This window comes from Clostridium pabulibutyricum (assembly GCF_058242705.1).
This window is the reverse complement of record NZ_JBZAYZ010000007.1, coordinates 57,672-115,342: the sequence shown is the minus strand read 5'-3', so window position 1 is coordinate 115,342 and position 57,671 is coordinate 57,672. Positions and strand designations below refer to the sequence as shown.

The following is a 57,671-nucleotide window of genomic DNA, read 5'->3' as shown; positions in this document are numbered from 1 at the left end:
TTCGTCTTCGACTTTAGATACTCTATAAAGCCGGGCATTGTACCAACAAAATCAAGTGCAACATGCTTCCTATGCTTTTCTTCTTTAGGACCTTCCATGTACTGTTTAAATTCATTAAGGCTTACAATAAACTCTTTGTATAACGCCTTTTCCATTCCAAGTGCTTTATCAAATTTTCTCTTGTATTCATTTATCAGGCACTCTAAATATCCATTCATTTAATTTTCCTCCTCTCTATTTCCTTGCTTATCGCATCAAACCTACTTTTAACCTTGTCTCCCTTTTTAAGTTCAACCCCAAGTGCAACTCTTACCATAGTTAATGCAAATGGTGCTGCTTCTTTCAGCCCGACTTTAAATTTCTTGCTGTTTATGGATTCTCTATACCATGGGTTCACTATATTGCTGCCTCCTCTCTTATCCTTACGCCATTCTTTATAGCCATTTCTTTTACTATGCTTATATAGATTTCCTTGAGTCTTGGCTCATTTTCCAAAACATCTAAAATATTTAATTTTTCTGCTCTGCTTGGAGCCATACCGTTTGTTATAGCTCTCTTTTTAAGATTAAGTACCAATACATTTGGTCTGCATTTCCCTCTAACTTTTAGAGCCTCATATACCTGATCCTTTGGAGTTTTGTAATCTCCAAGTTCTCTGCCTATGGCATTTAAAATCCTGTTACATTCTCTGCGCCATGCTGCTTGCGGATTTAAAGTAATTACATTCCTTATGTCTTGGACTTCCTCCTTAACCTCGCTGGTCTGTTTCCTGGCTTCTTCAATTTGCAGACGCATGTCCTTCATTTCCTGAAGTGACTGGATAAGAACATCTTCTATACATGTTGGCTTCTGTATTCGAGCTTCCATATCATGAAACCTGTCTATATATGTTGCTGTAAATAAGACTCCTTTCTCTCCAGTAAGTTTATGAGCTATCATTTCACAACCTTTTTTAGTTACCTTATAACAATTTCTTTCTTTTCCTTGTAAATCTGTATATGTGTTATCAATGAAGAAATCAGCCAATCCAAAATTGGATTTACCTAAAATTTCAATATAACCTTTTATATCTCTTAATAAATGTGAATGATCTTTGCCTACCATTTTTGCCACTTCTCTACTGTCTATAGTTAATGATTTATTCTGAAATTGTATTAAATTACTCATTTTTCACCCCTCCTCTTTCAATAAAGTTAGCTAACAATAATATTTTTCATTGAAATATTTAATTGGAACTCTACCTGCAATAGTTATATATCCTTTTTCTTTAAGTTCCTTATTCAATTGTTGTATAATTCTATAGGCCATTGATTCAGATACATCTAAAATGTTTTTAATATCATCTACTCTGTAACACCCATGTTCTGCAACCATCCATCTCACTTCCTTTTTTACTTTGAAAATTTAAAAGTCATAATTGCTTCAAATACAGCATCAAGTTTTTTACAAATCTTTTTAAAATCACAGGTTTCATCATCACTCACTTTTCCATCAGAGCCAATTCTAATAAGTAAATCTTCAGAGTCAATAAAGTCCTTAATTTCTGTGTGTATTTTCAAAATTGCAGTTGGTAATTCTGTAATTTCTATATTAGGTAAATACTTTTGGCCAACCTCTGCACTTGTCTTTAGATGTTGATATGCAAGATATTGTGTGTTATAAATCTCTATCATCTTGATAACCACATGATCTGGTGGAACTCTTCTATCTCCCTCATAAGCTCTTAAACTATCAACAGATATGTCCATAAGTTCAGATGCCTTTTCCTGTGTTAATCCTGCACTCTCACGCGCTATTTGGTAGATATTTCTGTACTCCTTGTCCATTCATTTCACTTCCTTTGGCTAGTAAAATTATTTTATGGGATCACACAACCTCCTTTGTTTCCTCTGGCTCGATTAAATCACTTGTAGATACTTCTAATGCTTTTGCTATCTTTTTAACTGTATCTACGGTTGGATTAGTTACTTTATTATTTACAATGTCATAAAGCTGTCCATTAGAAACTTTGCTTTTTTTCATAACTTGATATATTGACATATTTTTGTTTTCTGCTATTTTCCTGATACTATCACCTATTGTCATGATTTCACTTCCTTTTTATATATCGATATTTCGAATTTATTTCCGTGATTTAATAGTATCGTAATATCGGAATATTTTCAAATCATATACTACGTTAAAAATAATTATATTTTTAAAATAGATTAAAATAACTCACAATATCATTATTTTTCTCGCAATATATTGACTTTACGATATATTGATATTATTATATAGATATAACGAGATACTGGAAGGATGTATTCATATGTTTTATAGAGATAAGATAATTAAATTATTAGAAGAAAAAGGCTGGAGCAAATATAAATTAGCTAAAGAAGCCAGTATACCTCAATCCAGCTTACATGATATATTAAGTGGTAAAATTAAAAATCCAACAGTTGATAGAGTAAAAGCTATAGCCGATGCATTAGAAATAACAGTTGATGAACTTCTTGACGAAAATGAAGATAAAAATAAAGAAGATTTTAAACCAACTCTCTCTGTAAAAGAACAGGAAAAGTTAGATAAACAGGCCGAGGAATTAGTTAATGAATTAACTCTATCTTTATCCCAAAACAAAGATCACTTAAGTGACAGGGATTATGAGGTATTGCGTGCAAGTATGAAAGGTGCATTACAGGCAATGACCTTAAGGAATAAAGAAAAATACACGCCTAAAAAATACAGAAATAAGAAATAGGAGGATGTTATTTTTGTATATCGAGAATTACGTTAGAAAAACTATAAATGGTTTAATTGAAAAATATGGGACAAGTAATATGATTGATATAGTTCATAGCAATAAGAATTTATGTATATATTTTTGTAGCCTTACGGAAGATTTAAATGGTTGCTATAAATATTTTTCTCCTAAAAGGCAGATTGTTGTTATAAATGAAGATTTGTCTGAGCATGGTAAGCAGTGCGCATTGTTCCATGAATATGGGCATTGCGTATTAGAGCATAAAGGTAAGACATTTTCTAATTCGATTTCAGCTGCATATACAAAAGAGGAATATGAGGCTGACATGGTTTCAGCCTATATGTTTTTAGTCCATAATCATATAGATAACGAACGAATTAATGAAATAGTTCTTCCTGATAGAGTAATGAGCTTAATATATAAATTTTTGAAATAAAAGACAATATTATGAATGATATAAGAATAAAAAAGTATAAATGATAAATTTATCTTAAGAAGAATCAATTTGGAGTTAAACTCCTATATATTTTTAATTTATAAAGAACTGGTGTTCTGATTGGAGGAATTAAAGTGACAAATCATCATATAAATACTCCGCGATTAAAAGATCTACAGTATGAAAAATATGCAGGAATAATAAAAATCATAAATGCTTTTAATTCAGGTATTAACACTATATATGATTTATCAAAATACTTACATGTATCAGAAACATTTCTGAAAAAAGCAATTAATTACTACAAGATTAAATATGGTTTATATTATGAGATAGATACTTATTACATATGTTTTTACCCTACTCTATCAATTATTTCAAAGTATAGACTAAATTAATTATAAATAAGTACTTTAGATGCTATATATTTTTTAATTTTATAGCGAACATAAGTTTGATAAAAGGAGTTGAATTTTAATGCCTATTTATAAAGATGAAAAAAGAGGCACCTATTACTGTTCATTTTACTATAAGGATTGGACTGGTGCTAGGAAAAGAAAAAAGAAAGAGGGCTTCAAAAAGCAAGGTGAAGCAAAAGAATTTGAGAGAAATTTTTTATCTAAATATCAGAACAATTGCAATATGAGCTTTAAAACTTTAACTGATCTATACATGGAAGATGCATCTAGTAGAGTAAGAGCTACTACATTGGCTAATAAAAAGAATTTAATAAACTTAAAAATAAGACCTTATTTTGATAAATTAAATGTAAGTGACATTACTCCTAACCATATAAGGAAATGGCAAAATAAACTTATAAATAAGGGATATTCTGCAACATATTTAAAGACAATTAACAATCAAATAAGTGCTATATTTAATTTTGCTATCAAATATTATAATCTAAGCAGCAGTCCTGCTCTAAAAGCTGGATCTATGGGTAAGAAAAACGCTGACAGTATGAAATTTTGGACAGTAAAGGAATTTAAAAAGTTCATTAAGTACAATAATAAACCTATATCCGTATTGGCTTTTAAGACGCTATTCTGGACAGGTATGAGAAGTGGAGAGCTATTGGCCCTTACATGGAAAGATATTGATTTATACAGTAAAATAATAAGCATAAACAAAACTTACGCAAGACTTGGAGGTAAGGATATTATAAATGACCCCAAAACGCCTAAGAGTAAAAGGAAAATTCCTATATCAGATTCTCTTTGTAATGATATAGGAGATTATAAAAATAAATTATATGATTTTAATAGCAGTGATAGAGTTTTTCACTTTACAAAATTTTTTCTTGAAAATGAAATGATTAGAATATGTAAAAAAAGTGGAGTAAAGAGAATTCGAGTACATGATTTAAGACACTCTCATGCATCTTTGCTTATCGAACTCGGCTTTACTCCCTTAGCGATTGCCGAAAGGCTTGGTCATGAGAAGGTACAAACAACTCTTGATACCTATTCACACCTTTATCCTAACAAAGGCAATCTAATAGCAAATAAACTTGATGATTTATATTAGTACGTTTTTAGTACGATTTTTAATTTTTCAATTCTTAAATCATTTGATATCAATGTTTTCAGAGATTTTTACTTTTATTCCCACTCAATAGTAGCAGGTGGTTTTGAAGTTACATCGTAAACTACCCTGTTTACTCCCTTAACTTCATTTACTATCCTGCGGCTGACCTTGTCTAATACATCATAAGGTATTCTCGCCCAATCGGAAGTCATTGCATCGGAAGATGTTACTGCTCTTAAAGCAACAGTATAACAATATGTTCTCTCATCTCCCATAACACCTACAGAACGTATATTGGGAAGACATGCAAAATACTGCCATATTTTCTCGTCAAGTCCCGCAATAGCTATTTCCTCCCTGAATATAGCATCTGCTTCCCTTGTTATTTCGAGCTTTTCCTCTGTAATTGCACCAAGTACCCTTATTGCAAGTCCCGGCCCTGGAAAAGGCTGTCTCCATACAAGTTTATGAGGTATTCCAAGTTCTTCTCCCACTGCTCTTACCTCATCTTTAAAAAGCTCCCTTAATGGCTCTATAAGTTTGAAATCCATATTCTCAGGAAGTCCGCCTACATTGTGATGACTCTTTATAGTTGCAGAAGTTCCAAGTCCACTTTCAACTACATCTGGATATATTGTCCCTTGAACCAAGAATCCTATATCTCCAAGCTTCTTTGCCTCTTCCTCAAATACTCTTATGAATTCTTCACCTATAATTTTTCTTTTCTTTTCCGGATCATCCACATTTTCAAGTTTTCCAAGGAACCTGTCTTTTGCATTCACCCTTATGAGATTCATGTCAAATTGTTTTTTAAATACGGCTTCAACCTGGTCTCCTTCATCTTTTCTAAGAAGTCCATGATCTACAAATATACATGTAAGCTGTTTTCCAACTGCCTTGTGAACAAGTACTGCCGCTACCGAAGAATCAACTCCGCCTGACATTGCACATATTACCTTCTTGTCCCCTACAATTTCCTTTATATGTTTAATCTTCTCTTCTGCAAAAGAAGACATTGACCAGTCTCCATGCACTTTACATATTCTGAAAAGAAAATTATGGATCATTTTTCTCCCAAAAGGAGTATGCTCAACCTCAGGATGAAACTGAACTCCATATATTTTTTTAGCCTTGTTTTCAACTGCTGCAACCGGAACCTGTTTTGTTTTCCCTGTTATTTCAAATCCATCTGGAGCATGGGAAACAAAGTCTGTATGGCTCATCCAACAACTTTGTACCTCATCCAGATCATAAAACAGGTCATTGTCAATTTTGAGATTTACCTCTGTTTTACCGTATTCTCTTACATCCGCACTCTGAACCTTACCTCCAAGTGTATTGCATATAAACTGATGTCCATAACATATCCCAAGTATAGGAACTCCGAGGTTAAATATTTCTTCACTCACCTTTGGGGCATTTTCCGCATACACACTTTTAGGTCCACCGGTAAATATTATACCTTTTGGATTTTTCTCTTTTATTTTATCCACCGAACAGGTATATGGAAGTATTTCACAATAGACGTTGTTTTCTCTTACTCTTCTAGCTATAAGCTGATTGTACTGTCCGCCAAAATCAACTACAATAATAAGTTCTCTTGCCATAAGTCTCCTCCTTATATAACAAATTGCAATATTTACTGCCTTACACTATAGTTTGGAGCTTCTTTCGTCATGGATATATCATGAGGATGACTTTCTCTAAGACCTGCAGATGATTGAACTACAAAAGTCGATTTTTCATACAAATCCTTCAAAGTAGGAGCACCAAGATATCCCATCCCGGAACGTATTCCTCCCATCAGCTGGAATATAGTATCTGCAACATATCCTTTGTATGGAACTCTTCCTTCAACTCCTTCTGGGACAAGCTTCTTGTTTCCTTCCTGGAAGTACCTGTCCTTGCTTCCGTTTGCCATGGCTGAAAGTGATCCCATCCCTCTATAAACCTTGTAAGTTCTGCCTTTATATATTTCAGTTTCTCCAGGTGCTTCTTCACATCCGGCAAACATTGATCCCATCATTGTAACTTTTGCTCCTGCAGCAAGTGCTTTTACAATATCTCCAGAATATTTTATTCCACCATCAGCTATAACTGGAACTCCATATTTGTTGGCTTCCTCCACACAATCCATTACTGCTGTAAGCTGTGGTACACCAACTCCGGCAACTACTCTCGTAGTACATATTGAACCAGGCCCAATTCCAACTTTCACTGCATCTGCCCCTGACAGAATTAAATCTCTAGTTGCTTCAGCTGTTGCAATATTTCCTGCAACTATCTGCAGTTCAGGATATTTTTCTTTTATAGCTTTTACAGCATCAAGAACCCCTTTTGAATGTCCATGTGCCGTATCCACTGTAATTACGTCAACTCCAGCATGAACAAGTTGGGATACTCTTTCCATCATGTCTTGAGTTACTCCAACTGCTGCTCCGCAGAGAAGTCTTCCCTTTTCGTCTTTTGCACTATTAGGGAATTTTTTTACTTTTTCTATGTCTTTCAAAGTTATAAGTCCACATAAATTATTATCTGAATCAACAAGCGGAAGTTTTTCTATCTTATATTTTTTAAGTATTTCCTTAGCCTGTTCAATTGTTGTATCTTCTGGAGCAGTTATAAGTTTCTCCTTTGTCATTACTTCAGAAACTTTTTTTGTATAATCATCTTCAAATACAGTATCTCTGTTTGTTATTATGCCTATAAGCTTTCTATCTGTAGTAATAGGTACACCGGATATTCTATATTTGCTCATTAAAGAAAGTGCTTCTTCTATGGTACTTTCAGGAGAAAGATAGAAGGGATTTGTTATTACTCCGTTTTCCTGTCTCTTTACCTTGTCTACTTCACTTGCCTGCTGTTCTATAGTCATGTTCTTATGTATTATCCCTATACCGCCTTCTCTTGCCATAGCTATTGCCATTTTAGAATCAGTAACAGTATCCATGCTCGCACTCATGATAGGGATGTTGAGTTTTATCTTTTTTGTAAGATTTGTTTTTAATGAAACTTCTCTCGGTAAAATTTCTGATTTATTAGGTACTAAGAGAACATCATCAAAAGTATAAGCTTGTTTTGAAATTTTTGCCAATTAAAATCACTCCTATAACTTGAATTTTTATCTTCTATCTAGCTTTTGACTGCATAAGTATTTTTATCAAAAAAATCATATTAATCCACTATAGAGTGAAATTAATATGATTGTATCATAACAACTTACTCATAGTCGGAAATTCATGGTTTCCGGTAGATACTTCCTGCCACATCCAGGGGATATACGAGCTGAATAAAAGATTATATTTAATTTTTTATAAAATTTGATATTTTTCTATCTGTCCTACTTACTATTTACACTATTTTATTCAATTATAGCATCTTTGTCAATGCAATATTTACAAACATCCAAATAAAAATATAAAATAAAACTGCTGTAAAATTTAATTTTACAGCAGTTTATATAAAACCCTACAAATTCTGTTAAATTTTATATTAGTACATTCCGCCCATTCCTGGTGCTCCAGGTGCTGCTGGTGCTGCTGGTGGATTTTTTTCTGGAAGATCTGCAACTGCAGCTTCTGTAGTCAAGAAAGTAGATGCTACTGATGCTGCATTCTGGAGAGCTGATCTTGTAACCTTTGTTGGATCTACAATTCCGTGCTCTACCATGTTTACATACTGATTTCTCAAAGCATCAAAACCTACCCCAGCTTCGCTCTTTCTAACTTTTTCTATAATTACCGAGCCTTCAAGTCCTGCATTTGCAGCTATCTGTCTTATTGGCTCTTCAAGTGATTTTCTTATTATATCAATACCAACTTTGATATCAGGTACATCTGAACTTAATTCTTCAATCTTTGGAATTACATTCAAATAAGCTGTTCCGCCACCTGGTACAAGTCCTTCTTCAACAGCTGCTTTTGTAGCTGCAAGAGCATCTTCTATTCTCATTTTTCTTTCTTTTAATTCTGTTTCAGTTGCTGCTCCAACTTTTATTACAGCTACTCCTCCTGCAAGCTTTGCAACCCTTTCCTGCAATTTTTCCTTATCAAAGTCGGATGTAGTTTCTTCCAACTGTTTTCTGATCTGATTTACTCTGTCGGAGATATCAGATTTCTGACCTTTTCCATTTACAATTGTAGTATTTTCTTTGGATATTTTAACACTTTCAGCTTTTCCAAGATCTTCTAATGAAACTTCTTTTATATCTCTTCCAAGTTCTTCAGATATTACTTTTCCACCTGTAAGAATTGCTATATCCTGAAGCATTTCTTTTCTTCTGTCTCCAAATCCAGGTGCTTTTACTGCGACGCATGTAAATGTTCCTCTCAATTTATTCACAACCAATGTTGCAAGAGCTTCGCCTTCAACATCCTCACTTATTATGAGAAGTTTCTTCCCCTGTTTTACTATCTGTTCAAGAAGTGGAAGTATTTCCTGTATGTTTGCTATCTTCTTGTCAGTTATAAGTATATATGGATCGTCAAGTACTGCTTCCATTTTATCTGAATCAGTCACCATATATGGGCTTAAATATCCTCTGTCAAACTGCATGCCTTCAACGACATCAAGTTCAGTACCCATTGATTTTGACTCTTCTACAGTTATGACTCCTTCATTTCCTACTTTTTCCATAGCGTCTGCTATTAATTTTCCTATTTCCTCATCAGAAGCAGATATGGATGCAATTCTTGCTATATCTTCCTTTCCACTTACCTCCTTGGAAATTTTCTTTATTTCTTCAACAGCCTTGTCTACAGCCTTCTTTATACCTTGTCTTAAAAGCATAGGGTTTGCTCCAGCTGTAACGTTCTTTAAACCTTCTCTTATTATTGCCTGAGCAAGTAATGTAGCTGTTGTAGTTCCGTCCCCTGCTACATCATTTGTCTTTGTAGAAACTTCCTTTACAAGCTGTGCTCCCATATTTTCATATGGATCCTCAAGCTCAATTTCCTTTGCTATAGTAACACCATCATTTGTTATAAGCGGTGAACCAAATTTTTTATCAAGTACCACATTTCTTCCCTTTGGTCCCAGTGTAACCTTTACTGTATTAGCCAGCTTGTTTACGCCTTCCTGCATAGCTCTTCTGGCTTCTTCACTAAATAAAATGCTCTTTGCCATAAAAAAAACCTCCTCACAACTTTTAAGTTATATAAATTATCTGATATTATTTTTCAATTACAGCTAAAATGTCATCCTGTCTCAGTATTGTATACTCTTGTCCGTCAAGTTTAACTTCATTTCCACCATATTTTGAGAAAAGAACTCTCTCTCCTACTTTAACTTCCATTTTAACTTCTTTTCCATCTACGATTCCACCTGTTCCAACTGCAACTATTTCAGCTTCCTGTGGTTTCTCCTTAGCAGTTCCTGGCAGAACTATTCCACTTTTTGTTGTTTCTTCTGCCTCTATTTTTTTTATAACGACTCTGTCTCCAAGTGGTCTAATTTTCATCAAAACCCCTCCTTAAAAATATTTTTAATTTATTTAAAATAATCTTTTAGCTTTTCTTGTTAGCACTCATTAATCTTGAGTGCTAATACAATTATTATAATAATAAATACTGTTTATATTTTCAAATTCTAATTTGAAACTTATACACTATTTATAGAGCAAATTGTTAAATATACTCTCATTAAATAAATATTTCTCTTAATTTCTATAAATTACACCGTATTAGTAAAATACTCAAAAACTCAAGATGATTTATTACGTATAATTCTGGATATTATATCATCACTTTTTATTACCCCAATTATAAATATGGACGTCATTATCACAGATATCAATATCAAGATGCCCTTATTTCCAGAATATACCTTTGAACCAAAATACGATGAAATCAATATGCCGGGAAGCCTCCCAAGCGTTGAATAAAATATAAAATTCTGCAGTTTTATTTTTGATATTCCACACATATAGGCAAGTATATCCTTTGGTATTCCAGGTATAAGATACAATATAAACACAATCACGTTTATATTTTTTGACTTTAATACCTTATTGAAAAGCTTAAAATCCTTCTTTGCCGTCATATTATCCACAAAAGACCTGCCGCACGCTTTTGAAACCAAATATACAATTATACTTCCTATAGTTATTCCAACACATGAAAGAATAGTCCCCCAAAATACACCATATATATATCCACCTGCAATCTGCACCAGCTCACCAGGTATAAAGAATGCAATTACCTGTACAGTCTGAATGAGGAGAAATACAATAATACTATATTTCCCATAAGACATAATAAGCAATCTCAAACTCTGTGGATTTTTTAAAATATAACTGTATTTAAAATAATATTCATACGCCGATGCAATAAAAAATATCATAATAATAAACAATATTATGTAAGTCCTGTATCTTTTTAAACATTTTTTTAATTTCTCAAATCCTGTCTTTATACTCATTTTAAAACACCCGATACAAGTTACTGTTATACGCAATCATTTACTATATTATCCAATAAACATTTATTTATACTGTAGCAGCATACAAATAAAGACGGCTGAATCTATAAAAATAAATTCAACCGCCTTTACAATACAACAAACTATCTTTCCATATCAACACATTTGAATTTTTCAAGGTTGTCATTTGACAATATAGTCTTTTTGGAAGATTGTTTCTTAAACTTTGCAAGCTGTGGTCTTGCTTTCATAAGAGAAGCCATAGTTGCGGCTCCCCCAATACATCCTCCATCGCACATCATTCCTTCTATAAAGTTTCCCTGAACTCTTCCAAGCTTTGCACTAACCATTGTCTTTTTTATTTCATCCTTGCCACTAACCTTTATAGGCTTGAATTCAATATTTATATCTTTTTCCTTAATGTAATCCTGTATCGCATCTGCAACTCCTCCACCTTGTGCAAAACCTCTTCCAAAAGCAGAAGCATCTTCAACAGAGTCATCTTCGCATTCTCCTGGATCTACAGAAAATGCACCAAAAATTCCTGCTATCTCCTCGAAGGTAAGTACATAATCCACATCACCCTTTATAGATTCCCTGTTTACTTCAACCTTTTTTGCAGTACAAGGTCCTATAAAAACAACTACTGCGTTTTCATTGTATTTTTTTATAAGTCTTGCCGTAGCTATCATAGGTGAAACCGTAGTTGACATTTTATCAACCAAAGCTGGAAATTGAACTTCTATATAATTCATGAATCCAGAACAGCATGAATTTGTCATGAACTTGTCCCCGTTATTAATTCTTTCAACAAACTCCTTGCTCTCACTTACTGTTACTGCATCCGCACCGCATGCTGCCTCAACCATGTCCTTAAATCCAACCTTTTTCAGTGCAGCCTTAACCTGTCCAACAGAAACTTTAGGACCAAACTGTCCTGTAATTGACGGTGCAACCACTGCATATACTTCCTTGCCTGCTGTAAGTTCTCTTGTAACATCTGCAATATAACTCAATTCCGATATGGCGCCAAATGGACATGCTGCCATACACGCACCACAGCTTATACACTTTGACTTCTCTATTTTCGCTTTTCTATCATGCTGATTTATTTCAAGTGCACCAGTTGGGCATGACCTTTTACATGGACGCATAACTTCGGCGATAGCATTGTATGGACATGCTTTTTTACACATTCCACATTCTCTGCACAAATCCTGATTTATATAGGATCTTCCATTAACTCTGGTAATAGCCTTTGCAGGACACACCTCCATACATTTATGCTGAATACATCCTCTACAAGCTTCAGTAACATTGTATCTATCTATAGGACATTGATCACAAGCCGAAGACAATACAAACATTACATGTGACTTGTCATCAATCCTTTTTAAATCCTCTATCGTATTGTCAGTTGGCAAAAATCCCGCCGAAAGAACAGCTCTTTCATAAACAACTGCACGCTCCTTATATACGCAGCATCTATATTCAGATTTGTCTCCTTTTATTATTTTATATGGGATTTTCTCAAGTTCCCCCTTTGTTAATTTATTATCTTTCGTAAGCTCAGCAACTTGCTCAAGAACCAAATATTTTAGTTTTTTTAGTGGGGTTTCAAAGGTTATCAATTTAATATCTCCCTCCTGTTATATAGATATAAATTTTTTTACAAACCAAAAATCACCAAATACAGTCATATTTCATTTATACCTTTACAAATTTTATTATAACAGATTATTATAGATAATGTAACAGTTTTAGAAACATTACGATAATTTTTTAACATGGTTAGACCTCGTACCAATGCTATTTTAGGTATTTCTATAATTAAAAATACCCCCACTTATAAAAAACTGTATTATAAAAAATGGAGGCTGTTCTAATAAAAATCCATATGTTTTTTTACATTGCTAAAATGACTGGATCTTATTTTCTATCTTGAACAACAAGAGCTCATACTTTCTTATTTCCCTTTCGTCTAGCTTTATTTCCTTCTTTATTCTTTGACATTCTTCAAACAATCTTGAACTCTCAGATTGAAATTCTTTTTTTAAATCGTAATTGTCTTCATAAATTTTATACTTGGTTTTATTTATTTGAAATGAATTTTCCATATGCCGTTTTTTTGTCTTTAACTTGTCTATCTTGTTTCTTATCTGCTTGCACCATGCATCAAGTATTTGAACTTCATTCATATATTATTTCACCTCAACCACCAATATAATTGTTATTATATTATATGATTTGGAATGAAATATTTTACAAAATTTAGGCTTGTCTATCATTTTTGGCAAATGTTTTATAGTATTTATTCAAAAATATATCAAGTTTCTGGCTAACATAGATTACTTCAGGATCAATCAAGTCACTTTTATCTTTAGTCAATCTGTCCAAATCACTTCTAAGCTTTTGTATCTCAGACAAAATTATCTTTACATCCGACATATTCTTCACCTTTCCCATAAAAATAAAATGTACACTAAATTAATATCATATTACTGGTAAGTCCATATTATACACTAAATTCTATTTAATTTCTACATATTTGTTCAAATCAAAAACCCCGGGTTTCCGGGGTATACTCATATATTTTATTACACATTCCTCGTAACTTTCAAGTAGCAATTTCATAGACATTCAATATTGAATAATCTAGCTTTGCCATCTAAACTTCTATATTGTTTTCTCTTGCATAATAGAACAAATATTGCTGTGCAAATCCCGAAAATTGACCAAACTTGTTTATCCCAAAATCCCTTATCTTTTTTAAAGATACATCAGGTGCAAGGTAAAAATGTGACATTGCTCTTTTAACCCATACGTCTACAGGAAATGCCGAATATTTCTGCATTGAAAACAACATTATGCAGTCAGCTACTTTAGGACCTATTCCCATAAATTTTTGAAGTTCCCTGTGACATTTGTCATCCTCCTGAGATTTAATCCACTCTATATCAAATTTTTCGTCATATTTTTCTTTTCCTTTAATACCGCTCCTGTATATCTTTTCGACTGTATCCTTTATGTATTTATTTCTAAACCCGGTACCACATTCCTTCAGTTCATCCATTTCTGCATCCTTCAATTCATCTATAGTCGGGAAGGCATAATACACTTCTCCATTGTATTCTATCTTTTTTCCCCACCTTGAACTTATGTTTTTTATGGCACGTTTTATCATAGGTATTCTATTGTTTGCAGATATTATAAAAGATATTATTAATTCAAAGGGATCTTGTTTTAAAAGTCTTATTCCACAGCCGAACTCTATTGATTTTTTTAATATTTCATCTTTTTTAAGTATTTCTTTTACTTCTCCATAATCCCTGTAAAAATCAAAATATTCCGCCCAAATATTTTTAAAGTCTTCCTCGTCTGTATTATATATAATTACATCGTTACCCTTTTTCTCCACTTCAATTACCTTTCCGAAGGCAACTCCTATGTAATTTCCATTACTTTGCTTTTCCCACCTGAAACACTGTCCGCAATCAAATATATGTGTAAGTTCAAAATTTTTAACGTCCTTTATCAACACGGCATTTTTTAAATTTTCTACATAACTGAAATCCATATTTCATCTCTCCTATTCTCTATATATTATACCCAATAATAAAAGTTGTGCACAATGTGCACAACTTTTGTTGGAATTTATTTTGACTGCAGATATTCGTCTATGGACTTTGCAGCTTTCTTTCCCGCACCCATGGCCAGTATAACGGTGGCTGCTCCAGTTACAGCATCTCCACCTGCATATATAGCTTCTCTCGAAGTCTTTCCAGTCTCTTCTTCTGCAACTATACATCTTCTCTTGTTTACATCCAATCCTTTTGTAGTAGAAGATATAAGCGGATTAGGAGACGTACCAAGTGCCATTATTACAGTATCTGTATCAATATCAAATTCCGATCCCTTTATTTCAACCGGTCTTCTTCTTCCAGATGCATCAGGTTCACCAAGTTCCATTCTTATGCACTTTATCGACTTTACCCATCCTTTGTCATCACCAATTATCGAAACTGGATTTGTCAGGAGTTCAAACTTGATTCCCTCCTGCTGTGCATGATGTACTTCTTCTGCTCTTGCAGGTATCTCCTCTGCAGATCGTCTGTACACAACATGTACTTCAGCTCCAAGTCTAAGCGCTGTTCTTGCGGCATCCATTGCAACATTTCCTCCACCTACAACAACAACTTTCTCGCCAACCTTTATAGGGGTATCATAATCAGATTTAAAAGCCTTCATGAGATTGCTTCTTGTCAAAAATTCATTTGCCGAGAACACACCATTAAGGTTTTCACCAGGTATTCCCATAAATCTTGGAAGCCCTGCTCCAGAGCCTATAAATACAGCATCAAAGCCCTCTTCATTCAAAAGCTGATCTATAGTTATAGTTCTCCCTACAATTACATCCGTATCTATCTCAACACCAAGTTTTCTTACATTTTCAACTTCATGTTCAACTACAGTGTCTTTAGGAAGTCTAAACTCTGGAATTCCATATACAAGAACTCCACCTGCCTTGTGTAATGCTTCAAAAATCGTAACCTTATAACCAAGCTTTGCAAGATCACCTGCACATGTAAGTCCCGAAGGTCCACTTCCTATTACAGCAACCTTTTTACCATTTTCAGGTTTTCTTTCTGAAAGATCAACATTGTTCTTTCTAGACCAGTCTGCAACAAATCTCTCAAGTTTTCCAATTGCAATAGGCTCTCCTTTTATTCCAAGAACACACTTTCCTTCACACTGGCTCTCCTGAGGACACACTCTTCCACAGACTGCAGGAAGTGCACTTGATTCTGCTATTATCTTTGCTGCCTGTTCGAAATTTTTATTTTTAACCTGCTCGATGAACTTAGGTATACTTATTGAAACCGGACATTTTCCAACACACATAGGCTTTTTGCAGTTGAGACACCTTGATGCTTCAATTACTGCTTCTTCCTCTGTGTATCCAAGGCATACTTCTTCAAAATTAGTAGCCCTTACCTTTGGATCCTGTTCTCTTATAGGCGTCCTTTTCATTCTATCTACAGCCATTACTTGTCACCTCCGCACTGGCAGCCTTTTCTATGAAATGTATCTCCCTCTTCTGCCTTTAAAATCTTTCTTCCTTCTTCAGTTTTGTACATTGTCTGTCTTCTCATTGCCTCGTCAAAGTTTACAAGGTGTCCGTCAAACTCCGGTCCGTCAACACAGGCAAATCTGACTTCTCCACCTACTGTAACCCTGCAGGCACCACACATTCCTGTTCCATCAACCATTATAGGATTTAAACTTACTATTGTTTTTATGTCATATTTCTTTGTGAGTTGCGACATAAACTTCATCATGATCATAGGTCCTATAACAACTGCATGATTGTATTCCTTATGTTCTTTCTCGATAAGCTCCTTGAGTTTATCAGTAACAAATCCTTTATATCCATAACTTCCATCATCAGTAGCTATATACAAGTTACCTGCAACGGATTTTAATTCATCTTCAAACAACAAATAGTCCTTGGACTTACATCCTACAATAACATCCGCCTTTATTCCATGCTTACTTAGCCATTTAACCTGCGGATAAACAGGTGCCGTTCCAACACCACCTGCTACAAATATAATATTTTTCTTCTCAAGTTCTTCCTGATTCTCCTGTGTCAAGTCTGATGGCTGACCAAGCGGTCCGACAAAATCATTAAAGTATTGTCCTACTTCATATTTTGCCATTTCTTTCGTTGATTCTCCAAGCGTCTGAAAAACTATCTTTACTGTTCCCTTATTTTCATCATAATCACAAATAGTGAGAGGTATTCTCTCTCCTTTTTCATCCATTATGACTATGACAAATTGTCCTGGGAGACAGGATTTAGCTACTCTAGGTGCTTCTATATCCATAGAGAATATATTAGGCGCAAGAGATTTTTTGTCTACAATTTTGTACATTATATTCACCCCATTTGTAAAACTTGTAAAAACCTATAGAGCCTACATTGATTTCAACATAAGCTTTTATAATTATATCACATTGACTCCTTAAATGCACTTTACTAAAAATCTTAATAACAAAAAAGAAAATGCCAAAACACGAGGTTTCAACATTCTCTTTATAATTATACTTTCAACTATTTTGTATAATCAAAAAATCCTTTTTTGCTCTTTCTTCCAAGCCATCCTGCTCTTACATATTTTCTAAGAAGCGAGTGAGCCCTGTACTTTGAATCTCCTGTTTCATTATATAATACATCCATTATAGCAAGACATACATCAAGACCTATAAGATCTCCAAGAGCCAAAGGTCCCATTGGATGATTTGCTCCAAGTTTCATCGCCTTGTCTATATCCTCTGCGGAAGCTATACCCTCTGCATATATTCCTACTGCTTCGTTTATCATTGGTATAAGTATTCTGTTTACAACAAATCCAGGAGCTTCTGCTACTTCAACAGGATCTTTTCCTATTGAAACTGACAATTCCTTTACTGCTTCAAAAGTTTCCTGTGAAGTAGCCATACCTCTTATTACCTCAACAAGCTTCATTACAGGTGCCGGATTGAAAAAATGCATTCCTATAACCTTGTCCGGTCTATTTGTAGCAGCTGCTATTTCTGTTATTGAAAGTGAAGAAGTATTTGATGCAAGTATTGTTTCTGGCTTGCATATTTTATCCAAGTCTCCAAATATCTGTTTTTTGATGTTCATGTTCTCAACTGCTGCTTCAACTACCAAATCGCAATCAGCTGCCTTTTCAAGGTCAACTGTTCCACTTATTCTGGAAGTTATAGCATCAGCATCAGCCTGTGACATCTTTCCTTTTGCAACTCTTTTGTCAAGGCCCTTTTTTATTCCTGAAATTCCTCTTTCAACAAATTCATCTTTTATATCTCTTATTACTACTTCACAACCTTTTGCTGCAAAAGCCTGAGCTATTCCAGATCCCATTGTGCCTGCTCCAAGAACGCATACTTTTTTCATGTGTATTTCCTCCCTTAATTAATTGTATTTATTTAAAAATTAAATCTATATATAGAATATAATTCTTCTAATTAATTCAAGGCTTTAATCTGTTCTACAAGTTCAGGAACAACTTTAGTGTAATCTCCAACAATAGCAAGATCTGCCACTTTCATTATTGCTGCATCTTCGTCTTTGTTTATAGCAAGTATATATCCACTATCCTGCATACCTGCAAGATGCTGCAGCGCTCCAGATATTCCACACGCTATGTAAAGTGTTGGTCTTACTGTTTTTCCTGTCTGTCCAACCTGATATGCCTTGTCTATCCATCCATTATCGACTGCTGCACGTGAGCCTCCAAGGCTTCCTTCAAGCAAATCAGCCAACTCTTTAAGAACTTTAAATCCTTCTTTGCTTCCAAGACCTCTTCCACCAGAGACAATTACCTTTGCTTCTCCAATGTCAACTGCATCTTTGGCAAGCTTAACTACATCCTGTACCTGTACCTTAATGTCTTCTTTACTTATATCTGCTTTTATTTTTTCTACAGTTCCAGCTTTAACTGAACCTTTTTCTATTTTCTCAAACACGCCCGGTCTTACTGTAGACATCTGAGGTCTGTGATCACCACATACTATAGTTGCCATAAGATTTCCACCAAAAGCCGGTCTTGTCATCATCAAATTATTAGTATCTTTGTCTATATCAAGTCCCGTACAATCAGCTGTAAGTCCTGTAATAAGCCTTGCAGCCAATCTTGGGCCCAAATCTCTTCCTATAAAAGTCGCACCTATAAGTACAACTTCTGGTTTTCTATCATTTACAAGGTCTGCAATTACCTTTGTATATCCATCAGTAGTGTAATGCTTCAAGAGAGGACTATCGGCATATAATACTTTGTCTGCTCCATATTCCGTAAGCTCTTTTGCAATACCATCTATATCGCTCCCAAGAAGTACTGCAGTAAGTTCTACATTCAACTTGTCTGCAAGTTCCCTTCCTTTTCCAAGCAATTCAAGAGCTACCTTTTGAAGCTCTCCATCTCTCTGTTCAGCAAATACCCATACGCCTTTGTAATCTGCTATATTCATCATAAATCCCTCCTAAATTAAATAACATGCTTTTCTTTTAATTTTGAAATTGCATATGATACTGCTTCTTTAACTGGTTTATTAACAACTTCGCCAGCTCCTCTTGCTTCTTTCGTAGCTGATCTTTTTACTTTTGTTGGAGAGCCCTTAAGTCCAAGTCTCTTCTTATCAACTTCAAGATCATCAGCACTCCATATTTTTACTTCCTTGTCGAACATTTTAAATATGTTTTCCATATGCATATATCTTGGATTATTTAATTCTTTTATAGCAGTCAACAATACCGGCGTATTGACCTTTACTGTTTCATATCCATCTTCCCAAGCTTTCTTTACAATCAATGAATCTCCATCAATGTCGACTTTTTCTACATAAGTTATCTGCGGTATTCCCAAAAATTCTGCTATTTCAGGTCCAACCTGAGCAGTATCTCCGTCTATAGCCTGTCTTCCTGCAAAAATTACATCATAATCAAGCTTCTTAAGTGCTCCTGAAAGTGCATATGCAGTAGCGCAAGTATCTGCACCGGCAAATGCTCTATCGGATATTAATATTGCTTCATCAGCTCCCATGGCAAGTGCTTCCCTGAGTGCATTTTCTGCCTGTGGAGGTCCCATACTTATTATAGTAACCTTTCCTCCAACCTTTTCCTTCATGGCAATTGATTCCTCAACAGCATTTTTGTCATCTGGATTTATTATTGATGGAACACCTTCTCTTATAAGTGTACCTGTTTTTGGATCTATTTTAACTTCATTTGTATCTGGTACCTGCTTTAAACAAACAACAATATTCATTATGCGCCCCTCCTACCTAAATAGACTTCCGGAAATAACAATTTTTTGTACTTCTGAAGTTCCTTCATATATTTCAGTTATTTTAGCATCTCTCATCATTCTTTCTACAGGATAATCCTTTGTATATCCATATCCTCCAAAAAGTTGTACAACTTTTGTTGTAGTTTCCATAGCAACATTTGCAGCCATAAGCTTTGCTCTTGCTGCATCTACAGTATAAGGTACATGTGCATCCTTGTTTAAAGCAGCCTTATATACTAGATATTTTGCTGCCTGTATCTTTGTATCAAGATCTGCAACAGTCCATGCAAGTCCCTGGAATCTGTTAAGTGATCTTCCAAACTGTTTTCTCTCTTTCATATATTCAATGGCTTCACCAAGTGCACCTTCTGCTATTCCAAGTGCCTGAGCTGCGATTCCAATTCTTCCTCCATCAAGAGTTTTCATTGCTATTCCAAAGCCCTTTCCTTCTCTGCCGACAAGGTTTTCTTTTGGAACAATACAATCTTCAAATATAAGTTCAGTAGTTGATGAAGCTCTTATACCCATTTTATTCTCAAGTTTTCCAATTGAAAATCCAGGCATTCCCTTTTCAAGTATGAATGCGGATATTCCATGATTTCCTTTGCTTCTGTCAGTCATTGCAAATACTACAAATACATCTGCAACTCCACCATTTGTTATAAATATTTTCTGCCCATTAAGTACATAATGATCTCCCTCAAGGACAGCCAAACTCTGTTGTCCTGACGCATCAGTACCTGCATTAGGTTCAGTAAGTCCAAATGCACCTATTTTTTCACCTTTTGCTAGTGGAACCAAATATTTTTGTTTTTGATCTTCATTACCGAATTGTTCAAGAAGTGATGCGCAAAGAGATGTATGTGCCGACAAAATAACGCCTGTTGTACCACAAGCTTTTGAAAGCTCTTCTACTGCTATTATGTAGGAAAGAGTATCTCCACCTGCTCCACCATATTTTTTTGGAAAAGGTATTCCCATCATACCGTATTTAGCCATTTTGTCTACTGTTTCTCTTGGGAATCTTTCTGTTTCATCTATTTCGGAAGCTAAAGGCTTAACTTCATTTTCCGTAAATTCCCTCACCATTTGCTTTACAAATTCTTGTTCCCTGGTTAGTGTAAAATCCATATATTTTTACCTCCTCTAATAATTACCTAGCGAATCTAATAATTACCTAGCGAATCTATTTATTCATGAATGTCTTATCTCTTTTTTCCAAGAAAGCACCCATTCCCTCTTTTTGATCCTCTGTAGCAAAACATTCTCCAAATACTTCTGATTCATATGAAGTACCTGTAACTATATCAGTTTGTATTCCCTTGTTTATAGCTGCCTTACACAATTTAACAGCTATTGGTGCATTTGCAACTATCTGATTTGCAAGTGATTTTACTTCATCTAAAAGAGCATCTGGTTCTACTACTTTGTTTACAAGACCAATTCTAAAAGCTTCATCTGCTTTTATCATCTTTGCAGTATATATCAGCTCTTTAGCCACTCCTGTTCCTACCAGTCTAGGAAGTCTCTGAGTTCCTCCAAAACCGGGCGTAATTCCAAGTCCAGATTCTGGTTGTCCAAATTTAGCCTTTGAAGAAGCTATTCTTATATCACATGCTAAAGATAGCTCACAACCTCCTCCTAATGCAAATCCATTTACAGCTGCAATAACAGGTTTCTCAAGATTCTCCAACTTTTTAAATACGTTGTTTCCCAAAATTCCAAACTTTCTTCCTGCAGCAGCATTCAAATCTTTCATTTCTGATATGTCTGCTCCTGCGACAAAAGATTTTCCAGCACCTGTAATTATCAATGCAAGTATCTCGTCATCAGCAGCTACCTGATCGACAACACAATCGATTTCAGTTAGCGTTTCCGAGTTAAGCGCATTTAATGCTTTAGGTCTGTTAATGGTAAGCGTTGCTATCTTTTCTTCTTTCTCAAAAATAACATTCTTAAAATCCATACCGAATCCTCCCAACAACCTTTATTCTTATAATACTTTTTAACAAATCATTGTTAATAATATCACAAGTTTAGTTATAATAATAGTTGAAGCACAAGCTTCAACTATTATTATATACTCTGAATTTCTATATTTCAATAATAATCATAAAAAAATATTTATTTATACATTTTTATTGAAATATATTAAAAATTTACCTATTCAATCTCATTTAAAAGACACGTGAGTGTAAGCAAACTATCACTTAAATGAACATTTTCAACCTTTACATCATCAGGAACCACAAGATCAACAGGAGCGAAATTCCATATTCCTTTAACTCCATTCTTAACCAGGACATCACATACTTTTTGGGCATTATTACTTGGAACGCATATTATTCCTATATCTATGACATTTTCTTTAATATAATCATAAAGATAATCAATATCTTTTATTTCAATATCCCTTATTTTAATACCTACAAGCTTAGGGTTTATATCAAAAATAACTTGAAGCTTAAAGCCAAGTTTCTCAAATCTAGTATAATTTGCTAAAGCTTGACCTATATTTCCAGCACCAATTATTGCCGTATTATAAATTTTGCTGAGCCCCAGTATGTTCATTATTTCATTATATAGCTCACTCACATTGTATCCATATCCCTGCTGGCCGAAATCTCCAAAACAATTAAGATCCTGCCTTATTTGTGATGCTGTAAATCCTATAGTTTCGCTTAACTCTTTAGAAGATATTCTATCAACATCATTTCTTACAAGATATCCCAAGTATCTATGATATTTGGGAAGTCTCTTTATAACTGCCATTGATATGTTTTTTTTCTTGTCCATAACTGCACCTCTTATTTGTTTTAATTTACTATTTGTTATTTACTATTTATAATATGTTTTAATTTCATAAATCCCAAATTGCATCATTTTACTATACTTTCCTATTTAATAGTATTATTTATGTCTATAAGATGTCAATAGTCTAATCTCTTTATTTATTGATTTTGCAGTACTAATAATGTATGCAACACATCAAAATTATATAATTATTTTAAAAAGCACTACAAAATTTTATATATAAATAGTAAAATATATACGTTAAGGATGGTGTCTTACTATGATAATTTTAAGCTGTAAAAATATTCATAAGAGCTACGGCGAAGATGTTATATTAAATAATGTTACCTTTAACATAAATGAAGGTGACAAAGTAGGATTAATAGGGCCAAACGGCGCCGGCAAATCTACTTTGTTCAAAATACTAACAGGTGAATTGGAACAAGATGGCGGTGATCTGTATATAGACAAAGCAAAGACCACAGGATATCTAGCACAGCATCTGTCCTTGAAATCATCAAACACAATTTATGATGAAATGCTTGTTGTATTTAAAGATATTATAGATATAGAGAACAAACTTTCCAAGCTGGAAAACTTGATGAATCAACCCTATGATAAAAACAACGAATCTTACCAAAATAAACTGATAAATGATTATGCAACTTATTCCGAACTATATGTAAACAGAGGTGGTTATACATATAAAGCCGAAATAAGCAGGGTACTCAAGGGACTCGGGTTCTTTGAAATTGACTTTGACAAGGAAATAAATCTTCTGAGCGGCGGTCAGAAGACAAGAGTTGCACTTTGCAAACTTCTTCTTATAAAACCAAATATATTACTTCTTGATGAACCAACAAACCACCTTGATCTGGATGCAATAGAATGGCTTGAAGAATACCTAAAAAGCTACAAGGGAACAGTAATTTTAATATCCCATGACAGATACTTCCTGGATTCTGTAACTTTCCAAACTATGGAATTAATAAATGGTCATATGAATTTTTATAACGGAAACTACTCAAAGTTTATAGAATTGAGTCAAAAAAATTATGAAACTCAGCTCAAAGCTTACAACATACAACAAGCTGAAATAAAACGACAGGAAGCCGTAATTGAAAAATACAGGTCTTTTAATCGGGAAAAAAGTATAAAAGCTGCAGAAAGTCGTCAAAAAAGGTTGGATAAAATTGAAAGACTGGATGCCCCAGATAAAGCACCTAAATTGAGAAATGTCAATTTTACTGCACAGATAAAAAGCGGAAACGATGTTCTTCATATAGAAAATCTTGGAAAAAGCTTTGATGACATCAAATTATTTTCAAATGTAAATTTTGATATAAAAAAAGGTGAAAGAACTGCCGTACTTGGTGAAAATGGCAGAGGAAAAACTACAATTTTCAGAATTATAATGAACGAAATAGATAAATATGATGGAATTTGTTCCATTGGTAAAAATGTATTTATAGGATATTATGATCAGGAACAATCAAACTTGAACATGGATAAAACCGTCATAGATGAAGTCTGGGATACATTTCCCAAACTTACAACGACAGAAGTAAGAAATGCACTGGCTGCCTTTTTATTTACCGGAGATGATGTTTTTAGAAAAATTTCCTCTCTCAGCGGTGGAGAGAGATGCCGAATCAATTTGCTGAAACTTATGTTGTCCAAATCCAACTTTCTACTTCTTGATGAACCTACGAATCATCTTGACATAATGTCCAGGGAAGCTCTTGAAAAGGCTCTTTTGAATTATGATGGAACAGTACTTTTGATATCCCATGACAGATATTTTTTGAACAAGGTAGCCAGCAAAATATACGAGCTGAAGGAAAATGGTGTAGCGGAATATATCGGAAACTACAATTATTATATTGAAAAGAAAAAAAATCCTCTTAGATTTGATTCTTTAATGGAGCAGAATAACTCTAAAACAAAAACCAAAACACAAATTGAAAATGAAAAAAAGAAAAAACGCCTTAAAAAAGCAGCCGAAAAAGAAGAAAAACTGAAGGTCAAAAATATAGAAGATAAAATATCCAATTTTGAAGAAGAAGTATCAAAACTTGAAAGGGAACTTTGCCTTGAACAAGTGTATTCCAATCCTGACAAGAGTGAAAAGATAAATAAAGAACTCCTAAGGATAAAGTCTGAAATTGAAAAATTATATGAAAAATGGGAATCCTGTATGTAGGATTCCTTTATTTTGAATTTCTGTACTTGTGTATCTTTTCGTCCATGGTAACACCCTTTGGTCTGTAATCGATCTTTACTACAGACTCCACTCTGCTTGCTCCATTTTGAACACATATATCCTGTGCATGAGATATTATTTTGAGCAATTCATCAAGTTCGCCTTCCATTGTGGTCTCCATGGCACCTACTTCATATTTGACACCGCATGAATCTATATATTCTATAACCTTGTCCACGACTCCATACAAATCCTTTTCTTCAACAATCGGTAAGATCTGCAAACTTACATTTATCTTTGACATAAAATTATCCTCTTTTCTAGATTTTAAGATATTTTTTTAACTTTTTCACATTATTTCTGCTTATAGGAATTTCGGAATTTTCATCATCATCCATAATCAATTTATAGGTACCATTAAACCATGAATACATTTCTTTTATGTTGTCCATATTCACAAGATAACTTCTATGGGTTCTAAAAAAACTGGTTTTTTCTTCTATCTGGTAAAGTGAATATCCTATAACATACACACCTCTTGAAGTTTTGACATAAGTTTTTTCATCCTTGGTAAAACAAAAATATATTTCTTTTATGTTAACAAGAAATATCTTTCCATTTTTCTCACAGGGCATCTTTTTAACTATCTTTTTTTCTTTATCTATTCTACTCATTATCTCTTCAATCATTTCAGGTACCCTTACATCTTCCATGGATTTCTGCCTCCATTTGTCAATAAGCCTGTTTACTGTTATATCTATCCTCTTTTCATCAAAAGGTTTAAGGACATAATCAAGTGCATATAATCTGAACGCTTCTACCGCATGTTCTTCATAGGCAGTTACAAATATTATATCAATCAAATTATCAAAATTCTTAATTTCCCTTGCCAGTTCCACCCCATTTTTAAGCGGCATATTTATATCTACAAATACAGCATTTGGTCTCCTGCTTCTCACATATCTAATTCCATCTTCACCATTTGATATGATATCATCCACTACTATCTCGTGATATTGAGATATTACATATTTCAGTTCCTGTGCCGCCGGCACTTCATCTTCAACAATAATACAGTGTAATTTATCATTCATTTAAAATACAGGCCTCCTTAACTGGTATAATAAAACTTATTTTTGTACCTTTATTCAGCGATGTCTTTATATTTATCTTACAGTCTTCGCCATACAGAAGTTTTAAACGGTCATTTACATTTTTGAGACCTATCCCATGAGAATTATCAATTATATCCTTGAGTTTTTGATAATTCATTCCAATTCCAGTATCTTTTATTGAAAACAGTATTCTATTTTTTTTATTATCATCCTCATAAACAGATGCCTTTAAAAAAACACTGCCCCCCTCAGCCTTTGGTTGTATTCCATGTTTTATTGCATTTTCAATCACCGGCTGTATTACAAATACAGGCACTTCAATATTCATAAGTGATTCCGGTATATCTATAACTAGTTTGAGCCGTTCTCCAAATCTTGCCTGTTCTATGGATAAATATGATTTAATAAATTCTATCTCATCCCTAAGCGGTAAAAAATTCTCCTGTTTTTTCAATGTCTGTCTGAAATAATTCGAAAGATCTACTATAAGTCCACGTGCTTTCAAGGGATCAGTCCTGCAAAGTGACGCTATGGTATTTAGCGCATTAAACAAAAAATGTGGTTCTATCTGTGCTCTCAGCGCTTTGAATTTTGCTACAGATGCCTCCTGGGCCATTTTATTAAGTTTGCAAAGTTCTATTTGATTGCATAATAGTCCATTGAGTTCCTCTGCAAACTGTTTGAAATATACATTAAGTCTCTTTTTTGATTTTACTCCAAGCCCAAGCATACCCTCAAAACCTGAATTGCTTATGATAAAAGGAGTTAATACAAAGAATATATTTCTATTTTTACAAGTCAGCTCAATTATTTTATACTTTGGATTTTTGTAATAATCCTCTATTTGTTTTTTTAAAACATTATTATCAAGCTTTATTCCCGAATAAGAAAGTATCTCTTTTTTATTTCCTATGAATACACCTTCTATATCAGACATCTCATATATTATTTTGGACACATTACGTGCAGTCTCAAGGCTTAATCCTCTTCTCATGTAACTAACCGTTTTCTGCGCTATACTCAAGGCTTTCTGTGCGTGAATTGCACTTATTTTATTATATGATTCTCTTGCATTTTTAATTATATTTACAAAGATGGCAGTTCCGGATGAATTTATAATTATCATTGGAAGCGCTATTGTATTCACGAGTCTTACAGCTACATAAAATGGTTTTGAAATAATAAGTATGATTGCCATTTGAAGCACTTCAGCTGCAATTGTACCTATAAAAATATGCTTTACATTAAATTCAATATCTTTCGACAATTTTCTTGTAAATGCTCCTATAAGTCCTTCACATATAGTAGCAACCGCACATGAAAGAGCAGTAAATCCTCCTAGAAAATACCTGTTTATGCCGCTTATCGCTCCAACTGCAGCACCAAGAAAAGGTCCTCCAATATATCCTGCAACAATGGCAGCTATAGGACGCGTATTTGCTATGGCATCATGCACTCCTATATAATACCCCGATTTCATTCCGACACTGCTGTTTATACTGTTAATGGCATAGGGTTCTACATTTACACCTGTATAATTTCCTACAATACCAAGTATTCCAAAGAATATTACAATGACAATTTTGTTTGAAGCCTTAGGGTTGTCTCCAAGCAGATCGCCAAATATGTGTGTCTGGCTATAGACATATGCTGCAAGAGCTATAAGTGACATGCTTTCCAGCAGCTGAACGTATATCAATATTAAACACCTCCCACCTTTTAAAATTCACATAAATCCACAATTTTATTTTTCACTAATTACTTACAGTTGTCAAGATGTAAATGTTTTTTATAAAAAGCTAGATTTGTTAATTACCCCCTTATTTTTACAGCTCAAAGTTTATTTTTATCACTTCATGGATTTTTCATTTCAATTTTCACTAAAAGTATTAAAATATATATGAAATCGATTTAATAAATTGTTTTCATATTTTTATTACTATTAAAGTTATTAGAAGGAGGTTTTCAAATGAACTCGTTGGTACTTGTAATAGTAGGTGCACTCGTATTAGTCTTAGGTTATAGGTTTTACGGATCTTTCATAGCAGCTAAAGTTCTTGTTCTTGACGAAACACGTGAAGTTCCGTCAAAGAAACTGGAAGATGGACATGATTATGTCCCAACCAACAAGTGGGTGCTGCTCGGTCATCACTTTGCTGCAATCGCAGGCGCAGGACCACTTATAGGTCCTGTACTTGCAGCACAATTCGGTTATCTTCCAGGAACTCTTTGGATATTAATTGGAGGTGTTCTTGGAGGTGGAGTACATGATATGGTTATTCTGTTTGCATCCGTAAGACAGGATGGTCAATCAATAGCTGAGATTGCAAGAAAAAATCTCGGAGAAAGAATGGGACTCATAACATCAGTTTCTGTAATATTCATACTTGTAATAACAATGGCAGGTCTCGGACTTCCAATTGTAAACTCTCTCTACAACAGTCCTTGGGGAACTTTTACGGTAGGTTTTACAATTCCAGTAGCTATTTTTATAGGAATATACCTTAAATTCATAAGGCCTGGAAAAATAGCAGAAGCTACTGTAATTGGAATGGCTCTTATACTCGTAGGCGTCATCGCAGGACCAGCTATACAGAATTCGGTTCTCGCACCATACCTTACTTTTAATTTAAAACAGATGTCATTAATTCTTGCAGTATATGGATTCTTTGCATCCGTTCTTCCTGTATGGCTTCTACTTCTTCCTAGAGACTATCTCAGCACATACATGAAACTCGGTGTAATAGGACTTCTTGTAATAGGCATAATATTTGTAAGGCCAACACTTCAAATGCCTGCACTTACAAGCTTTATAGGCGGTGGTGGACCTATTGTTCCAGGCAAAGTCATACCATTTGTATTTATAACAATCGCCTGTGGTGCACTTTCAGGATTTCATTCACTTATAAGTACAGGTACTACACCTAAACTTATATCGAATGAAAAGGACATACTTCCTATAGGTTATGGCTCAATGCTTATAGAATCTTTTATTGCACTTATGGCATTGATTGCAGCAACCTGTCTGCCAACAGCTGATTATTTTGCCATAAACTCGGCTCCAGCTGTATTTCAAAAACTTGGAATGATTCCAAAAGAACTCCCAATGCTTTCTCAAATGGTAGGAGAGCAACTGGCAGGAAGGCCAGGTGGCTCTGTATCTCTTGCAGTAGGAATGTCATATGTATTTTATAAAATCCCAGGAATGAAAGGCCTTATGTCATACTGGTATCATTTCTGCATAATGTTTGAAGCTCTTTTCATACTGACAACCATAGACTCAGGTACAAGAATAGGAAGATATTTATTCCAAGACCTTCTTGGAAAAGTATACAAGCCTTTCAAGAGAAAGGATTCCTGGTTTAACATTATATTCTTCAGTTTTGTGATGTCGTTTTCCTGGGGATATCTACTCTATACAGGAAATATATCAACGATTTGGCCTCTGTTCGGTGTCGCGAACCAGAGTCTGGCGGCCATAGCCTTTGCAATAGGTACTTCAGTGCTCATAAGGATGGGCAAGCAAAAATATATACCTCTTACAATAATTCCTATGGCATTTATCTCAATAATGACACTTATGGCATCAATCACGAATATATTCTCAAACTATATGCCAAACGGCAAAACCCTTCTTACAGTATTGTCATTCATACTGATAGTCATACTTGTAGTCATACTATATGAGAGTGTTGTACACTGGATCAAGGATTTGAAGTCTGGAGATTATGACAAAACAACACACCAAACAGTTTAATTAAAAATTAAATAATAAATAATAAAAGAGAGCGATCCATAACGGAGCACTCTCTTTTATTATTTAAAAAGATTTATAGTACTGTTGAATACGTCCTTATTATTTAAAATTTTCTGCTCATTTCCAAGCACACACAAGTAATTTTTTTGCATAGCCTTTGAAACAAGTTCTGAAAATTTTCTTATATCCTCAACTGTCGTACCAAGGATTTCTTCTCTTTCTTTTTGTATATCATCCAAGCTTATATTTCTCATGTAATTTTGAAATGCCCTCTGACCTTCGGCATATGGTGAAAGCGGATGATCTAAATCGGATATTGTTCCAATAATATACTTGTTCATCTGCCTGTCATCAGCTTTAAAATTAGTGAAAAACTCAGAAGCCTTATCATATATGTCTATTGTCTTGTCAAGATTAGGATCTCTATAGGAAGTAAAAAACATATCTCCATTCCTTGAAAACGTGGAAAAACATCCATATGCTCCGCCCTGTACTCTAACTTGATTCCATAGATAATCATAATTTGCTATTGACTTCAATACTTGAAGGCTACCCGTGTAATCATACCCAAGTTTTTCGAAATTATATGCCTTGGAAACATATTGAACTTTTCCAGATGTCATAAGCCCTTCATTCTTAGGTCCCATTTCAAACACATAATTATTATGTTTTATATCCTCATTATTTAAGTTTCTACATATTTTTAAAACATTACCTTTAAACGCATTATAATTTTCTTTCTGCGAGGTGATACCGACTTTTAAATTATTTATATTAAATACAAGTGAAGCAGTTTCTTTCAAGTTTTCACATATTTCTTCTTTTTTTGTTTCAAACTCGCCTTCAAGTTCACATATGAATTTATAGAATTCAATTCCACCCATTAAATCCTCATATTTTCCCGAGTTTGAAAAATACGATAATGTATGGTTTGCTGTCACAATATGTCCTATTGAAAATATGTTCATCTCTATTCTAGATTTTATCTCCTGAATTATTTCCTTTATTCTCTTGTTCTCATCATACCTAGTATTGTTTATTATATCTTCAAGCAGCGCAGAAAGTTTATCCATGTTGCCTTTTAGAACCTTTGCCTTTACAGCAAACTTCGGATAAAATAAATCAGGGTCTCCGTTTTCAGAAATAGCTTCTGCATTAAAAGTTATTCCTCCAGTATATATGTTGATGTTTTTAGAAAGCTCTTCATAATCATAATTTTGAGTGCTTACTTTTCCAATAACCATTGATAAAAGCGATACATATGGTATAAGTTTCTGATCTACGGAACTTGAATCAAAGTACATGTTAAGATAAATTATCCCGTTTGTAAATGCCGGATGGAACAATATCTCGGTGTCATTTTCATGTTCTATTTCAAGTTCTATCTTCTTAGACTTTTTATCTATATCAGATATTGAAAGAAGAGGTATCTTCTCAAGATCTTCTTTTTTGTCGTCAGCCTGCTGTCTCTTTTTTAAATTTATAGTATCATCCTTTATCTTTTCAATTTCATGCTTGCTTAATCCATGTTTAAAATCTGAAAGCTTTTTCCTTGTCATTTCTTCTTTTCTTTCTTCAAGTCCCTTTTCAGGTTTTACCATTATAAATGAGCTATGGGGATTTTTCAAGATATACTTATCTATAATTTTCTCAAAATAGTCTTCATGAAGTGCAGCTTTTATTTTTTTCAAATTATCCTCATAACTGAGATGAATATATGGTTTTGCGCCATAAAGCCAACTGTCCATTGCCTTCATTCCATATATAAGTCCCTTTGGATATCCATGATAATCGGCTTCCCTGAGTCCAAACTCTTTTATATTTATACTTGACTCTACAAGCTTTTTATCTATTCCGTTCTTCACAAGACCCTCGAGAGTTTCAACTACTATACTTTTAAACTTTTCTTTATCTTCTTCATTTGAATTTTTAGCCACTATACTAAACATAGGCTGAAGAATACTTCTTTCAAAAACTCCAAATGCATCTTTGCATATTTTTGAATCTATAAGTGCCTTCTTAATTGGAGATGAAGGTGTCTCAAGGAGCATATACTCAAGTATGTCAAAAGCTAAATACAATTCCGAATTCGATGCCTTTCCAACAGCATAATTCAAGCTCAAAAATGTTTTATCTTCTTCTTTTTCAGAATTTGACACAGGGTAGTTTATATTCATCTCCATCTGTCTGTCAAATGACTTCTGTTCCATCAAATTTGAATTTATATCCGTTCTGTCAAAGTCTTTTAGATAATTCTCGTTAAGAAATTTTAATTTTTCTTCTATGTCCATATCTCCGTAAAGATATATATAACTGTTGGATGGATGATAGAATTTCTTATGAAAATTTAGGAATTCATCATTTGTAAGTTCTGGTATTACATCAGGATCGCCGCCTGATTCCACAGCATATTGAGTATCAGGATATAGTGATTCGGAAATTTTTCTAAAAAGTATTGATTCAGGAGATGAAAATGCACCTTTCATTTCATTATAGACAACACCTTTATAAGTTATATCGCTGTCTATATCATCCATTTCATAATGCCATCCCTCCTGCATCATTATTTCGGGATACTTATATATATTTGGATAAAACACTGCATCCAAATATACGTCCATAAGATTCTCAAAATCCTTGTCATTTACACTTGCAACGGGATACATGGTTTTATCAGGAAAGGTAAATGCATTTAAAAATGTATTCAGTGACCCTTTTACAAGCTCTACAAACGGTTCCTTTACAGGGAACTTTCTTGACCCGCAAAGTACGGAATGCTCTAAAATATGAGGTATTCCCTTGCTATCTTCGGGAGGCGTCCTAAAACTTATTGCAAATACCTTGTTGTCATCATCATTCTTCAAATAGAAAAGTCGAGCTCCACTTTTTTCATGCTCGAAAATCATTCCTTGAGAATTTATCTCAACTATATCCCTGTCTTCAATCAACTTAAATCCACTGTAACTTTTTCCTTTATCCATCTATATTCTCCCTTCAAATTTTTAATTTGATTCAATCCATTCACTCAATTGATCATAGTATTTACCCGCTTCTTCATAACCCTGATCATAAAGTTCAGTCAACTTTTTCTTGCTCTTTTCTATTCTCTTTACCTTCATGGTTTCAATAGGTCTTATTACAAACGCCTTTCCTTCTCTTTCAAGTTTCTCAATATATTTTATAGTGTCATTGTATTTTTTATACCTGTTTAACATTGAATCGACAAGTCCTTTATAATCAGAATATATTTTTTTAAGCAAAAATTTCATCTTAAACGGCTTTTTTACATAACCCCTGTTTCTTGTAAGTATAATAACATTTTTAGTATTCCCATATTTTATTGATTCTTTCACAGGTATAGGATCTGAAATCCCACCATCCAAAAGATTAATTCCATTATATTTTACAATAGGTGCCATAAAAGGTAAACTGCTCGATGCCTTTATAACCTCATATATATCATCTTTGCACTGACTTTTGTCAAAATAAACAGGTTCACCCGTATCACAATTCGTAGCTCCCACAACAAACTTTTCTTCTGCACTTTTAAACGTGTCTGCATCAAATATTTCGAGTTTGTTCGGCAACTCATTAAATATAAAGTCAGCACCAAAAATTCCTTTTTTCAAAATCCAGTTTTTATAGCTAAGATATCTCGGATCATTCACATAATTTATATTTATTCTTTTATTTCTTCCCTCTTGCCTTGAAATATAGGACGTAGCATTACATGCACCCATAGAGACTCCTATAACATATGGAAAGTATAGATTCTTATTCATGAAAAAATCCAAAACACCCGCTGTATAAAGTCCTCTCATTCCCCCTCCTTCGAGAACCAAACCTACGTTTTCCATTTTACCATATCCCTCCTGTAAAATTTGAAATTATAAATATTCTAACACAAGTAAAAAATTTATCATAGTGAAAAAATATACTTTTACAGCAAAAGGTGGATTCAATATAAAATTATACTGAATCCACTCTTATGGACATTATTTAAATTTTATAAGCAGTTGTCCTGATTTGACCCTCTGCTTCTCCTTAACAAATATGCTGTCTATTATACCGTCTCCTCCAGCTGTTATATTTGTCTCCATTTTCATCGCCTCTATGACAACGAGGCTTTGTCCTTCTTTAACTTCATCACCTTGGCTTACAAGTATCTTTACTATATTTCCAGGTATACTTGCACCTATCTCCTTCTCATTTTCAGTATCTGCCATCTGAATTCCAGTATCATAAGATCTGGATGCCTCAAATCTTGCCCTGTCTTTTATCCTCACATCTCTTCTATTTCCATCCACTTCAAAAACAACATATCTGTATCCTTCTAAATCAACTTTACCTATCTCAAGCAGCTGTATTATAAGTGTTTTTCCTTCTGCTATATCTATTTCGCATGTTTCTCCCTCGCGAAGTCCGTGAAAGAATATGTCACTTCCCATACAGCTAAAATCTCCAACTTCCTTCAAATACTTAAGATAATCCTCATATACATCCGGATAAAGCGCATAACTTAAAATTTCCCTATTTGAAAAATCCCTCTTGTACTTATCCGAAAGATGCTTGCTTATCTTGTCAAAGTCTTCATCTGGAAGAAGCTCTCCAGGCCTGACCTCAATAGGTTTTTCACCCTTTAGCACAAGCTTCTGGAGTTTTTTTGGGAATCCTCCTCCAGGCTGGCCCATCATACCTTTAAAATAAGATACTACAGAATCAGGGAAAGTAAGATTTCTACCTTTTTCATATATATTGTCTTCGTCCAAACCATTTTTAATCATGAATATAGCCATATCCCCTACCATTTTCGATGATGGAGTCACCTTTACTATATCCTGAAGCATGAAATTAACTCTTCTGTACATTTCCTTGACATCCTCAAAACGATGTCCAAGCCCAAAACTCTCAACCTGAGGTTTTAAGTTTGAATACTGTCCTCCAGGTATCTCGTATTTGTATATTTCAGCAGTACCGGTTTTAAGATCGGACTCAAACTGACTGTAAACAGGTCTTACCGCACTCCAGTAGTCTGAAATCTGCTGAAGCCCATCCTGATCAAACCCTGTATCCCTCTCAGTATTTTTAAGGGATGCTACAAGAGTATTTAAGGAAGGTTGACTTGTAAGTCCCGACATACTGCTAAAAGCAACATCTGCTATGTCCACTCCTGCATGTGCAGCCATTAAAATTGTTGCAACTCCATTTCCAGTAGTATCATGAGTATGCAAATGAATAGGCAGCGATATTTCATTTTTAAGAGCTTTTATAAGCTTTGCTGCTGCATAAGGTTTCAAAAGTGCAGACATATCCTTTATTCCAAGTATATGTGCTCCGGACTTTTCAATTTCCTTGGCAAGTTTTACATAATAATCCAAAGTGTATTTATCCCTGTTTGTATCAAGTATATCACCTGTATAACACATACAAGCTTCAGCTACTTTGCCTTGATTTAACACTTCATCTACTGCAATTTCCATTCCCCTTGTCCAGTTTAAGGAATCAAATATCCTAAATACATCAATTCCAGATTGAGCAGACTCTTTTATAAATGCTCTTATTACGTTGTCTGGATAATTCTTATATCCAACTGCATTTGCACCTCTCATGAGCATTTGAAACAATATGTTCGGAACTTTTTTTCTAAGCTCCATAAGCCTTTTCCACGGTGATTCTTTGAGAAATCTGTAGGACACGTCAAAAGTGGCTCCTCCCCACATTTCCATAGAAAACAAGTCCTTTGCTATAATAGCTTCATCCCTTGCTATTTTCACCATATCTTTTGTTCTCATTCTTGTTGCCATAAGCGATTGATGGGCGTCTCTCATAGTAGTATCCGTAAGCAGAAGCTTGTTTTGAGACTTCACCCATTCTACAAGTCCTTCAGGACCTTTCTCGTCAAGAATCTGCTTGGTTCCCCTAAGTTCACCAGCAAATTTAACCTTTGGAACAAGCGGTACATCAAAATCGACTTTTTCTCCATGGGTCTCATTTACAATTTTTTCACCTATAAATTTCAAGACTTTAAGTTCTTTATCCTGTCTTGGAAATATCTCAAATAATTCCGGATGGTTCGCTATAAAATTGGTGTCACATCTTCCCTTCATAAAATCTTCATGATTAAGTACATTTATAAGGAAATCTATATTCGTCTTTACTCCACCCACCACAGTTTCCTTTACAGACCTTATAGCTTTTCTTATAGCGTCATTAAAAGTCCTCGACCATGATATGGTCTTTACGAGAAGGCTGTCATAATACGGGCTTATAATAGATCCCGTGAAGCCATTTCCACCATCAAGTCGTATTCCAAAACCGGAACCTGTCATGTATTTATCTATTCTTCCAGTATCAGGCGCAAAATTATTTTCAGGATCTTCGGTAGTTATCCTGCATTGTATTGCATATCCCCTTGGTTTTATTTCATCCTGCGATTTGATTCCTATTTCACTTGAGCCAAGCTTATATCCCTCGGCAATCAGTATCTGACTTTGAACTATATCAATTCCAGTTACCATTTCGCTTATAGTATGTTCAACCTGAATTCTAGGATTCATCTCTATAAAATAATGATTTCCATGTTTGTCTACAAGAAATTCAAGCGTTCCAGCACTTCTGTAGTTCACGGATTCTGCAATTTTAAGTGCATCTTCACATATGCTCTTTCTAAGACTTTCAGGTAGTGCAAAAGCCGGAGTAAACTCAATTACTTTCTGATGCCTTCTCTGTATGGAACAATCCCTTTCGTACAAATGCACTATATCTCCATATTTATCACCAAGCACCTGAACTTCTATGTGCTTCGGACCTTCAATATATTTTTCAATAAACATTTCATCGGATCCGAATGCCTTAAGCGACTCACTCTTGGCATTTCTATAGGCTTCTATGAGATCTTCTTTCTTTTCTATTATTCTCATTCCTCTTCCGCCGCCGCCGTCAGCTGCCTTTATCATTACAGGATACCCACAATACTCAGCATATTTCAATGCTTCACTTTCAGTTTTTATAGGTTTTTTTACACCTGGAATTGTCTTGACTCCTGCTTTCTCCGCAAATATTTTTGAAGTTATCTTGTCACCAAGTTTTTCCATCATCTCTGCAGTAGGCCCTATAAATTCTATGCCCACATCTTCACATTTCTTTGCGAATTCAGCATTTTCCGATAGAAAACCATATCCCGGATGAATGGCATCCACTCCTTTTTTGAGAGCAAGGCTTATTATCTCGTCGATATTCAAGTAAGCTTCTACCGGCCCTTTGTTTTTGCCTATCAGATATGCCTCATCAGCTTTTGTTCTAAATAGAGATCTCTTGTCCTCATCAGAATAAATAGCAACTGTTCTTATACCAAGTTCTTGACAGGCTCTAAATACTCTTATTGCGATTTCTCCCCTGTTTGCAACAAGAACCCTCTTAAATCTTTTTACCACAGTAAACCAACCCCTTAATAAATATCAATTTACCACGCAACTGTAAATAATTTTTAAACATAACCCTATTATATATAAGTATTAAAATTATTTCAATTGAATATAAATTTTTTCGCACTTGCAATTCTCATTTTACATTATTTCAAGATACATGCAAGCAATTCACCAATTTATCTTATTTAAATAAATTTATTTATAAGCACTGATGCATACGTTATAATAAAAACTGAAATTTTTTGTCTGTCTATCTTTCACCTATCTTTAGATTCGGCACTGCATTCAAATCCATTTCAGACACTGTACCCTTTTTGTATTCAAAATACGCTGCACTTCCAATCATGGCTGCATTATCCGTGCAAAGTACAAAATCCGGAAAAAGTACATCTATACCATGTTCCATACAAGCCTTCTTCATGTGTTCTCGCAGAGAAGTGTTTGCAGCTACTCCCCCAGCTACCGCTATCTTATCCACATGTTTCATTCTGCATGCCCTGATTGAATTGTCCACAAGAAAATCCACCACGGCTTTCTGAAAAGAAGCTGCCACATCAGGGCGATTTATCTCTTCGCCTTTCATTTTTTTCTGATTTAAATAATTCAATACAGAAGATTTTAACCCGCTGAATGAAAAATCCAGGGATTCTTTGTCATGAAAATTGGCCCTTGGAAACTTTATTGCATCTTCATTTCCCTCTTTTGCAATCCTGTCTATTTTTGGTCCTCCTGGATATCCAAGACCTACAGCCCTCGCAACTTTATCATAAGCCTCACCTGCAGCATCATCTCTTGTCTGTCCAAGTACTTCAAAATCACCGTGAGCCTTCATATAAACAAGGTACGTATGCCCTCCTGAAACAACAAGACATACAAATGGAGGTTCAAGATTCGGATATTGTATGAAATTTGCACTAATATGCCCCTCTATATGATTCACTCCAACAAGTGGCTTTCCAAGTGCATATGAAAGGCCCTTTGCATATTGCAGTCCAACAAGAAGAGCACCTACAAGCCCGGGGCCGTAAGTAACGCCTACCGCATCTATGTCTTTAAAGTCAATATTTGCCTCCTGCATTGCCTTATCCACGACAATACTTATGGCTTCTATATGTTTTCTCGAAGCCACCTCCGGAACAACTCCCCCAAACTTTGTGTGTATATCTATCTGCGATGATATTACATTTGAAAGAACTTTCCTGCCGTTTACAACAACTGCCGCCGAAGTCTCATCACAGCTGCTTTCAATGGCAAGTATTTTAATATCTTTTGTCATATCTCATATTCTCCATTTCAACATAATTATTCTGAATTCAATCCTGTTAATATATAATATTTTATTATTAGTAAAACCAAAATACAAGGCAATTGCCTTTTTCTATATGTTATAATATAACTTAATAACCCAATCGAGGAGAATACTATGACAAAAACCTATGCTAAAGTGATAATAACCGGTTCACCCATATCAAAATCCAATTTCAAATTGTTCAATGTACATGGACGTGCAATACTTCCTTACAATTCTGGAAAATATCATGACAGATATGCAATATACGAAGAAAAAATAGCTTATGAAACAAGATGCCAGAACCCGGGAGTAGTTTTATCGGAAGCCTTAATCGCCGTTTTAAAAGTGTATTACAAAAGCAGCAAACGCCATCCGGATACCAACAATATAACAAAAAGCATATTTGATGGTATTGAAAAAAGCGGGCTTATAGTAAATGACGCACAGATACGGAGGCTTGTAATTGAAGAATTTTATGACAGGGACAATCCCCGTTTTGAGCTTGAGTTGTTTGGTGAAAGTAGTTATTGCATGGACTACAGCATAATAAAACGAACTGAAAATGAAAAACCAATTTTATACTCGCCCCCACCAAATAGAAAGAGATCTTCAAATGTTTCTTCAAAACCTGAATCAAACAATTCACCTTTGAAAAATAATCTTTCAGATTCGGCATCCAAATGTGAAATTTGTGGAAAAGCCGTTAACCCAAAAGATGCCATTTGCGCAAATAACGGAAAAACTATAATATGTAAAAACTGTTTTAATAAATTAGTATAGATATTATTCCTTGAAAAATTCGTCTATTATTTTCTCGGCCATTCTTTTTTCTATATTTGCTTTTACTATGAGCTTTATGACGATTATTACAAGATCTTCTATATTTTCGCTGCTGTTTTCTTCATTTTCCTTAAAATTCCCTACAAATTCATCCATCTGTTTTTTCTCTATTTCAAGAAAACTGTTATATATATGCGAAAGATCTTCGTCTCTGTCTTCCCCTGAATTAATGGATTTTACAATTGGCATGAACAATCTTTGTATATCATTTATGGAAAGTATATGTTTCAAATAATATACAAGTATTATAAGTATCATATGCTGCTTGGAATATTTCTTTTTGTTCGGAGGCATGAGTATTCCAGCTTTTGTATAATTGTTTATCATTGTCTTTGTAAGTGCTGTATCATTTTCATTTCTTTTCAAATATCCAAGCTTTTCCTCTATAAAAGTAGTAACCTGATCCATATAAAGATCTATATCCGGTATGCTGTAGAGCTTCAGCTGATCAAACGATGAAAGTTCGTCAAGAAGCTTCTTGAGTTTGTTTTTGTCCATCTCTGTATTCTCCTTATAATATAAATTAAAGCACTAATGCTAATTATAAACAATATAATTATTTGATTCAAATAAAAATAGCCGATACATTACCTTCGGCTATTTTTACTGTTACATCTTGTTTATTTTCTTTGTTGCAATCACATTGACTCCCGTACCAAATATATCATGAATTATCACATCACCAATATTTACAGGTGCTTCCACAACTACACCCTTAAGTGCTCTTATGCAGTCAAATATTTTTCCTTTTGGAATGTCTTTTTCGGTCTTCACCGGTACAACATCTATATCACCATTTTCCACATACACCGAAGATGTAACTATTCTTGTAGGGTTCGTACATTCTTTCTGTCCGTATATTTCTCCACGCTTGCAGGTATTTCCCGCAACTTGTACTACTTTGCCCCCTTCCAATTTTACAAGAAGCTGGCACCCCATTGGACAACCTATACAGGTTAATTCTCTCTCTTCCATTTTGCTATTCCCCCTCTACCTTTATAGTTATACTCCTGCAGTCAGGATGTTTTTCAAATTGTGACTTTAAAAGTTTCACAGTTTCCATCTCTCCAGGTGTAAGTATTCTCTTCTTTACATGCATCTCTCTCGTATCATCAAAATAAACCGATACATAACTTTCTCTGTAAACTTGACCTACTCTGAATCTTACATCTATAAACTTCTCCACATTTTTAGGATTTATATATTTAGGTACACTATATCTTACGCCGCAATCTGTTTTTACTTCTATTTTCTCTCCGGAAAATCTTTTCCCGCTTAAAAATTCAGCCGCACTTTTGCCTGCACTTATGCTCTCAAGAGTTACATTGTCAACAAGATCATGAACGTGAAGTACATTCCCACATGCAAATATTCCCTCTACATTTGTTTCAAGACTTTCATCAACAAGAGGTCCTCCTGTAACGTTTGAAAGGTCAATTTCAGCCTTTCTTGAAAGCTCATTCTCCGGAAGAAGTCCTACTGAAAGCAAAAGAGTATCACATTTTATATATTCTTCACTTTCCTTTACGGGTTTCCTGTCTTCCCCGACCTTGGCAACAGTTACACCTTCCACCCTGTCTTTTCCTTTTATATTTGTTATCGTATGTCCAAGCTTAAGTGGAATGTCAAAGTCATCAAGACATTGAACTATATTCCTTTTAAGTCCGCTGGAATAAGGCATAAGTTCAACAACTGCCTTGACCTTTGCACCTTCAAGCGTCATTCTCCTTGCCATTATAAGTCCTATATCTCCGGAGCCAAGTATAACTACCTCTTTTCCCGGCATATAGCCTTCTACATTTACAAACTTTTGTGCGGCACCAGCTGTATATATTCCCGCACACCTGCTGCCAGGTATATTTATTGCACCTCTCGGTCTTTCCCTGCATCCCATTGCAAGGATAACCGCACCTGCTTCAATTTCCACTATTCCATCATCTTCATTTACAGCCGTTATTTTTCTGTTTTTATCAAGATCAAGGACCATTGTATTGAGCTTATATGGTATATTCATATCCCTTGCCTTGTCTATAAATCTCTGTGCATATTCAGGTCCTGTTAATTCTTCCTTGAAAGTATGAAGTCCGAATCCATTGTGAATACACTGGTTGAGTATCCCTCCAAGCTTGTTGTCCCTTTCAAGTATGAGTACATCATCAACTCCACTTTCGCGAGCGGAAATTGCAGCTGCAAGGCCTGCTGGACCTCCTCCTATTATAACTACATCATGCTTTTCCATTTTCTAACCTCCAACCATTATAATTTATATTGAAAAACAGTAATTCTAGAAAACCTTAAAATCTACACATACTCCTTGTCTTTTCCCACAAGTATGTTGGAATGTTTTCCGAACTTGGTTATATCTTCAGGGGAAACTTTAAGTTCTCTTGCCAGTATTTCCACAACCTTTGGCGCACAAAAACCAGACTGGCATCTTCCCATTCCAGCTCTTGTCCTTTTTTTAACTCCATCAAGCGTCCTTGCTCCCAAGGTCCTATTTATAGCGTTTACTATTTCTCCCTCGGTGACAGTTTCGCACCTGCATATTATCTTACCATATTTATTATCATTTGCTATGAGTTTTCTTCTTTCTTCACTGCTCATTTCCCTGAATTTAGGTATTCCATGCCTTACAGGATTGAATTTTTCATTCTTCTCAGGCTTTAGAATATCAACTACAATATTTCTTATTTCCTCACCTATGGCAGGTGCACTTGAAAGTCCTGGTGATTCAATACCTGCAGCATTTATAAATCCTTTGGCATCTTGAGCTTCACCAATTATAAAATCTCCTCCGGTACTGTGGGCTCTGAGTCCTGAAAAAGACGTTATAACCTGTCTCGTAGGAACCTCTTTTATGCTAAGTCCTGCTCTATCTATTATAAAATCTAGCCCCGAACTTGTAGTTGTGACATCCTTTTTATCTTCAATATCCTCCGCATCAGGACCTACAAGAAGATTTCCATCCACCGTCGGTGTAACAAGAACCCCTTTGCCCATCTTTGTAGGAAGCTGAAATATAGTTTTTGAAACCATGTTTCCAACAGCTTTATCAAAAAGACAATACTCGCCTTTTCTTGGATTTATCTTGATCTTGTTTGAACTAACCATGTTGTTTATGTCATCTGCAAATACACCTGCGGCATTTACAATTAATCTGGTTTCAATTTCATCTTTGTCGGTTTTTATTGTATATGATCCTTCCCTACTGCTGATTGACACTACCTCACTGTCGAATCTAAATTCCACACCATTGTCAGCTGCATTTTCCGCAAGTGCTATTGTCATTTCATAAGGACAGACAATCCCTCCTGTAGGTGCATATAACGCTGCTGTTACATTTTCAGAAAGATTTGGTTCCATTTTCTTTACTTCATCACCACTCAATATTTCAAGATCAGGCACACCATTTTTTATCCCCTGCTCCTTTAACTTTACCAAATTATCCATTTCACTTTTGTCAAAGCACAATACAAGTGATCCTATCCTTTTGAAAGGAAAATCAAGTTCTTTTGACAGATCGTCAAACATTCCATTTCCTTTAACATTGAGCTTTGCTTTAAGAGTACCCGGTTTTGCATCAAATCCAGCATGAACTATGGCACTGTTGGCCTTGCTCGTTCCGTTTGCTAAATCATAATCTGCCTCAAGTACACATACATTAAGCTTATACTTTGACAATTCCCTTGCAACCATACTTCCAACTACCCCACTGCCTATAATTGTTACATCAAACATTGAATATGCCTCCTCTTAATTTTATACACCCTATCCAATCATAAAATGCCAAAAAGAGCCAACTTCAAGACATAAAATGTCTTAAAATTGGCTCTCATAAACTCTGCCATAATGTTATCTTTTTAATACAAGTTCATTCTAACATAAATTTCTAAAATACTCAAGTGTTAAATTTCATGCTGAAGTCTGCAAGCACGGACAACATGTTTTGCAAGAATTGATGTAGTAACAGCTCCAACCCCTCCAGGTACCGGAGTTATCATTCCCGATTTTTCAATGCAGTTTTCGGTGTCAATATCTCCACACAACTTTCCATCATGATCAACATTTATCCCCACATCAATTACAACAGCACCCTCTTTTATGTAATTTGAATCAACCATTTCAGCCTTTCCAACACATGCAACTACAATATCGGCCTCGGAACATACACTACCTATATTTTCAGTTTTAGAATGACATATTGTAACTGTAGCATTACAGTTTAGAAGCAGCATTGAAAGTGGTTTTCCAACAACCATGGAACGTCCAATTACAACGGCCCTTTTTCCTGAAATTTGAACTTTGTAATATCTCAAAATTTCCATTACTGCAGAAGCTGTACAGGGAGAAAATCCAGAAGGTTCACCTTCAAGTATCTTCGACATATTTGCAGGATTAAAACAATCAACATCCTTCAAAGGCTCTATGATATATTTTATTTTGCCTTCGTCGATCTGAGGTGGAAGTGGTCTTAATATAATTATTCCATTTATAGTGCTGTCACAATTCATTTTTTCTATTTCTGCTATAAACTCTTCCTGAGTTATTTCCCCGGTAAAGTTTTTCACTTCAACTTCTATTCCTATACGGCTGCACCTTTTAACTGCACCTTTTTCATAAGAAATATCATCAGTATTTTGTCCAACTCTTACTATAACAAGTTTTGGGATTATACCCTGCGCCTTCAATCCTTCGACTTCTGAAACAAGTTTAGTTGTTATCTCATCTGCCACAGGTTTCCCTTTAATTATCTTACCCATACATTAATCTCCCGTTCTATTCTGAAAGTTTACTTACAACCTGGCCATACACATCTGAAGCCGTCTTTATAATATTATCAAGAAGAGGTTCAACTTCATCTTTGACACATGAAACATACTCCTCGTCCTTTATCAATTTTACATTTATGAGAACATTCAAATATGCACTTTCAGCAGAAGACTTCAAGCATTGAACACCGACACCCACGTCACTGAGCACAAGACTTGAACAAATATTAATTATAGACTTGTGCAGAAGTATGGCATCATACGATCTTCTTATAACCTTCAAAGGAACTTTGCAGGCATTTTTCAAACACTCGTCAAGCACAACTGACTTTTTTTCTTTCTCTTCAATTGTATTTTCTGGAAGCCCATATGCTTTTGAAAGCGGTATAAAATTTTCCGCATCTTCATCAACCATGTCAAGGAACTCTTCTTTCATTTTTCCTGCAGCTTCAATCACTTCTGTAAATCTTTCTGTATATTTCGCATATTTCTTCTTTCCAAGAGTCAAATTACAGACCATGCTTAACAGAGCCGAACCCATTGCTCCATCCAGAGCCGCCGCCCCGCCGCCACCTGGAACAGCAGCTTTGGATGAAAGTTCTTCGACAAAATCCCTGCAAGGATTATCTATAATTTTCATATAATTTCCACCTTTCATTTTATAAATCTTTTAGAACAATCCGCTTATTACCCCGTTGTCATCCACATCAATCTTTTCTGCTGAAGGTACTTTTGGAAGTCCTGGCATTTTCATTATAGAGCCAGTCATTGCCACCAAAAATCCTGCTCCTGCCGATATTGACACATCCCTTACTGTAATTGTAAAATCTGTTGGTCTTCCAAGCTTTGTCTGGTCATCAGTAAGTGAGTACTGGGTTTTTGCTATACATACAGGAATATTTGTGAATCCAAGTTTTTCAAGATTTTTTATCTCCTTATCAGCCTGTTTCGTAAAGCCTACATCTTTTGCACCATATATCTTTTGTGCTATAGCTTTTATCTTGCCCTTTATTGTAAGATCCAAAGGATATGCAAATTCGAACTCGTTTTTTCCTTCATCTATAATTCTCATTACTTCCCTTGCAAGTTCTATTCCGCCTTCTCCACCTTTTTCCCATACCTCGGAGAGTTTGACATTAACTCCAAGTTTTTTACACTCACTTTCAACCAGCTCAAGTTCAGCTTGTGTATCCGTCGGGAATTTGTTTATGGCAACCACTGCAGGAAGTTTGAAAACCTGAGTTATATTTTCTACATGCTTCAGAAGATTTGGCAAACCTTTTTGAAGTGCATCCAGATTTTCACTGTTCAAGTCGGATTTCGCAACGCCTCCATTGTATTTCAGTGCTCTTACAGTTGCAACTATAACTACAGCATCAGGTTTTAACCCGGACATTCTACACTTTATGTCGATAAACTTCTCTGCACCAAGGTCCGCGCCAAAGCCTGCCTCCGTTACTGCGTAATCTCCAAAGTGTTTTGCCATTTTAGTTGCCATTATTGAATTGCATCCATGTGCAATATTTGCAAAAGGTCCTCCATGAATAAAAGCTGGTGTTCCTTCAAGAGTCTGAACAAGATTAGGTTTCAATGCGTCTTTCAGAAGCGCCGCCATGGCCCCCTCTGCCTTTAAATCATGTGCAGTCACAGGCTCCCCTTTTCTGTTGTAACCTATTACTATCTTTGCGATTCTCTCTTTAAGGTCCTTTATATTGCTAGCCAGACAGAAAATAGCCATAATTTCAGATGCAACCGTTATGTCAAATCCGTCCTCTCTTGGATTTCCATTAACTTTTCCACCAAGTCCGTCCACTACAAACCTAAGCTGTCTGTCATTCATGTCAACACATCTTCTCCAAGTTATTCTCCTTGGATCTATGTCAAGGTCGTTTCCATGCTGAATATGATTGTCTATCATTGCAGCAAGAAGATTGTTTGCCGCTGTGAGCGCATGTATGTCTCCTGTAAAGTGAAGATTTATGTCTTCCATTGGAACCACCTGTGCATATCCACCGCCGGCTGCTCCACCCTTTATTCCAAATACAGGTCCCATTGAAGGCTCTCTTAAAGCAACTACAGCTGATTTTCCAAGCCTTGAAATTGCATCTGCAAGTCCTATTGAGGTTGTCGTCTTGCCTTCTCCAGCCGGTGTAGGATTTATGGCAGTACACAATATGAGCTTCCCGTCCTTACCCTTTGTTTTCTTCAGGACATTGTAATCTACCTTCGCTTTATAATTTCCATAAAGCTCTACATCATCCTCCGGTATGTTCAATTTGTTAGAAATGTTTATTATCTTTTGCATATTACACTGTTGAGCTATTTCTATATCCGATTTAAAAGTCATGTCTCTTCAAACCTCCACACTATGTATATTTATAATTAATTGCACAGCAAATTTTTTTAAATTAATTTATATCTTTTATATAAGGAAAGATGAATAACAGCCATAATGCTGATATACATTATGGCCCAACATCTTGAAATTTATTCAGGTACAATAACTATCAATGTTTCTGCATTTTTTACAACTTTTGTAGTTACAGATCCTATCATTTTATCGATACCTTTCTTTGTGGATCTGGTCATTACAATCATGTCAAACTTATCAAGTTTTGCCTTTTTTAAGATTCTATCAGCAGCATATCCGAATGTAGAATATTTACTGACTTCATAACCTGGAAGTTCCATAACACCTTTTTCAAGAATATCTTCGCTCACTTTCTCAGCGTTATACTTTTTATCAACTTCAACTTCACTGCTCATTAGAACTATCTCTACAACATTCATGAGCGTTATTTCAACATCATCTTTTTTAAACATTTTTTTGAGCCATTGAATAGAATGTATACTTCTTTCAGTTCCATCAAGCGGTACAAGTATCTTTTTTTTATCATTCATTTCAACACATCCTCCCATTATACTAATAATATTCTACAATTATTCCTTATTTCCTTCATTTTTAGATTATAAACATTAATTTAAATGTCATATTACTGTATTTTTATAAAAGCAGGCAGCCGCAATATGGATTTCATATTGCGGCTGCCTGCTGAATTAGCATCTTTTATTGCGGAACTATTATAACAATAGTCTGCGCATTTCTAACAACTTTATTAGTTACAGAACCTATCATTCTGGCAAGTCCCTTTTTAGTTGACTTAGTCATGACAATTGCATCATAATTATCACTTTTCGCTTTTGATAATATCTCGTCTGCAGCATAACCAAAAGCACAATATTTTTCAGTTTCATAGCCCTCAATTTTCTTTTTTGCCTTGTTCAAGATATTGTCACTTTCCAGCTGAACACGCTTTATTTCATCATTTGTAACAACCATATCATTTGCTATTACTATCTCTTCCACATTCATAAGCGTTACTGCTACTTCATCTTCCTTAAATATCTTCTTCAACCAATCAAGGGAGTGCATACTTCTTTCAGTTCCATCAAGCGGAACCAAGACTTTTTTCTTTGTCATATACAACACATCCTTTCTTCTATAATAAATATTCTATAAAAACTTTTTAATTCCTCTGCACTGGAATAAATTTATTTTATTCCACGTTTCCACATTATTATAGCATCTTCTTTATTGTCAATGTAATAGTTTTTTCTTACTCCTTCTTCTTTAAACCCAAATTTCTTATATAGATTCTGTGCTATTATATTAGACTTTCTGACTTCAAGGGTAAGTGAGTTTATATTATCTTCCCTGCATATACAAGTAAGTCCTTCCATCAAGATTGTCCCGGCACCTATCCCCCTGTATTCGGGATGTACCGCTATATTTGTTATATGTCCCTCGTCCAATATAATCCACATTCCAGCATATCCTATGACATCATCCACTTTCATGACAGCTATATATTTTGCAAATTTGTTTCCTTCTATCTCCCTTACAATGGATTCCCTGCTCCATGGAGTTGCAAAAGAAAGCCTATCTATTACTTCAACACTGTCAACATGTTCAACTTTCAAAGGAGTTATATATAAATCACTCATGATCTTTCAATTTCGCTTTCATGTCATATTCCCTCTCTGCCTGAGATTTTCTGAGGTACATTGGAGCAAAACTGTATATATCATCACATATTCCTTTTTTAATCAAGCCCATGCCAATCTCACCAAGTGACGAGGCTCTGACAATATTAAGATGCAGAGGTGCAAAGCGCGCAATTTCAGATGCACAACTTACAATATCGGATTTATATTTTACAAGACCGTCACCTATAAAGCACACTTTTTGTTTTTTTACTTTAAGCTTTTCAATAAGTTCCTCCACCGAAATCATCATATATTCGCTTACTCTTTTTATTTCAGTATCTTCAAACTCATAAACAGCAGTGTATACATTTCCTCTAAGTGCATCAATCATGGGGCATACCAGTCCCTTTGTATATGCCATGTTATACGCAAGCGCATCAAGAGAGGATACTGCGGCAAATGGCTTTCCTGTCCCCTGACTAAGCCCCTTTACAACAGCAGCACCAATTCTGAGTCCTGTAAAAGACCCAGGTCCCCTGGATACAACAAACCCATCCATATCACCTATACTCATTCCAACACTTTCAAGCAATCTGTCCACCATTGGCATCAATATTTTTGAATGCTGTTTCTTATAGTTAAAAGTTATCTCTCCGTACAGCTTTTCATCGGAAACTACTGCACAGGATGCCGATTCTGTTGAAGAATCAAGACTCAATATATTCATTCTTTAATTAACTCCTTTATATAATCATATCTTTTACCTGAATACGTTATGACTATTTTCCTGCTGTTTAATACATCAGGAAGATTCTTTTCAATATTTATATCAATATGTTCCTCTGGTATTATTGTTTCTATATATTTGGACCACTCAATAATGCTTACAGCATCACTGAATATGTATTCGTCAAATCCTATAGCCTCTATTTCGTCGGGATCATTGACTCTGTATACATCAAAATGATAAAGCTTTAATCTTCCATCATATTCATTGACTATTGAAAAAGTAGGACTTGTTATCGTATCTTTTATATCAAGTCCCCTGGCAATTCCTTTTACAAAATGCGTTTTTCCAGTGCCAAGATCACCATTCAAGCAAATTATATCACCTTTTTTTAAAATTCTTCCCAACTTCACACCAAAAGTTATAGTATCTTCAACACATCTTGAAATAAATTCCATAAAGTCCCGCCTCTCTGCCTATTGCTATGTTAGAACTCCAACTGCACTCTTTAAATGTTTTAAAGCATCTCTGCATATAAATCCTCCATCAACCATATCATCCATTATCGATAGTGCCTTCTCCACCTTCAGTCCGCACCTATATGGCCTGTCTTCAGTAAGTGCCTGATATATATCGCACACGGCAAGTATCCTGGATTCTTCAGAAAGCTCGGCACCTGTAATTCCTGCAGGATATCCAGCTCCATTTAATTTTTCATGATGGTTTGAAGCCCATTCGCTTATATCTGGTATATCCTCAATCTTATCAAGTATAATTCTTGTATAGTAGACATGTGACTTTATTATATCAAACTCTTCAGGTGTAAGTTTACCATTTTTATCAAGTATCTCAATTGGTATCGATAGCTTTCCTATATCATGCAAAAGCCCTGCTATTTTCATTTTTATGCACTTTTCTTCATCATACTTCATATGTACCGAAACCAGATACGCAAGCTTTGCAATTTGTTTTGAATGTTCTGCTGTAAATTTACTCTTATTATCTATAATATTTGCAAATATCTTCGCAATTTCTTCAAACTCATACAAATTAAAATACACATCAAGTTTAGGTTTTACTCTATTTATAACTATATCCATAAAGGATATATTCTGCATATCAAACCAAAAAATATCCTTGGAAGAAATATTCACAAAAGCTTCAACCAGATACTGCGAAAATATTTTTCCCGAATTACCCCTTACCCAGTCAAGTATCCTTTTTTTCTGCTTGAAATACTGCTTATCTTCCCTATATAGAAGTTCAGTCAAATCAGAAATTCTTATTATCTGGCTTTCAAGAGGAATATTATCTCCTTTCAATCCAAGAGCACCGGTTCCATTAAAGTTTTCATGATGATACAATATTATTTTCGATATTTCGCTGAATCTTGGGAAACTCTCAGTTATACTGGCCCCCACAAGACAATGTTCCTTTATAAACACATCAGACGAATGGCTTTCTCTAAGAGAGTTGGCTGCACCAATGTCGTGAAGAAGAGCCACTGTATAAATCATTTTTTTTCTTTCTTCCGTTAACTTTAAATAATTCGCAATTTGAAGAGCAATGTACGCAGTTCTCTGTGAATGATTTATAAATCTATGATTAGAATAATTTACATTAGTTATTTTCTCTATTATCGGATCTGCACTACTACTCGCCCTGCTGCTCATTTGAGCCAGATCAAGAGCTACTGACATGGCCCTTATTATTTTATCCATGCTTATCTTCATATTCAAACCCCTCAACTCTGTAATCAATTATAATTTTATCACAATAAAGCGGATTATGATAAATAATTTTTATTAAAAATGGCTTAATTTGTAATTGAAGAGTGCCGTGAAAGTTACTATTTGCATTGTTAAAGTACATTATGTAAAATGTATTTATTGGTTCTATATAAAATAGTGCAGAGGTGACCAACTTGAAAAAATTTTTGGGTCTGATTTTGACTATACTGCTTCTAGGTACTACTTCATGCAGTTTTTTACAAAACAATAGCAAAAAAGAATCAGACGAATATAATCCCTCCGTGGATACAAGTGTCAAACTTGATATAATGACAACCGACAAACTGCTGTATTCAACGGTAAAAACCATAGTAAAAAACAAGCATACAGTAAATTATATGTTTAAAAATAGATATGATGAACTAAACTTTGATTTCACATATGACAGCCTTTCAAACGTTTCAAGGAATGATCTCTTCATATATGTAGGTTCCGGATATGAACCCTGGATAGATAATTTTGTAGAAAAGTTGAACAAAAACAAGGTTGGGATAATAAATTCATCCAGAGGTGTAAGACTTCTCTCATACGAAAATCCCATAAAATACAAAAACACGACTATAAACCAAAATCCATACTATTTTATGGATATCAGCAATTACAAGGTGATGCTTGTAAATATAAAAAACTCGGTAGAAGATAAAGATCCCCAGAACAGATCCTTGTATGAAAAAAATTTTTCAGCTGAATTAAAAAAACTTTCAGCCTGTGAAAAACAAATAAAAGACATAGATAAAAACTTGACAGGTTGTAATTTTATAACTTCAAGTGAAACTTTAAAATATTTCACCAACTACAATAATCTTAACATGCTTGATATAAACACAGGCAAAGACAACAAAATAATGCCTTCAGATCCAGAAGAGGCAGAATCAGTAAGGGAGAAGTTAAAGTCCAATACAATTTTTCTGTATACAGATGATTTCGAACTTAAAGCAAACTACGATACAATAAAAGAATTTAATATCAAGACTGCAAAGATAAAGCTTTTCGATGGTACGGAAAGTTATGAAAATGTAGTTAAATATAATATGAATGCTTTAAAAAAATATATAACAAAATAAGTCATCATGACAAAATCAAAGAGAGGTTTGCAGAAATGCAAATCTTTTGCTTTTCAATTAGACAACCAAATCAAAATTATATAAAAAAGCTTGTGAACCATCCGGTTCACAAGCTTTTGTCTGGCAGGGGTAGAAGGCTTCGAACCCTCAACCAATGGTTTTGGAGACCACTACTCTACCAATTGAGCTATACCCCTATAAAACAAAAATCAACAAATAATATTATAATATAGAAAAGTTTGTCCGTCAAGGATAAATTTGAAATTTGCTTTAATAAATACAAATAGTCTACCTGCCGTTTATATATTTAATAAAGGGAAGTAGTTCTTTTCCAGTTTGGATCTCCTTATCAGCCATGTTTGTAGATTGCGGGCACCTACGCTGTCTATGATTAAACCATATAGTGTGCCATCCTGCCTGACTGGCTCCTGTGACATCCATCTCATATGTATCTCCTATATACCATGTATTCTCTGCTTTAATACCAAGTCGGTCTTCCAATACCTCAAATGCATGTACATCCGGTTTCTGATAATCAATTTCCCCAGAAATGAAAATTTTATCAGCCTCAAACCAACGCTCCAATCCTAAAAATGCCACCTTTTTTCGCTGCCCCCTGCTGCTGCCATTAGACAGGGCAGCAATTGGAATCTCCTCCTGTTTGCAGTAATCCAGTATATCCACCATAAAATCAAAAACTTCTATTTCTTTTTGATGGAAGCGATATCTTGCTTCAAACAAATCACCTTCAGTTTTGGATATATCAATTTCTGCATCTTTATATGTCATTTTCATTCTCTGGTAGAAGGCTTCTTCTGATGGAATCAATCCTTTTTTCTCCTTCTCTAATATATTATCAGAATAAATTCTCGATTTCATGAAAAGCTCGGTACAGTCCATGTCAGTCTTATCTTTAAAAAGTTCATCATGCGTTCTCTCAAACGGCTCCATTAAGTCATATAATGTATCATCCATATCAAAAACAAGATTCATATCCTACTCCCCTTATGCTAGTTGTTTTCATTATCATATCACACACAGTATTATTTTTCATATGACATAAGGGCAACCCCACTGCTGGTTCCTATACGATCTGCTCCAGCAGCAATCATTTCTTTCAAATCTGAACTTGAACGAACACCACCGGCCGCTTTTATTTTTGCCTTTCCTTTTACTGCATCACGCATAATTTTTACAACTCTAGGATTTGCACCAGCAGTACTAAATCCTGTACTGGTCTTTACAAAATCAGCTTTAGCTTCTACAGTAAGCTGACTTGCCTTAACAATTTCTTCATCTGTCAAAAGGCATGTTTCAATAATATTTTTAACAATTTTTCCCTTCGCAGCTTCAACCACCATCTCGATATCTTTTATCACAGCATCATAATGTCCTGCCTTTAGCTCGCCAATATTCATAACCATGTCAATTTCATCTGCACCATCCTCCACTGCCTGAGCTGTCTCAAAAGCCTTTGCCTTGCTGGACATTGCTCCAAGAGGAAAACCTACCACTGTGCAGACTTTTACATCACTATCTTTCAATTTTCCGGCACAAAACGGAACCCAGTACGTATTTACACATACGCTGGCAAAATCATATTCTACTGCTTCCCTGCATAACTTCTCAATTTTATCCTGTGTGGCATCTGCCTTTAATAGTGTATGATCAATATATTTGCTTGCTTTCATATCGCATATTCCCTTTCAAAAATATATTTTTTGTTTTTATTATATATCTTTAGTCCATACAAATAAAGCATTGTTATAGAAGGTTTCACTCCACCTTTGCTTGTGAAATATACAGATGATTTAAATCAATCCCTTAATTCCTGCAAATAAAACCACCACTGCAAATATCATTCTGTATATTGCAAATATCCTCATCGGTTTTTTCTTCAGATATGAAATAAATTTATCTATTACTATTAAAGCCACCAAAAATGAGACTAAAAATCCTGCTGCAAGAGATATAATCTCTGGAGATGTAAGTGTAAATATACCTCCTATTTTCAATATTTTCAAAAAGCTCATTCCAACCATTACTGGTATAGCCAAGAAAAATGAAAATTCTGCTGCTGCAACTGTTGAAAGTCCTGAAACCCATCCTCCAATAATCGTAGATGCTGATCGTGACATTCCAGGTACTATAGCAAGACACTGAAACAGCCCGATTATAATTGCCTGTTTTACTGTAACATTTAGCTGATTATATTTCGAGGTATTGTTTCTAAATTTATTTTCAGCATATATCATCCATATACCTCCTAAAAACAGAACTACAGCTACACATATTGGTGTAAACAGGTACTTATCAGCCAAATCATCAAGAAGTATTCCAAATACTCCTCCTGGTATACATGCAATAAATATTATAAACCAAAATCTAAACCCTGATCTTTCATAACCAACTTTAGCTGGAAAAAAATTTACAAGAGTGTCTTTTATTTTGTTCCAATATAATATAACTACTGCAAGTATTGCTCCAAGCTGTATTACATATGTATACATTTCAACATAATTAGAATGCGTCCCTTTAAATGCCATCAAGTTCTCAAAAATGACCAAATGTCCTGTTGAAGATACCGGCAAAAATTCTGTTATACCTTCTATAACTCCTAATATTGCAGATTTTATTATAAAAAATATTGTATCCATTTAATCTTCCCTTCCAAATTTACTATTTACGTTTTTAAGTCTAGTTTAAGGACAACGCTTATCCCTATAACATAATACCATAAATCTAACTTTGTAATTTGGACATAATTTAAAACTTCACCATACATATCATAAAATCTGCATGATGAAGTTACTGATCATATAATTATCTTATAAATTTTTATTTTACATTAACATGCTTGCTCAGCTGTTTAACATGTATATTACTTCTGTACTCAGTTTCAGTCCAGTTTATATTTTCTGCAATCATAGCTTCTGGATTAAGTTTTACACCATCAAGCATAAACTCCTTAAATTTCTGGTATCCTGCCCTGTCTATAAGATGCCCGCCATGAATATATATAGGTTTTCCTCCAAGAACCCATTCCGAAAATTTAGGCCAATTTGACATTATGGCAAGTACACTATCCTCTGTAAGCCAATTTGCAAACATCTTTCCCATTCTAGGATACTGTTTACCTGTTCTTCCTCCTAATATTATCTTGTAGAAATCCTTGTCAGGTCTTCTCCATGCACCTGTAGGACATGCAACTACGCATTCACCGCAACCTACACAACAACATTTATCCTTATCAATTTTTCCAGCATCATTTAAAGAAAGAACACGTGTTGCTGCCTTTTCACACTTTTTAGCACAGCTACCACATCCTATACATCTATTAATGTCATAAATAGGTTTTGTACATCCTATTATGCCAAAATCCTGAAAGTGACCCTTTCCACAATCATTAGGACATCCTGATATTGAAATTTTTATATGATATGGATTTGGATAAATTATTTTTTCGAGCTTATGGGCAAGATTTTGTGTATTTACATTTGCCTTTATACAGTGAATCTCACCTATACATGCCATTATATTTCTAGGTGCAATATAAGGATATCCATCTTTAATTTCCATATCCACTCCGCATATCTCTTTCTCAATTGCTTCAAGATAAGGCTGTATATAATCATTAACTTCAGGTATATCTTTTGCCTTTATCCCAGGCGAATTGAGAGTTTGTCTTGATCCGATATGAAAAGATCCATTTCCCCATTTTTCACATACATATTTTATAACATCTAACCACTTTGCATCTATAACCGCTCCCGGGACTCTCAGTTGAAGCATAAATTCTCCCGGTACTTTAGACTGTCTGAAACAATTATTTCTTAATTTTTTTATATTACAATCTTCCAATTAAAGCACCTCCTAATCTATTAATTTCTTTGCCATTTCATAGTTGAAAACAGGTCCATCAAGACATACGTAAGTCTCATCTATTCTACAGTGGCCACATTTTCCAATAGCACAAGACATTTTTCTTTCAAATGACATCCATATCTTATCTTTCAAAACATTATTTTTAATCAATTCTCTGCCAACAAATTTCATCATTACTGGAGGTCCAACTACAAGACATTCATAATCATCACCAAAAGATTTAAACGGGATATTCTTTATGAAGTTTGTAACCATGCCAACTTCCCAATCTTTATACTTTTGTTTATCTAAAGTATATGTAGTATGAAAATTTTGTGCATTTTTCCATCTTTTAAGATCACTTCTAAATAAAATACTATCAGGATTTTTAAAACCTAAAATCAAATAAACTTGCTTTGCATGTTCTTTTTTCTCAAACAATTCATTTATAAGACTTTTTACCGGTGAAACCCCTGTTCCTCCTGCTACAATTACAATATTTTTATTCTTCATTTTTTCAAAGGGCCATCCATTTCCATAGCATCCCCTAAGGAAAATGTTATCTCCCTCTTTCATAGAAAATAATTTATCTGTAACCTTGCCTACTTTTCTTATAGTAAAATCCGCATATCCTTTTCCAAACCCACTTAAAGATATAGGTGCTTCACCTATTTTAGGAATTGAAAGCTGCATAAATTGTCCATGTTTCACAGGAATATCACTCTCTACACGAAAAGTCCACTCAAGCTCTGTTTCCGGAATTATTTTTAATATTTTATGAGGTTCCGGTTTTACTGGGTTTTTAAACATTTTCAACGCCTCCTTGTCTCTTTATTTCATCTATAGCTTTACACAACTTATTTAATGTCTCTGGATAGCTTATAAGTTCAGGACACCTTGCAGAACACCTGCCACATCCTACGCACATTGGCCCTTCTTTGAATCTTGCATTATATCCATAGACTTTATGAAGAATTTTATATCTATATCTTTCTGATACTTTTTTTCTAAAAGAATTTCCGCCTGCAACTTCATCAAAATTTTCCAACATACATGAAGAACAAGTTCTTCTTCTTTCACCTATATTTGCATTTTGTGTATATAATATATCGGTAGTTTCAAAGCATGTACACGTACTACATGCAATTGTACAGGCTCCACACCCAATACATCTGTCCTCAAACTCCTCCCACATAGGATGATTCTTTATTTTATTTGCCATGTCTAAATTTTCTATTGCAGGGAAGTTAACTTTAAGCTTATTTTCTCGAGGAAATTTAATCTTATAATCAGATGGGTTGCAATTCTTAAAATATTTTTCAAATTTTTTCTCTTTTATTTCCACTTTATTTATATTTTCTCCAAAAGAGACTGCAATCGAATACATGTCCGTTATATTTGTTCCAGTACTGCAGCAGAAACATCCATCAAATTCATGAGAACATTCCATTAATGCAAATTTAACTTTGTCTCTTATCCTTTTATAAAAGAAATCTTCTTCATTTCCATTTTCTAAATAAATTTTATCTTGAATCTTAATAGAGTTAATATCACATGCTCTTCCAAATATCAAAATATCTTTTTTATCATTTATCTTGCTTTCTCTGTATTCATCTTCAGTAAAATAGAAAAGTGTTTGAGTTATAGGAGTAAGAACTTCCTTCATAGGATAGGTAGACCTATTAAGATATTCTATTTCATCATATTTTTGAATTCTTTTATAAATAATCGAATCCTGTTTAGCATATCTTCCACCTCCCTTAATTTTTACGGGAGCGTAAATTTCATACTCATCTTGTAAACTTGAAAATAAATCATCCATCTCTTTTTTAACAAGCTCATAAGTCTTTGAAATATCCACGTTAACAACATCCTTTCTAAAATTTATCTATATAAAAAATTATATTCCTTGATATTTGTTTTGTAAAATGCTAAAGTTATTATAATAACATAGTATTTTATGCATATATATTTTTATAAACTGGAGGAAACTCATATATGACTATAAGAGACTTGGAGATTTTTGTTACTGTAGCTGAAAACGGTAAAATAGGTACTGC

At 34.5% G+C, this 57,671-nt stretch carries 57 protein-coding genes, 1 tRNA gene and 1 riboswitch (2 of these 59 cut by a window edge); of the genes, 8 read left to right on the top strand and 50 right to left on the bottom strand.

Annotated elements, in window-relative coordinates:
- The 6 genes in view from AC4CVH_RS09355 to AC4CVH_RS09330 are tightly spaced (at most 40 nt apart) and all read right to left on the bottom strand, a layout consistent with a single transcriptional unit that may run on beyond the window.
- Nucleotides 1-218 carry the 5' portion of a hypothetical protein gene (locus tag AC4CVH_RS09355; RefSeq protein ID WP_490787489.1) on the bottom strand. 13 nt of this gene lie to the left of the window's left edge, so 218 of the gene's 231 nt are visible here — the first part of the coding sequence; its start codon is at nt 216-218; its stop codon lies off the left edge, out of view.
- Nucleotides 215-397, bottom strand: a complete 183-nt coding sequence (locus tag AC4CVH_RS09350; RefSeq protein ID WP_490787488.1) for a hypothetical protein — start codon at nt 395-397, stop codon at nt 215-217. Before AC4CVH_RS09350 ends, AC4CVH_RS09355 begins: the two co-directional genes overlap by 4 nt.
- Nucleotides 397-1,167, bottom strand: a complete 771-nt coding sequence (locus AC4CVH_RS09345) for a Rha family transcriptional regulator (RefSeq protein ID WP_490787487.1) — start codon at nt 1,165-1,167, stop codon at nt 397-399. Before AC4CVH_RS09345 ends, AC4CVH_RS09350 begins: the two co-directional genes overlap by 1 nt.
- 30 nt (nt 1,168-1,197) lie before the next feature.
- Nucleotides 1,198-1,374, bottom strand: a complete 177-nt coding sequence (locus tag AC4CVH_RS09340) for a transcriptional regulator (RefSeq protein ID WP_490787486.1) — start codon at nt 1,372-1,374, stop codon at nt 1,198-1,200.
- Nucleotides 1,375-1,391: 17 nt separating this feature from the next.
- Complete coding sequence (locus tag AC4CVH_RS09335; protein WP_490787485.1) at nt 1,392-1,826, bottom strand: helix-turn-helix domain-containing protein; 435 nt, start codon at nt 1,824-1,826, stop codon at nt 1,392-1,394.
- A 40-nt stretch (nt 1,827-1,866) separates the two neighbouring features.
- Nucleotides 1,867-2,085 carry a helix-turn-helix domain-containing protein gene (locus tag AC4CVH_RS09330; protein WP_217810522.1) on the bottom strand — a complete coding sequence of 73 codons (219 nt, stop codon included), beginning with the start codon at nt 2,083-2,085 and terminating at the stop codon, nt 1,867-1,869.
- Nucleotides 2,086-2,311: 226 nt separating this feature from the next.
- On the opposite strand from AC4CVH_RS09330, the gene AC4CVH_RS09325 reads away from it, so the two are divergent.
- From AC4CVH_RS09325 to AC4CVH_RS09315, 3 genes are all read left to right on the top strand, one after another.
- Nucleotides 2,312-2,746, top strand: coding sequence for a helix-turn-helix domain-containing protein (locus AC4CVH_RS09325; protein ID WP_217810523.1), 435 nt, complete (start codon nt 2,312-2,314; stop codon nt 2,744-2,746).
- A 13-nt stretch (nt 2,747-2,759) separates the two neighbouring features.
- Nucleotides 2,760-3,185: an ImmA/IrrE family metallo-endopeptidase gene (locus AC4CVH_RS09320; protein ID WP_217810524.1), complete on the top strand. Its 426-nt coding sequence runs from the start codon at nt 2,760-2,762 to the stop codon at nt 3,183-3,185.
- Nucleotides 3,186-3,662: 477 nt separating this feature from the next.
- Entirely contained in the window at nt 3,663-4,712 is a 1,050-nt protein-coding gene (locus AC4CVH_RS09315; protein ID WP_490787484.1) for a site-specific integrase, read from the top strand.
- Between the two features lie 74 nt (nt 4,713-4,786).
- Here AC4CVH_RS09315 and guaA read toward each other — a convergent pair whose 3' ends face one another.
- From guaA to AC4CVH_RS09230, 17 genes are all read right to left on the bottom strand, one after another.
- Nucleotides 4,787-6,319 (bottom strand): glutamine-hydrolyzing GMP synthase, encoded by a 1,533-nt coding sequence (gene guaA / locus AC4CVH_RS09310; protein WP_490787483.1) that lies wholly within the window; start codon nt 6,317-6,319, stop codon nt 4,787-4,789.
- Nucleotides 6,320-6,351: 32 nt separating this feature from the next.
- A complete protein-coding gene (guaB, locus tag AC4CVH_RS09305; protein WP_490787482.1) occupies nt 6,352-7,806 on the bottom strand; it encodes an IMP dehydrogenase in 1,455 nt (484 codons plus the stop codon).
- 112 nt (nt 7,807-7,918) lie between these two features.
- Nucleotides 7,919-8,016: riboswitch (purine riboswitch) on the bottom strand.
- 188 nt (nt 8,017-8,204) lie between these two features.
- A complete protein-coding gene (groL, locus tag AC4CVH_RS09300) occupies nt 8,205-9,836 on the bottom strand; it encodes a chaperonin GroEL (protein WP_490787481.1) in 1,632 nt (543 codons plus the stop codon).
- A 46-nt stretch (nt 9,837-9,882) separates the two neighbouring features.
- A complete protein-coding gene (gene groES, locus AC4CVH_RS09295; RefSeq protein WP_490787480.1) occupies nt 9,883-10,170 on the bottom strand; it encodes a co-chaperone GroES in 288 nt (95 codons plus the stop codon).
- A 242-nt stretch (nt 10,171-10,412) separates the two neighbouring features.
- Nucleotides 10,413-11,129, bottom strand: coding sequence for a TVP38/TMEM64 family protein (locus AC4CVH_RS09290; protein ID WP_490787479.1), 717 nt, complete (start codon nt 11,127-11,129; stop codon nt 10,413-10,415).
- Nucleotides 11,130-11,272: 143 nt separating this feature from the next.
- A complete protein-coding gene (locus AC4CVH_RS09285) occupies nt 11,273-12,760 on the bottom strand; it encodes a 4Fe-4S dicluster domain-containing protein (RefSeq protein WP_490787478.1) in 1,488 nt (495 codons plus the stop codon).
- Between the two features lie 282 nt (nt 12,761-13,042).
- Nucleotides 13,043-13,327 (bottom strand): hypothetical protein, encoded by a 285-nt coding sequence (locus AC4CVH_RS09280; protein WP_490787477.1) that lies wholly within the window; start codon nt 13,325-13,327, stop codon nt 13,043-13,045.
- A gap of 73 nt (nt 13,328-13,400) precedes the next feature.
- Nucleotides 13,401-13,577, bottom strand: coding sequence for an aspartyl-phosphate phosphatase Spo0E family protein (locus tag AC4CVH_RS09275; RefSeq protein WP_490787476.1), 177 nt, complete (start codon nt 13,575-13,577; stop codon nt 13,401-13,403).
- Nucleotides 13,578-13,797: 220 nt separating this feature from the next.
- The gene (locus AC4CVH_RS09270; RefSeq protein ID WP_490787475.1) at nt 13,798-14,706 is read right to left on the bottom strand and encodes a DNA-3-methyladenine glycosylase family protein; all 909 of its coding nucleotides are present in this window, start codon (nt 14,704-14,706) and stop codon (nt 13,798-13,800) included.
- Nucleotides 14,707-14,783: 77 nt separating this feature from the next.
- Entirely contained in the window at nt 14,784-16,175 is a 1,392-nt protein-coding gene (gene gltA, locus AC4CVH_RS09265) for an NADPH-dependent glutamate synthase (RefSeq protein ID WP_490787474.1), read from the bottom strand.
- Nucleotides 16,175-17,065: a sulfide/dihydroorotate dehydrogenase-like FAD/NAD-binding protein gene (locus AC4CVH_RS09260; RefSeq protein ID WP_490787473.1), complete on the bottom strand. Its 891-nt coding sequence runs from the start codon at nt 17,063-17,065 to the stop codon at nt 16,175-16,177. The genes gltA and AC4CVH_RS09260 overlap by 1 nt, the downstream gene beginning before the upstream one ends.
- Before the next feature lie 179 nt (nt 17,066-17,244).
- Complete coding sequence (locus AC4CVH_RS09255; RefSeq protein WP_490787472.1) at nt 17,245-18,093, bottom strand: 3-hydroxybutyryl-CoA dehydrogenase; 849 nt, start codon at nt 18,091-18,093, stop codon at nt 17,245-17,247.
- Nucleotides 18,094-18,164: 71 nt separating this feature from the next.
- Nucleotides 18,165-19,166 carry an electron transfer flavoprotein subunit alpha/FixB family protein gene (locus tag AC4CVH_RS09250; RefSeq protein WP_490787553.1) on the bottom strand — a complete coding sequence of 334 codons (1,002 nt, stop codon included), beginning with the start codon at nt 19,164-19,166 and terminating at the stop codon, nt 18,165-18,167.
- 17 nt (nt 19,167-19,183) lie between these two features.
- Nucleotides 19,184-19,963 carry an electron transfer flavoprotein subunit beta gene (locus tag AC4CVH_RS09245; RefSeq protein WP_490787471.1) on the bottom strand — a complete coding sequence of 260 codons (780 nt, stop codon included), beginning with the start codon at nt 19,961-19,963 and terminating at the stop codon, nt 19,184-19,186.
- 12 nt (nt 19,964-19,975) lie between these two features.
- A complete protein-coding gene (locus AC4CVH_RS09240; RefSeq protein WP_490787470.1) occupies nt 19,976-21,115 on the bottom strand; it encodes an acyl-CoA dehydrogenase in 1,140 nt (379 codons plus the stop codon).
- Nucleotides 21,116-21,170: 55 nt separating this feature from the next.
- A complete protein-coding gene (locus tag AC4CVH_RS09235; protein ID WP_490787469.1) occupies nt 21,171-21,950 on the bottom strand; it encodes a short-chain-enoyl-CoA hydratase in 780 nt (259 codons plus the stop codon).
- A 197-nt stretch (nt 21,951-22,147) separates the two neighbouring features.
- Nucleotides 22,148-22,780 carry a redox-sensing transcriptional repressor Rex gene (locus AC4CVH_RS09230; protein ID WP_490787468.1) on the bottom strand — a complete coding sequence of 211 codons (633 nt, stop codon included), beginning with the start codon at nt 22,778-22,780 and terminating at the stop codon, nt 22,148-22,150.
- A gap of 277 nt (nt 22,781-23,057) precedes the next feature.
- Here AC4CVH_RS09230 and AC4CVH_RS09225 point away from each other — a divergent pair, with 277 nt between their 5' ends.
- Nucleotides 23,058-24,980 (top strand): ABC-F family ATP-binding cassette domain-containing protein, encoded by a 1,923-nt coding sequence (locus AC4CVH_RS09225; protein WP_490787467.1) that lies wholly within the window; start codon nt 23,058-23,060, stop codon nt 24,978-24,980.
- Between the two features lie 7 nt (nt 24,981-24,987).
- On the opposite strand, the gene AC4CVH_RS09220 is transcribed toward AC4CVH_RS09225, so the two are convergent.
- Genes AC4CVH_RS09220 through AC4CVH_RS09210 form a run of 3 tightly spaced genes read right to left on the bottom strand, consistent with a single transcriptional unit; the run spans nt 24,988 to nt 27,794 of the window.
- Nucleotides 24,988-25,284: a thiamine-binding protein gene (locus tag AC4CVH_RS09220; protein ID WP_490787466.1), complete on the bottom strand. Its 297-nt coding sequence runs from the start codon at nt 25,282-25,284 to the stop codon at nt 24,988-24,990.
- Between the two features lie 16 nt (nt 25,285-25,300).
- Nucleotides 25,301-26,074 (bottom strand): LytR/AlgR family response regulator transcription factor, encoded by a 774-nt coding sequence (locus AC4CVH_RS09215; RefSeq protein WP_490787465.1) that lies wholly within the window; start codon nt 26,072-26,074, stop codon nt 25,301-25,303.
- Complete coding sequence (locus tag AC4CVH_RS09210) at nt 26,067-27,794, bottom strand: LytS/YhcK type 5TM receptor domain-containing protein (RefSeq protein ID WP_490787464.1); 1,728 nt, start codon at nt 27,792-27,794, stop codon at nt 26,067-26,069. The genes AC4CVH_RS09215 and AC4CVH_RS09210 overlap by 8 nt, the downstream gene beginning before the upstream one ends.
- A 270-nt stretch (nt 27,795-28,064) precedes the next feature.
- Here AC4CVH_RS09210 and AC4CVH_RS09205 point away from each other — a divergent pair, with 270 nt between their 5' ends.
- Nucleotides 28,065-29,852, top strand: coding sequence for a carbon starvation CstA family protein (locus AC4CVH_RS09205; protein WP_490787463.1), 1,788 nt, complete (start codon nt 28,065-28,067; stop codon nt 29,850-29,852).
- 59 nt (nt 29,853-29,911) lie between these two features.
- Here AC4CVH_RS09205 and AC4CVH_RS09200 read toward each other — a convergent pair whose 3' ends face one another.
- From AC4CVH_RS09200 to tsaD, 4 genes are all read right to left on the bottom strand, one after another.
- Nucleotides 29,912-32,833 (bottom strand): insulinase family protein, encoded by a 2,922-nt coding sequence (locus AC4CVH_RS09200; protein WP_490787462.1) that lies wholly within the window; start codon nt 32,831-32,833, stop codon nt 29,912-29,914.
- Nucleotides 32,834-32,854: 21 nt separating this feature from the next.
- Nucleotides 32,855-33,709, bottom strand: a complete 855-nt coding sequence (locus AC4CVH_RS09195; RefSeq protein ID WP_490787461.1) for a patatin-like phospholipase family protein — start codon at nt 33,707-33,709, stop codon at nt 32,855-32,857.
- A gap of 138 nt (nt 33,710-33,847) precedes the next feature.
- Nucleotides 33,848-37,285, bottom strand: a complete 3,438-nt coding sequence (locus AC4CVH_RS09190; protein ID WP_490787460.1) for a pyruvate carboxylase — start codon at nt 37,283-37,285, stop codon at nt 33,848-33,850.
- 244 nt (nt 37,286-37,529) lie between these two features.
- Entirely contained in the window at nt 37,530-38,555 is a 1,026-nt protein-coding gene (gene tsaD / locus AC4CVH_RS09185; RefSeq protein ID WP_490787459.1) for a tRNA (adenosine(37)-N6)-threonylcarbamoyltransferase complex transferase subunit TsaD, read from the bottom strand.
- A 147-nt stretch (nt 38,556-38,702) separates the two neighbouring features.
- Here tsaD and AC4CVH_RS09180 point away from each other — a divergent pair, with 147 nt between their 5' ends.
- Nucleotides 38,703-39,350 (top strand): RusA family crossover junction endodeoxyribonuclease, encoded by a 648-nt coding sequence (locus AC4CVH_RS09180; protein ID WP_490787458.1) that lies wholly within the window; start codon nt 38,703-38,705, stop codon nt 39,348-39,350.
- 3 nt (nt 39,351-39,353) lie between these two features.
- Here the strand turns inward: AC4CVH_RS09180 and AC4CVH_RS09175 are convergent, their stop codons facing one another.
- The 13 genes from AC4CVH_RS09175 to AC4CVH_RS09115 form a co-directional block, all read right to left on the bottom strand.
- A complete protein-coding gene (locus tag AC4CVH_RS09175; RefSeq protein ID WP_490787457.1) occupies nt 39,354-39,908 on the bottom strand; it encodes a DUF1836 domain-containing protein in 555 nt (184 codons plus the stop codon).
- A 111-nt stretch (nt 39,909-40,019) separates the two neighbouring features.
- Nucleotides 40,020-40,385 carry a DUF1667 domain-containing protein gene (locus tag AC4CVH_RS09170; protein WP_490787456.1) on the bottom strand — a complete coding sequence of 122 codons (366 nt, stop codon included), beginning with the start codon at nt 40,383-40,385 and terminating at the stop codon, nt 40,020-40,022.
- A 4-nt stretch (nt 40,386-40,389) separates the two neighbouring features.
- Complete coding sequence (locus AC4CVH_RS09165; protein ID WP_490787455.1) at nt 40,390-41,649, bottom strand: NAD(P)/FAD-dependent oxidoreductase; 1,260 nt, start codon at nt 41,647-41,649, stop codon at nt 40,390-40,392.
- Between the two features lie 62 nt (nt 41,650-41,711).
- A complete protein-coding gene (locus AC4CVH_RS09160) occupies nt 41,712-43,148 on the bottom strand; it encodes an NAD(P)/FAD-dependent oxidoreductase (RefSeq protein WP_490787454.1) in 1,437 nt (478 codons plus the stop codon).
- Nucleotides 43,149-43,315: 167 nt separating this feature from the next.
- Entirely contained in the window at nt 43,316-44,170 is an 855-nt protein-coding gene (locus AC4CVH_RS09155; RefSeq protein ID WP_490787453.1) for a bifunctional 5,10-methylenetetrahydrofolate dehydrogenase/5,10-methenyltetrahydrofolate cyclohydrolase, read from the bottom strand.
- A gap of 16 nt (nt 44,171-44,186) precedes the next feature.
- Nucleotides 44,187-44,819, bottom strand: a complete 633-nt coding sequence (locus AC4CVH_RS09150; RefSeq protein ID WP_490787452.1) for a cyclodeaminase/cyclohydrolase family protein — start codon at nt 44,817-44,819, stop codon at nt 44,187-44,189.
- Nucleotides 44,820-44,849: 30 nt separating this feature from the next.
- A complete protein-coding gene (locus AC4CVH_RS09145; RefSeq protein WP_490787451.1) occupies nt 44,850-46,526 on the bottom strand; it encodes a formate--tetrahydrofolate ligase in 1,677 nt (558 codons plus the stop codon).
- Between the two features lie 140 nt (nt 46,527-46,666).
- Nucleotides 46,667-47,080: a universal stress protein gene (locus tag AC4CVH_RS09140; protein ID WP_490787450.1), complete on the bottom strand. Its 414-nt coding sequence runs from the start codon at nt 47,078-47,080 to the stop codon at nt 46,667-46,669.
- Nucleotides 47,081-47,246: 166 nt separating this feature from the next.
- A complete protein-coding gene (locus tag AC4CVH_RS09135) occupies nt 47,247-47,660 on the bottom strand; it encodes a universal stress protein (RefSeq protein WP_490787449.1) in 414 nt (137 codons plus the stop codon).
- Between the two features lie 71 nt (nt 47,661-47,731).
- Nucleotides 47,732-48,184 (bottom strand): ribosomal protein S18-alanine N-acetyltransferase, encoded by a 453-nt coding sequence (gene rimI / locus AC4CVH_RS09130; protein WP_490787448.1) that lies wholly within the window; start codon nt 48,182-48,184, stop codon nt 47,732-47,734.
- Complete coding sequence (gene tsaB / locus AC4CVH_RS09125) at nt 48,177-48,893, bottom strand: tRNA (adenosine(37)-N6)-threonylcarbamoyltransferase complex dimerization subunit type 1 TsaB (protein ID WP_490787447.1); 717 nt, start codon at nt 48,891-48,893, stop codon at nt 48,177-48,179. The genes rimI and tsaB overlap by 8 nt, the downstream gene beginning before the upstream one ends.
- Nucleotides 48,890-49,351 carry a tRNA (adenosine(37)-N6)-threonylcarbamoyltransferase complex ATPase subunit type 1 TsaE gene (tsaE, locus tag AC4CVH_RS09120; RefSeq protein ID WP_490787446.1) on the bottom strand — a complete coding sequence of 154 codons (462 nt, stop codon included), beginning with the start codon at nt 49,349-49,351 and terminating at the stop codon, nt 48,890-48,892. The genes tsaB and tsaE overlap by 4 nt, the downstream gene beginning before the upstream one ends.
- 24 nt (nt 49,352-49,375) lie before the next feature.
- Nucleotides 49,376-50,626 (bottom strand): HD-GYP domain-containing protein, encoded by a 1,251-nt coding sequence (locus tag AC4CVH_RS09115; protein ID WP_490787445.1) that lies wholly within the window; start codon nt 50,624-50,626, stop codon nt 49,376-49,378.
- A 191-nt stretch (nt 50,627-50,817) separates the two neighbouring features.
- Between AC4CVH_RS09115 and AC4CVH_RS09110 the strand changes: the two genes are divergently transcribed.
- Nucleotides 50,818-51,747 carry a metal ABC transporter substrate-binding protein gene (locus tag AC4CVH_RS09110; protein WP_490787444.1) on the top strand — a complete coding sequence of 310 codons (930 nt, stop codon included), beginning with the start codon at nt 50,818-50,820 and terminating at the stop codon, nt 51,745-51,747.
- Nucleotides 51,748-51,868: 121 nt separating this feature from the next.
- On the opposite strand, the gene AC4CVH_RS09105 is transcribed toward AC4CVH_RS09110, so the two are convergent.
- The 7 genes from AC4CVH_RS09105 to asrA form a co-directional block, all read right to left on the bottom strand.
- Nucleotides 51,869-51,944 (bottom strand) — tRNA-Trp (locus AC4CVH_RS09105).
- 91 nt (nt 51,945-52,035) lie between these two features.
- On the bottom strand, nt 52,036-52,740 hold the full coding sequence (locus AC4CVH_RS09100) for an HAD family hydrolase (protein ID WP_490787443.1): 705 nt from the start codon (nt 52,738-52,740) through the stop codon (nt 52,036-52,038).
- Between the two features lie 50 nt (nt 52,741-52,790).
- Nucleotides 52,791-53,438, bottom strand: coding sequence for a deoxyribose-phosphate aldolase (gene deoC, locus AC4CVH_RS09095; protein ID WP_490787442.1), 648 nt, complete (start codon nt 53,436-53,438; stop codon nt 52,791-52,793).
- 120 nt (nt 53,439-53,558) lie between these two features.
- Nucleotides 53,559-54,404, bottom strand: a complete 846-nt coding sequence (locus AC4CVH_RS09090; protein WP_490787441.1) for an undecaprenyl-diphosphate phosphatase — start codon at nt 54,402-54,404, stop codon at nt 53,559-53,561.
- A 181-nt stretch (nt 54,405-54,585) separates the two neighbouring features.
- Complete coding sequence (gene asrC, locus AC4CVH_RS09085; protein WP_490787440.1) at nt 54,586-55,608, bottom strand: sulfite reductase subunit C; 1,023 nt, start codon at nt 55,606-55,608, stop codon at nt 54,586-54,588.
- Nucleotides 55,609-55,620: 12 nt separating this feature from the next.
- A complete protein-coding gene (asrB, locus tag AC4CVH_RS09080) occupies nt 55,621-56,421 on the bottom strand; it encodes an anaerobic sulfite reductase subunit AsrB (protein WP_490787439.1) in 801 nt (266 codons plus the stop codon).
- Entirely contained in the window at nt 56,414-57,472 is a 1,059-nt protein-coding gene (gene asrA / locus AC4CVH_RS09075) for an anaerobic sulfite reductase subunit AsrA (RefSeq protein WP_490787438.1), read from the bottom strand. The genes asrB and asrA overlap by 8 nt, the downstream gene beginning before the upstream one ends.
- 137 nt (nt 57,473-57,609) lie before the next feature.
- Between asrA and AC4CVH_RS09070 the strand changes: the two genes are divergently transcribed.
- On the top strand, nt 57,610-57,671 hold the 5' portion of the coding sequence (locus tag AC4CVH_RS09070) for a LysR family transcriptional regulator (protein ID WP_490787437.1). It continues 871 nt past the right edge of the window; 62 of the gene's 933 nt are visible here — the first part of the coding sequence; its start codon is at nt 57,610-57,612; the stop codon falls past the right edge of the window.

What these genes read in the sequence shown, in the direction of transcription:
- AC4CVH_RS09345 (WP_490787487.1), bottom strand. Translation starts at nt 1,167, where the DNA reads ATGAGTAATTTAATACAATTTCAGAATAAATCATTAACTATAGACAGT.
- AC4CVH_RS09340 (WP_490787486.1), bottom strand. Translation starts at nt 1,374, where the DNA reads ATGGTTGCAGAACATGGGTGTTACAGAGTAGATGATATTAAAAACATT.
- AC4CVH_RS09335 (WP_490787485.1), bottom strand. Translation starts at nt 1,826, where the DNA reads ATGGACAAGGAGTACAGAAATATCTACCAAATAGCGCGTGAGAGTGCA.
- AC4CVH_RS09330 (WP_217810522.1), bottom strand. Translation starts at nt 2,085, where the DNA reads ATGACAATAGGTGATAGTATCAGGAAAATAGCAGAAAACAAAAATATG.
- AC4CVH_RS09325 (WP_217810523.1), top strand. Translation starts at nt 2,312, where the DNA reads ATGTTTTATAGAGATAAGATAATTAAATTATTAGAAGAAAAAGGCTGG.
- AC4CVH_RS09315 (WP_490787484.1), top strand. Translation starts at nt 3,663, where the DNA reads ATGCCTATTTATAAAGATGAAAAAAGAGGCACCTATTACTGTTCATTT.
- guaA (WP_490787483.1), bottom strand. Translation starts at nt 6,319, where the DNA reads ATGGCAAGAGAACTTATTATTGTAGTTGATTTTGGCGGACAGTACAAT.
- groL (WP_490787481.1), bottom strand. Translation starts at nt 9,836, where the DNA reads ATGGCAAAGAGCATTTTATTTAGTGAAGAAGCCAGAAGAGCTATGCAG.
- groES (WP_490787480.1), bottom strand. Translation starts at nt 10,170, where the DNA reads ATGAAAATTAGACCACTTGGAGACAGAGTCGTTATAAAAAAAATAGAG.
- AC4CVH_RS09290 (WP_490787479.1), bottom strand. Translation starts at nt 11,129, where the DNA reads ATGAGTATAAAGACAGGATTTGAGAAATTAAAAAAATGTTTAAAAAGA.
- AC4CVH_RS09280 (WP_490787477.1), bottom strand. Translation starts at nt 13,327, where the DNA reads ATGAATGAAGTTCAAATACTTGATGCATGGTGCAAGCAGATAAGAAAC.
- AC4CVH_RS09275 (WP_490787476.1), bottom strand. Translation starts at nt 13,577, where the DNA reads ATGTCGGATGTAAAGATAATTTTGTCTGAGATACAAAAGCTTAGAAGT.
- AC4CVH_RS09270 (WP_490787475.1), bottom strand. Translation starts at nt 14,706, where the DNA reads ATGGATTTCAGTTATGTAGAAAATTTAAAAAATGCCGTGTTGATAAAG.
- gltA (WP_490787474.1), bottom strand. Translation starts at nt 16,175, where the DNA reads ATGGCTGTAGATAGAATGAAAAGGACGCCTATAAGAGAACAGGATCCA.
- AC4CVH_RS09260 (WP_490787473.1), bottom strand. Translation starts at nt 17,065, where the DNA reads ATGTACAAAATTGTAGACAAAAAATCTCTTGCGCCTAATATATTCTCT.
- AC4CVH_RS09255 (WP_490787472.1), bottom strand. Translation starts at nt 18,093, where the DNA reads ATGAAAAAAGTATGCGTTCTTGGAGCAGGCACAATGGGATCTGGAATA.
- AC4CVH_RS09250 (WP_490787553.1), bottom strand. Translation starts at nt 19,166, where the DNA reads ATGAATATAGCAGATTACAAAGGCGTATGGGTATTTGCTGAACAGAGA.
- AC4CVH_RS09245 (WP_490787471.1), bottom strand. Translation starts at nt 19,963, where the DNA reads ATGAATATTGTTGTTTGTTTAAAGCAGGTACCAGATACAAATGAAGTT.
- AC4CVH_RS09240 (WP_490787470.1), bottom strand. Translation starts at nt 21,115, where the DNA reads ATGGATTTTACACTAACCAGGGAACAAGAATTTGTAAAGCAAATGGTG.
- AC4CVH_RS09235 (WP_490787469.1), bottom strand. Translation starts at nt 21,950, where the DNA reads ATGGATTTTAAGAATGTTATTTTTGAGAAAGAAGAAAAGATAGCAACG.
- AC4CVH_RS09230 (WP_490787468.1), bottom strand. Translation starts at nt 22,780, where the DNA reads ATGGACAAGAAAAAAAACATATCAATGGCAGTTATAAAGAGACTTCCC.
- AC4CVH_RS09225 (WP_490787467.1), top strand. Translation starts at nt 23,058, where the DNA reads ATGATAATTTTAAGCTGTAAAAATATTCATAAGAGCTACGGCGAAGAT.
- AC4CVH_RS09220 (WP_490787466.1), bottom strand. Translation starts at nt 25,284, where the DNA reads ATGTCAAAGATAAATGTAAGTTTGCAGATCTTACCGATTGTTGAAGAA.
- AC4CVH_RS09215 (WP_490787465.1), bottom strand. Translation starts at nt 26,074, where the DNA reads ATGAATGATAAATTACACTGTATTATTGTTGAAGATGAAGTGCCGGCG.
- AC4CVH_RS09205 (WP_490787463.1), top strand. Translation starts at nt 28,065, where the DNA reads ATGAACTCGTTGGTACTTGTAATAGTAGGTGCACTCGTATTAGTCTTA.
- AC4CVH_RS09200 (WP_490787462.1), bottom strand. Translation starts at nt 32,833, where the DNA reads ATGGATAAAGGAAAAAGTTACAGTGGATTTAAGTTGATTGAAGACAGG.
- AC4CVH_RS09195 (WP_490787461.1), bottom strand. Translation starts at nt 33,709, where the DNA reads ATGGAAAACGTAGGTTTGGTTCTCGAAGGAGGGGGAATGAGAGGACTT.
- tsaD (WP_490787459.1), bottom strand. Translation starts at nt 38,555, where the DNA reads ATGACAAAAGATATTAAAATACTTGCCATTGAAAGCAGCTGTGATGAG.
- AC4CVH_RS09180 (WP_490787458.1), top strand. Translation starts at nt 38,703, where the DNA reads ATGACAAAAACCTATGCTAAAGTGATAATAACCGGTTCACCCATATCA.
- AC4CVH_RS09175 (WP_490787457.1), bottom strand. Translation starts at nt 39,908, where the DNA reads ATGGACAAAAACAAACTCAAGAAGCTTCTTGACGAACTTTCATCGTTT.
- AC4CVH_RS09170 (WP_490787456.1), bottom strand. Translation starts at nt 40,385, where the DNA reads ATGGAAGAGAGAGAATTAACCTGTATAGGTTGTCCAATGGGGTGCCAG.
- AC4CVH_RS09165 (WP_490787455.1), bottom strand. Translation starts at nt 41,649, where the DNA reads ATGGAAAAGCATGATGTAGTTATAATAGGAGGAGGTCCAGCAGGCCTT.
- AC4CVH_RS09160 (WP_490787454.1), bottom strand. Translation starts at nt 43,148, where the DNA reads ATGTTTGATGTAACAATTATAGGCAGTGGGGTAGTTGGAAGTATGGTT.
- AC4CVH_RS09155 (WP_490787453.1), bottom strand. Translation starts at nt 44,170, where the DNA reads ATGGGTAAGATAATTAAAGGGAAACCTGTGGCAGATGAGATAACAACT.
- AC4CVH_RS09150 (WP_490787452.1), bottom strand. Translation starts at nt 44,819, where the DNA reads ATGAAAATTATAGATAATCCTTGCAGGGATTTTGTCGAAGAACTTTCA.
- AC4CVH_RS09145 (WP_490787451.1), bottom strand. Translation starts at nt 46,526, where the DNA reads ATGACTTTTAAATCGGATATAGAAATAGCTCAACAGTGTAATATGCAA.
- AC4CVH_RS09140 (WP_490787450.1), bottom strand. Translation starts at nt 47,080, where the DNA reads ATGAATGATAAAAAAAAGATACTTGTACCGCTTGATGGAACTGAAAGA.
- AC4CVH_RS09135 (WP_490787449.1), bottom strand. Translation starts at nt 47,660, where the DNA reads ATGACAAAGAAAAAAGTCTTGGTTCCGCTTGATGGAACTGAAAGAAGT.
- rimI (WP_490787448.1), bottom strand. Translation starts at nt 48,184, where the DNA reads ATGAGTGATTTATATATAACTCCTTTGAAAGTTGAACATGTTGACAGT.
- tsaB (WP_490787447.1), bottom strand. Translation starts at nt 48,893, where the DNA reads ATGAATATATTGAGTCTTGATTCTTCAACAGAATCGGCATCCTGTGCA.
- tsaE (WP_490787446.1), bottom strand. Translation starts at nt 49,351, where the DNA reads ATGGAATTTATTTCAAGATGTGTTGAAGATACTATAACTTTTGGTGTG.
- AC4CVH_RS09115 (WP_490787445.1), bottom strand. Translation starts at nt 50,626, where the DNA reads ATGAAGATAAGCATGGATAAAATAATAAGGGCCATGTCAGTAGCTCTT.
- AC4CVH_RS09100 (WP_490787443.1), bottom strand. Translation starts at nt 52,740, where the DNA reads ATGAATCTTGTTTTTGATATGGATGATACATTATATGACTTAATGGAG.
- deoC (WP_490787442.1), bottom strand. Translation starts at nt 53,438, where the DNA reads ATGAAAGCAAGCAAATATATTGATCATACACTATTAAAGGCAGATGCC.
- AC4CVH_RS09090 (WP_490787441.1), bottom strand. Translation starts at nt 54,404, where the DNA reads ATGGATACAATATTTTTTATAATAAAATCTGCAATATTAGGAGTTATA.
- asrB (WP_490787439.1), bottom strand. Translation starts at nt 56,421, where the DNA reads ATGTTTAAAAACCCAGTAAAACCGGAACCTCATAAAATATTAAAAATA.